General features: G+C 60.3%; 62 protein-coding genes (2 of these 62 cut by a window edge). 39 read left to right on the top strand and 23 right to left on the bottom strand.

Features of this window, described 5'->3' with window-relative positions:
- The 9 genes from ACR0C5_RS08780 to ACR0C5_RS08740 all read left to right on the top strand — a co-directional run.
- Positions 1 to 109, top strand: partial view of a GNAT family N-acetyltransferase gene (locus ACR0C5_RS08780; protein WP_170772707.1) — the end only. Its footprint begins 740 nt before the window's first position; 109 of the gene's 849 nt are visible here — the last part of the coding sequence; the start codon falls outside the window, past its left edge; it ends in the stop codon at positions 107 to 109.
- Positions 106 to 633, top strand: a complete 528-nt coding sequence (locus tag ACR0C5_RS08775; RefSeq protein WP_170772706.1) for a hypothetical protein — start codon at positions 106 to 108, stop codon at positions 631 to 633. The genes ACR0C5_RS08780 and ACR0C5_RS08775 overlap by 4 nt, the downstream gene beginning before the upstream one ends.
- A 64-nt stretch (positions 634 to 697) precedes the next feature.
- A complete protein-coding gene (locus ACR0C5_RS08770; protein ID WP_170772705.1) occupies positions 698 to 2,068 on the top strand; it encodes a glutamate--cysteine ligase in 1,371 nt (456 codons plus the stop codon).
- Between the two features lie 70 nt (positions 2,069 to 2,138).
- On the top strand, positions 2,139 to 3,212 hold the full coding sequence (pheS, locus tag ACR0C5_RS08765) for a phenylalanine--tRNA ligase subunit alpha (RefSeq protein ID WP_170789645.1): 1,074 nt from the start codon (positions 2,139 to 2,141) through the stop codon (positions 3,210 to 3,212).
- Positions 3,209 to 3,682, top strand: coding sequence for a hypothetical protein (locus ACR0C5_RS08760; protein ID WP_480876009.1), 474 nt, complete (start codon positions 3,209 to 3,211; stop codon positions 3,680 to 3,682). The genes pheS and ACR0C5_RS08760 overlap by 4 nt, the downstream gene beginning before the upstream one ends.
- A 351-nt stretch (positions 3,683 to 4,033) precedes the next feature.
- Positions 4,034 to 4,828 (top strand): CE1 family esterase, encoded by a 795-nt coding sequence (locus tag ACR0C5_RS08755; RefSeq protein ID WP_480876008.1) that lies wholly within the window; start codon positions 4,034 to 4,036, stop codon positions 4,826 to 4,828.
- A gap of 78 nt (positions 4,829 to 4,906) precedes the next feature.
- On the top strand, positions 4,907 to 7,303 hold the full coding sequence (gene pheT / locus ACR0C5_RS08750) for a phenylalanine--tRNA ligase subunit beta (protein ID WP_480876006.1): 2,397 nt from the start codon (positions 4,907 to 4,909) through the stop codon (positions 7,301 to 7,303).
- 262 nt (positions 7,304 to 7,565) lie between these two features.
- Positions 7,566 to 8,525 carry a hypothetical protein gene (locus tag ACR0C5_RS08745; RefSeq protein WP_480876004.1) on the top strand — a complete coding sequence of 320 codons (960 nt, stop codon included), beginning with the start codon at positions 7,566 to 7,568 and terminating at the stop codon, positions 8,523 to 8,525.
- A gap of 62 nt (positions 8,526 to 8,587) precedes the next feature.
- Positions 8,588 to 9,037 (top strand): YtoQ family protein, encoded by a 450-nt coding sequence (locus ACR0C5_RS08740; protein WP_480876002.1) that lies wholly within the window; start codon positions 8,588 to 8,590, stop codon positions 9,035 to 9,037.
- Positions 9,038 to 9,077: 40 nt separating this feature from the next.
- Here the strand turns inward: ACR0C5_RS08740 and ACR0C5_RS08735 are convergent, their stop codons facing one another.
- The gene (locus ACR0C5_RS08735) at positions 9,078 to 9,776 is read right to left on the bottom strand and encodes a glutathione S-transferase family protein (protein WP_170785022.1); all 699 of its coding nucleotides are present in this window, start codon (positions 9,774 to 9,776) and stop codon (positions 9,078 to 9,080) included.
- 263 nt (positions 9,777 to 10,039) lie between these two features.
- Between ACR0C5_RS08735 and ACR0C5_RS08730 the strand changes: the two genes are divergently transcribed.
- On the top strand, positions 10,040 to 10,801 hold the full coding sequence (locus ACR0C5_RS08730; RefSeq protein ID WP_480504545.1) for a mechanosensitive ion channel family protein: 762 nt from the start codon (positions 10,040 to 10,042) through the stop codon (positions 10,799 to 10,801).
- Positions 10,802 to 10,991: 190 nt separating this feature from the next.
- Here the strand turns inward: ACR0C5_RS08730 and ald are convergent, their stop codons facing one another.
- Positions 10,992 to 12,110, bottom strand: coding sequence for an alanine dehydrogenase (ald, locus tag ACR0C5_RS08725; RefSeq protein ID WP_170789654.1), 1,119 nt, complete (start codon positions 12,108 to 12,110; stop codon positions 10,992 to 10,994).
- A gap of 136 nt (positions 12,111 to 12,246) precedes the next feature.
- Here ald and ACR0C5_RS08720 point away from each other — a divergent pair, with 136 nt between their 5' ends.
- Positions 12,247 to 12,705, top strand: a complete 459-nt coding sequence (locus tag ACR0C5_RS08720) for an Lrp/AsnC family transcriptional regulator (RefSeq protein WP_170772689.1) — start codon at positions 12,247 to 12,249, stop codon at positions 12,703 to 12,705.
- 2 nt (positions 12,706 to 12,707) lie between these two features.
- On the opposite strand, the gene ACR0C5_RS08715 is transcribed toward ACR0C5_RS08720, so the two are convergent.
- Positions 12,708 to 13,547 (bottom strand): CPBP family intramembrane glutamic endopeptidase, encoded by an 840-nt coding sequence (locus ACR0C5_RS08715; protein WP_480875999.1) that lies wholly within the window; start codon positions 13,545 to 13,547, stop codon positions 12,708 to 12,710.
- A gap of 281 nt (positions 13,548 to 13,828) precedes the next feature.
- Between ACR0C5_RS08715 and ppk2 the strand changes: the two genes are divergently transcribed.
- Positions 13,829 to 14,746 carry a polyphosphate kinase 2 gene (gene ppk2 / locus ACR0C5_RS08710; protein ID WP_170785014.1) on the top strand — a complete coding sequence of 306 codons (918 nt, stop codon included), beginning with the start codon at positions 13,829 to 13,831 and terminating at the stop codon, positions 14,744 to 14,746.
- 114 nt (positions 14,747 to 14,860) lie between these two features.
- Here ppk2 and rpsU read toward each other — a convergent pair whose 3' ends face one another.
- Positions 14,861 to 15,067, bottom strand: coding sequence for a 30S ribosomal protein S21 (gene rpsU, locus ACR0C5_RS08705; RefSeq protein ID WP_005614280.1), 207 nt, complete (start codon positions 15,065 to 15,067; stop codon positions 14,861 to 14,863).
- Between the two features lie 111 nt (positions 15,068 to 15,178).
- On the opposite strand from rpsU, the gene ACR0C5_RS08700 reads away from it, so the two are divergent.
- A complete protein-coding gene (locus ACR0C5_RS08700) occupies positions 15,179 to 15,871 on the top strand; it encodes a COQ9 family protein (protein WP_480875997.1) in 693 nt (230 codons plus the stop codon).
- Positions 15,872 to 15,934: 63 nt separating this feature from the next.
- Positions 15,935 to 16,921 (top strand): NAD(P)H-quinone oxidoreductase, encoded by a 987-nt coding sequence (locus tag ACR0C5_RS08695; protein WP_480875995.1) that lies wholly within the window; start codon positions 15,935 to 15,937, stop codon positions 16,919 to 16,921.
- A gap of 15 nt (positions 16,922 to 16,936) precedes the next feature.
- On the opposite strand, the gene ACR0C5_RS08690 is transcribed toward ACR0C5_RS08695, so the two are convergent.
- Entirely contained in the window at positions 16,937 to 17,794 is an 858-nt protein-coding gene (locus ACR0C5_RS08690) for a DUF2189 domain-containing protein (protein WP_480875993.1), read from the bottom strand.
- Between the two features lie 193 nt (positions 17,795 to 17,987).
- Here ACR0C5_RS08690 and ACR0C5_RS08685 point away from each other — a divergent pair, with 193 nt between their 5' ends.
- Entirely contained in the window at positions 17,988 to 18,971 is a 984-nt protein-coding gene (locus ACR0C5_RS08685) for a quinone oxidoreductase family protein (protein ID WP_480875991.1), read from the top strand.
- A 53-nt stretch (positions 18,972 to 19,024) separates the two neighbouring features.
- Here the strand turns inward: ACR0C5_RS08685 and ACR0C5_RS08680 are convergent, their stop codons facing one another.
- The 10 genes from ACR0C5_RS08680 to ACR0C5_RS08635 all read right to left on the bottom strand — a co-directional run bounded on the left by ACR0C5_RS08680 (position 19,025) and on the right by ACR0C5_RS08635 (position 24,907).
- Positions 19,025 to 19,285 carry an outer membrane protein gene (locus ACR0C5_RS08680; protein ID WP_480875988.1) on the bottom strand — a complete coding sequence of 87 codons (261 nt, stop codon included), beginning with the start codon at positions 19,283 to 19,285 and terminating at the stop codon, positions 19,025 to 19,027.
- Entirely contained in the window at positions 19,257 to 19,556 is a 300-nt protein-coding gene (locus tag ACR0C5_RS08675; protein ID WP_480875986.1) for an outer membrane beta-barrel protein, read from the bottom strand. The genes ACR0C5_RS08680 and ACR0C5_RS08675 overlap by 29 nt, the downstream gene beginning before the upstream one ends.
- 261 nt (positions 19,557 to 19,817) lie before the next feature.
- A complete protein-coding gene (locus ACR0C5_RS08670; protein ID WP_170772674.1) occupies positions 19,818 to 20,294 on the bottom strand; it encodes a YHS domain-containing (seleno)protein in 477 nt (158 codons plus the stop codon).
- 194 nt (positions 20,295 to 20,488) lie between these two features.
- On the bottom strand, positions 20,489 to 20,758 hold the full coding sequence (locus ACR0C5_RS08665) for a hypothetical protein (RefSeq protein WP_480875985.1): 270 nt from the start codon (positions 20,756 to 20,758) through the stop codon (positions 20,489 to 20,491).
- Positions 20,755 to 21,360, bottom strand: coding sequence for a glycerol-3-phosphate 1-O-acyltransferase PlsY (plsY, locus tag ACR0C5_RS08660; RefSeq protein WP_480875983.1), 606 nt, complete (start codon positions 21,358 to 21,360; stop codon positions 20,755 to 20,757). Before plsY ends, ACR0C5_RS08665 begins: the two co-directional genes overlap by 4 nt.
- Positions 21,360 to 22,640, bottom strand: a complete 1,281-nt coding sequence (gene pyrC / locus ACR0C5_RS08655) for a dihydroorotase (protein ID WP_480875981.1) — start codon at positions 22,638 to 22,640, stop codon at positions 21,360 to 21,362. Before pyrC ends, plsY begins: the two co-directional genes overlap by 1 nt.
- The gene (locus ACR0C5_RS08650; protein WP_480504451.1) at positions 22,637 to 23,089 is read right to left on the bottom strand and encodes a hypothetical protein; all 453 of its coding nucleotides are present in this window, start codon (positions 23,087 to 23,089) and stop codon (positions 22,637 to 22,639) included. The genes pyrC and ACR0C5_RS08650 overlap by 4 nt, the downstream gene beginning before the upstream one ends.
- Entirely contained in the window at positions 23,086 to 23,472 is a 387-nt protein-coding gene (locus ACR0C5_RS08645; protein ID WP_170772665.1) for a hypothetical protein, read from the bottom strand. Before ACR0C5_RS08645 ends, ACR0C5_RS08650 begins: the two co-directional genes overlap by 4 nt.
- Complete coding sequence (locus tag ACR0C5_RS08640) at positions 23,457 to 23,975, bottom strand: hypothetical protein (protein ID WP_480875979.1); 519 nt, start codon at positions 23,973 to 23,975, stop codon at positions 23,457 to 23,459. The genes ACR0C5_RS08645 and ACR0C5_RS08640 overlap by 16 nt, the downstream gene beginning before the upstream one ends.
- Positions 23,972 to 24,907: an aspartate carbamoyltransferase catalytic subunit gene (locus ACR0C5_RS08635; RefSeq protein ID WP_170772661.1), complete on the bottom strand. Its 936-nt coding sequence runs from the start codon at positions 24,905 to 24,907 to the stop codon at positions 23,972 to 23,974. The genes ACR0C5_RS08640 and ACR0C5_RS08635 overlap by 4 nt, the downstream gene beginning before the upstream one ends.
- A 509-nt stretch (positions 24,908 to 25,416) precedes the next feature.
- On the opposite strand from ACR0C5_RS08635, the gene ACR0C5_RS08630 reads away from it, so the two are divergent.
- From ACR0C5_RS08630 to ACR0C5_RS08600, 7 genes are all read left to right on the top strand, one after another.
- Positions 25,417 to 25,725, top strand: a complete 309-nt coding sequence (locus ACR0C5_RS08630; RefSeq protein ID WP_170789666.1) for a hypothetical protein — start codon at positions 25,417 to 25,419, stop codon at positions 25,723 to 25,725.
- Positions 25,726 to 25,735: 10 nt separating this feature from the next.
- Positions 25,736 to 26,497: a uracil-DNA glycosylase gene (locus ACR0C5_RS08625; protein ID WP_480875977.1), complete on the top strand. Its 762-nt coding sequence runs from the start codon at positions 25,736 to 25,738 to the stop codon at positions 26,495 to 26,497.
- The gene (locus ACR0C5_RS08620; RefSeq protein WP_480875975.1) at positions 26,497 to 27,096 is read left to right on the top strand and encodes a metallophosphoesterase family protein; all 600 of its coding nucleotides are present in this window, start codon (positions 26,497 to 26,499) and stop codon (positions 27,094 to 27,096) included. The genes ACR0C5_RS08625 and ACR0C5_RS08620 overlap by 1 nt, the downstream gene beginning before the upstream one ends.
- The gene (locus ACR0C5_RS08615) at positions 27,093 to 27,713 is read left to right on the top strand and encodes a LysE family translocator (protein WP_170772656.1); all 621 of its coding nucleotides are present in this window, start codon (positions 27,093 to 27,095) and stop codon (positions 27,711 to 27,713) included. The genes ACR0C5_RS08620 and ACR0C5_RS08615 overlap by 4 nt, the downstream gene beginning before the upstream one ends.
- 6 nt (positions 27,714 to 27,719) lie before the next feature.
- Positions 27,720 to 28,262 carry a molybdenum cofactor biosynthesis protein B gene (gene moaB, locus ACR0C5_RS08610; RefSeq protein WP_170772654.1) on the top strand — a complete coding sequence of 181 codons (543 nt, stop codon included), beginning with the start codon at positions 27,720 to 27,722 and terminating at the stop codon, positions 28,260 to 28,262.
- Between the two features lie 106 nt (positions 28,263 to 28,368).
- Complete coding sequence (locus tag ACR0C5_RS08605; RefSeq protein ID WP_480875973.1) at positions 28,369 to 29,823, top strand: efflux RND transporter periplasmic adaptor subunit; 1,455 nt, start codon at positions 28,369 to 28,371, stop codon at positions 29,821 to 29,823.
- Positions 29,824 to 29,828: 5 nt separating this feature from the next.
- Positions 29,829 to 33,227: an efflux RND transporter permease subunit gene (locus ACR0C5_RS08600; protein WP_480875972.1), complete on the top strand. Its 3,399-nt coding sequence runs from the start codon at positions 29,829 to 29,831 to the stop codon at positions 33,225 to 33,227.
- Here ACR0C5_RS08600 and ACR0C5_RS08595 read toward each other — a convergent pair.
- Together ACR0C5_RS08595 and ACR0C5_RS08590 are read right to left on the bottom strand one after the other, a co-directional pair.
- On the bottom strand, positions 33,224 to 33,643 hold the full coding sequence (locus ACR0C5_RS08595) for an NUDIX hydrolase (RefSeq protein ID WP_170789671.1): 420 nt from the start codon (positions 33,641 to 33,643) through the stop codon (positions 33,224 to 33,226). The genes ACR0C5_RS08600 and ACR0C5_RS08595 overlap by 4 nt on opposite strands.
- 6 nt (positions 33,644 to 33,649) lie before the next feature.
- Positions 33,650 to 34,450, bottom strand: a complete 801-nt coding sequence (locus ACR0C5_RS08590; RefSeq protein ID WP_480875970.1) for a protein-disulfide reductase DsbD domain-containing protein — start codon at positions 34,448 to 34,450, stop codon at positions 33,650 to 33,652.
- 157 nt (positions 34,451 to 34,607) lie between these two features.
- On the opposite strand from ACR0C5_RS08590, the gene ACR0C5_RS08585 reads away from it, so the two are divergent.
- A complete protein-coding gene (locus ACR0C5_RS08585; RefSeq protein WP_480875969.1) occupies positions 34,608 to 35,162 on the top strand; it encodes a YqgE/AlgH family protein in 555 nt (184 codons plus the stop codon).
- On the opposite strand, the gene ACR0C5_RS08580 is transcribed toward ACR0C5_RS08585, so the two are convergent.
- On the bottom strand, positions 35,163 to 36,113 hold the full coding sequence (locus ACR0C5_RS08580; RefSeq protein WP_480875967.1) for an L-threonylcarbamoyladenylate synthase: 951 nt from the start codon (positions 36,111 to 36,113) through the stop codon (positions 35,163 to 35,165).
- Positions 36,114 to 36,249: 136 nt separating this feature from the next.
- Here ACR0C5_RS08580 and ACR0C5_RS08575 point away from each other — a divergent pair, with 136 nt between their 5' ends.
- The 7 genes from ACR0C5_RS08575 (at position 36,250) to ACR0C5_RS08545 (ending at position 42,759) form a co-directional block, all read left to right on the top strand.
- Positions 36,250 to 37,953 carry an acyl-CoA dehydrogenase family protein gene (locus ACR0C5_RS08575; RefSeq protein WP_170772640.1) on the top strand — a complete coding sequence of 568 codons (1,704 nt, stop codon included), beginning with the start codon at positions 36,250 to 36,252 and terminating at the stop codon, positions 37,951 to 37,953.
- On the top strand, positions 37,953 to 38,999 hold the full coding sequence (locus ACR0C5_RS08570; protein ID WP_480875965.1) for an MBL fold metallo-hydrolase: 1,047 nt from the start codon (positions 37,953 to 37,955) through the stop codon (positions 38,997 to 38,999). Before ACR0C5_RS08575 ends, ACR0C5_RS08570 begins: the two co-directional genes overlap by 1 nt.
- A 4-nt stretch (positions 39,000 to 39,003) precedes the next feature.
- Complete coding sequence (locus ACR0C5_RS08565; protein WP_480858283.1) at positions 39,004 to 39,453, top strand: DUF6173 family protein; 450 nt, start codon at positions 39,004 to 39,006, stop codon at positions 39,451 to 39,453.
- A gap of 65 nt (positions 39,454 to 39,518) precedes the next feature.
- Positions 39,519 to 41,357: a glycerophosphodiester phosphodiesterase family protein gene (locus tag ACR0C5_RS08560; protein WP_480875963.1), complete on the top strand. Its 1,839-nt coding sequence runs from the start codon at positions 39,519 to 39,521 to the stop codon at positions 41,355 to 41,357.
- Positions 41,344 to 41,904 carry a hypothetical protein gene (locus ACR0C5_RS08555; RefSeq protein ID WP_480875960.1) on the top strand — a complete coding sequence of 187 codons (561 nt, stop codon included), beginning with the start codon at positions 41,344 to 41,346 and terminating at the stop codon, positions 41,902 to 41,904. The genes ACR0C5_RS08560 and ACR0C5_RS08555 overlap by 14 nt, the downstream gene beginning before the upstream one ends.
- A 66-nt stretch (positions 41,905 to 41,970) precedes the next feature.
- The gene (locus tag ACR0C5_RS08550) at positions 41,971 to 42,105 is read left to right on the top strand and encodes an aa3-type cytochrome c oxidase subunit IV (protein ID WP_170772630.1); all 135 of its coding nucleotides are present in this window, start codon (positions 41,971 to 41,973) and stop codon (positions 42,103 to 42,105) included.
- Positions 42,106 to 42,126: 21 nt separating this feature from the next.
- Positions 42,127 to 42,759, top strand: coding sequence for a hypothetical protein (locus ACR0C5_RS08545; protein ID WP_170772628.1), 633 nt, complete (start codon positions 42,127 to 42,129; stop codon positions 42,757 to 42,759).
- On the opposite strand, the gene ACR0C5_RS08540 is transcribed toward ACR0C5_RS08545, so the two are convergent.
- Together ACR0C5_RS08540 and ACR0C5_RS08535 are read right to left on the bottom strand one after the other, a co-directional pair.
- Complete coding sequence (locus tag ACR0C5_RS08540) at positions 42,748 to 43,080, bottom strand: AzlD domain-containing protein (protein WP_480875955.1); 333 nt, start codon at positions 43,078 to 43,080, stop codon at positions 42,748 to 42,750. The genes ACR0C5_RS08545 and ACR0C5_RS08540 overlap by 12 nt on opposite strands.
- Positions 43,077 to 43,787, bottom strand: coding sequence for an AzlC family ABC transporter permease (locus tag ACR0C5_RS08535; protein WP_480858290.1), 711 nt, complete (start codon positions 43,785 to 43,787; stop codon positions 43,077 to 43,079). Before ACR0C5_RS08535 ends, ACR0C5_RS08540 begins: the two co-directional genes overlap by 4 nt.
- Before the next feature lie 49 nt (positions 43,788 to 43,836).
- On the opposite strand from ACR0C5_RS08535, the gene ACR0C5_RS08530 reads away from it, so the two are divergent.
- From ACR0C5_RS08530 to ACR0C5_RS08510, 5 genes are read left to right on the top strand one after another with little or no spacing between them, the layout of a single operon-like run.
- Positions 43,837 to 44,724 carry a formate dehydrogenase accessory sulfurtransferase FdhD gene (locus ACR0C5_RS08530; protein WP_480876222.1) on the top strand — a complete coding sequence of 296 codons (888 nt, stop codon included), beginning with the start codon at positions 43,837 to 43,839 and terminating at the stop codon, positions 44,722 to 44,724.
- Positions 44,721 to 45,257: a hypothetical protein gene (locus tag ACR0C5_RS08525; RefSeq protein WP_480875952.1), complete on the top strand. Its 537-nt coding sequence runs from the start codon at positions 44,721 to 44,723 to the stop codon at positions 45,255 to 45,257. Before ACR0C5_RS08530 ends, ACR0C5_RS08525 begins: the two co-directional genes overlap by 4 nt.
- A complete protein-coding gene (gene mobA, locus ACR0C5_RS08520; RefSeq protein ID WP_480875948.1) occupies positions 45,254 to 45,898 on the top strand; it encodes a molybdenum cofactor guanylyltransferase MobA in 645 nt (214 codons plus the stop codon). The genes ACR0C5_RS08525 and mobA overlap by 4 nt, the downstream gene beginning before the upstream one ends.
- Positions 45,895 to 46,386: a molybdopterin-guanine dinucleotide biosynthesis protein B gene (gene mobB, locus ACR0C5_RS08515; protein ID WP_170772617.1), complete on the top strand. Its 492-nt coding sequence runs from the start codon at positions 45,895 to 45,897 to the stop codon at positions 46,384 to 46,386. The genes mobA and mobB overlap by 4 nt, the downstream gene beginning before the upstream one ends.
- Positions 46,383 to 47,648 carry a molybdopterin-binding protein gene (locus ACR0C5_RS08510; protein ID WP_480875946.1) on the top strand — a complete coding sequence of 422 codons (1,266 nt, stop codon included), beginning with the start codon at positions 46,383 to 46,385 and terminating at the stop codon, positions 47,646 to 47,648. The genes mobB and ACR0C5_RS08510 overlap by 4 nt, the downstream gene beginning before the upstream one ends.
- Here ACR0C5_RS08510 and ACR0C5_RS08505 read toward each other — a convergent pair.
- From ACR0C5_RS08505 to ACR0C5_RS08495, 3 genes are all read right to left on the bottom strand, one after another.
- Positions 47,645 to 48,637 (bottom strand): hypothetical protein, encoded by a 993-nt coding sequence (locus ACR0C5_RS08505; protein ID WP_170772613.1) that lies wholly within the window; start codon positions 48,635 to 48,637, stop codon positions 47,645 to 47,647. The two genes, ACR0C5_RS08510 and ACR0C5_RS08505, sit on opposite strands and share 4 nt — an antisense overlap.
- A gap of 15 nt (positions 48,638 to 48,652) precedes the next feature.
- On the bottom strand, positions 48,653 to 49,123 hold the full coding sequence (gene greA / locus ACR0C5_RS08500; RefSeq protein WP_170772611.1) for a transcription elongation factor GreA: 471 nt from the start codon (positions 49,121 to 49,123) through the stop codon (positions 48,653 to 48,655).
- Between the two features lie 139 nt (positions 49,124 to 49,262).
- A complete protein-coding gene (locus tag ACR0C5_RS08495; protein WP_170772609.1) occupies positions 49,263 to 49,643 on the bottom strand; it encodes a VOC family protein in 381 nt (126 codons plus the stop codon).
- 86 nt (positions 49,644 to 49,729) lie between these two features.
- Here ACR0C5_RS08495 and soxR point away from each other — a divergent pair, with 86 nt between their 5' ends.
- From soxR to ACR0C5_RS08475, 4 genes are all read left to right on the top strand, one after another.
- Positions 49,730 to 50,185, top strand: a complete 456-nt coding sequence (soxR, locus tag ACR0C5_RS08490; RefSeq protein WP_480875943.1) for a redox-sensitive transcriptional activator SoxR — start codon at positions 49,730 to 49,732, stop codon at positions 50,183 to 50,185.
- A 136-nt stretch (positions 50,186 to 50,321) separates the two neighbouring features.
- Positions 50,322 to 51,968, top strand: coding sequence for an electron transfer flavoprotein-ubiquinone oxidoreductase (locus ACR0C5_RS08485; RefSeq protein ID WP_480504469.1), 1,647 nt, complete (start codon positions 50,322 to 50,324; stop codon positions 51,966 to 51,968).
- Positions 51,969 to 52,071: 103 nt separating this feature from the next.
- Complete coding sequence (locus ACR0C5_RS08480; protein WP_480875940.1) at positions 52,072 to 53,784, top strand: tetratricopeptide repeat protein; 1,713 nt, start codon at positions 52,072 to 52,074, stop codon at positions 53,782 to 53,784.
- Positions 53,774 to 53,915 carry the 5' end (the start) of a 4-(cytidine 5'-diphospho)-2-C-methyl-D-erythritol kinase gene (locus tag ACR0C5_RS08475; protein WP_480875938.1) on the top strand. Its footprint extends 680 nt past the window's final position, so the window shows 142 of its 822 coding nt (coding positions 1-142); the start codon lies at positions 53,774 to 53,776; the stop codon falls past the right edge of the window. The genes ACR0C5_RS08480 and ACR0C5_RS08475 overlap by 11 nt, the downstream gene beginning before the upstream one ends.

Raw genomic sequence — 53,915 nt, 5'->3', positions numbered from 1 at the left:
GCTGTTTGCGGCTTCCAATTCGGCGGCGCGTGCCTATATGGCAATCGGATTCAAACCAGCAGGACAGTTCTCGCTGATCCTGTTCAAGAACCCGAAGGACCCGGCATGAGTTTCATCCGACCCGAAGCCAAACTGACCCTGTGGCGCTGGCGCGAAGTGCTGGTTGCCGTGGCCGTCCTGCTGGTTGGCCTGAGCTGGATTGGCGGTCCCGGTGGCCTGCTGGGCTGGATGGGCTGGGTTCTGGTTGCCGTGGCCGTGGCGCTGGCCGTCATAGGTTTTCAGCGCGCGCGATTTCGCACTGGGGCAGGCGGCCCCGGCGTTGTCACCATCGACGAAGGTCAGATCACCTATCTGGGCCCGCTGGACGGCGGCATGGTCGCCACGCGCGAGATCGAACGGCTGGCACTGGACCCGACCTCGAACCCGGCGCATTGGGTACTGTCTCAGCCGGGCCAGCCAACGCTTCACATTCCCGTGAATGCCGAAGGGGCCGAGGCGCTTTTTGATGTGTTCTCGAACCTGCCGGGGCTGAAAACCGAACAGATGCTGGCCGAATTGAACGGCGGTGCGGTGCATCCCGTGGTGATCTGGGAAAAGCGCCCGATGCGACCGGCGCATCTGCGGCTGCATTGACACTGGCGGCATTTCACCCCACGACTCACCCAAAGACAGACACATCAGGATCGGAGAGCGGTTCATGTCCATCCCCCAGTCCGGCGGCGGGCCGATCGAACGCCACGAACAGCTAGCGGAATATCTAGAATCGGGCTGCAAGCCCAAAGCCGATTGGCGCATCGGGACCGAGCATGAAAAGTTCGGCTATTGCAAGGACACGCTGAAACCGCTGCCGTTCGAGGGTAAACGCTCGATCGTCGCCGTGCTGGAAGGTCTGCGCGACCGCCATGGCTGGGCTGAGGTGCGCGAGGGCGACAACCTGATCGGTCTGGAAAAGGACGGCGCGAATGTCAGCCTGGAACCCGGTGGCGCGCTGGAGCTTTCGGGTGCCCCGCTGGAGACGATCCACGAGACCTGCGATGAGGTGAACACCCACCTGCGCGAGGTGAAGGACATCGCAGATGAGATCGGCGTGGGCTTCATCGGGCTGGGCGCGGCTCCGATCTGGACCCATGACGAGATGCCGTTGATGCCCAAGGGCCGCTATCGGCTGATGAACGACTATATGGAAAAGGTCGGCACCATGGGCCGCGCCATGATGCGGCGCACCTGCACGGTTCAGGTCAATATCGACTTTGGGTCCGAGGCCGACATGGTCCAGAAGCTGCGCGTGGCGCTGGCGCTGCAGCCGGTCGCGACGGCGCTATTCGCCAATTCGCCTTTCTTTGAGGGCAAGCCCAACGGCCAGAAAAGCTGGCGCAGCCATATCTGGCGGCATCTGGATGATGCGCGGACGGGCATGCTGCCGTTTGTGTTCGAAGAGGGCTTTGGGTTCGAGCGTTATGTGCAGTACGCGCTCGATGTGCCGATGTATTTCGTCTACCGCGACGGTCAATATATTAACGCGCTGGGCATGTCTTTCCGCGATTTCCTGCAGGGCAAACTGCCTGCGCTGCCCGGTGAAACCCCGACGCTGTCTGATTGGGCCGACCACCTGACAACCGCCTTCCCCGAGGCTCGCATCAAGAAATACATGGAGATGCGCGGCGCGGATGGCGGCCCGTGGCGGCGTTTGTGCGCACTGCCTGCCTTCTGGGTTGGTCTGACATATGACCAAGGCGCGCTGGATGCGGCATGGGATCTGGTCAAAGGCTGGGATGCGGAAACCCGCGAAGAACTACGCGTTCAGGCTGCCGTTCAGGGTCTTCAGGCGCAGGTTGGCGTTATCAACATGCACGATCTGGCGCGCGAGGTCGTGGCGATTTCCGAGGCCGGTCTGAAATCCCGCGCCTTCCCCGGCGCAGGCGGGCTGGTGCCGGATGAGACGCATTTCCTGAACGCCCTGAAGGAAAGCATCGATACAGGGAAAGTCCCCGCCGATGAGTTGCTGGATCACTACAATGGCGACTGGAACGGCGATCTGACCCGGATTTATCCCGAATACAGCTATTGATCCGCACCGTCCCGCTTGCATTCGCAGGGCTGGCCCGATAGCAGGTTGGCGACCAAATTCAGAGGGCGTCATGGACGATCTTAAGGCAAAATATCTGGGCCAAATCGCCGAGGCCGGTGACGAGAACGCGCTTGAGGCGATCCGAGTCGCTGCCGTGGGCAAAAAAGGCGAGGTCGCGTTGAAGATGCGCGAGCTGGGCAAAATGACGCCCGAGGAACGCCAGGTTGCAGGCCCCGCGCTGAACGCCCTGAAGGATGAGATCAACTCGGCGCTGGCCGCTAAGAAGGCCGCGCTGGCCGATGCCGCGCTGGATGAGCGTCTGCGCACCGAATGGCTGGACGTTACCTTGCCGACCCGTTCGCGCCGTCAGGGCTCGATCCACCCGATCAGCCAGGCGACCGAGGAACTGACCGCGATCTTTGCCGAACTGGGTTTCTCGGTGGCCGAAGGGCCTCGGATCGAGGACGACTGGTATAATTTTGACGCCCTGAACATCCCCGGCCACCACCCTGCGCGGGCCGAGATGGACACGTTCTACATGCACCGCGCCGAAGGCGACGACCGCCCGCCGCATGTGCTGCGGACCCATACGTCTCCGGTGCAGATCCGCTCGATGGAGAAACAGGGCGCGCCGATCCGCGTCATCTGTCCGGGCGGCGTGTATCGCGCCGATTATGACCAGACCCACACGCCGATGTTCCATCAGGTCGAGGGGCTGGCTATCGACAAGGACATCTCGATGGCGAACCTGAAATGGGTTCTGGAAGAGTTCGTGAAGGCGTTCTTCGAGGTCGACGATGTCGAGCTGCGCTTCCGCGCCTCGCACTTCCCCTTCACCGAGCCGTCGGCCGAGGTCGACATCCGCTGTTCCTGGGACAACGGCCAGTTGAAGATCGGCGAGGGCGACGACTGGATGGAGATTCTGGGCTCGGGCATGGTCCACCCCAAGGTGATCGCCGCCGGTGGGATTGACCCCGAGGTCTATCAGGGCTTTGCCTTCGGAATCGGCATCGACCGCCTGGCGATGCTGAAATACGGCATTCCTGACTTGCGGGCGTTCTTTGACAGCGATCTGCGCTGGCTGCGGCACTATGGGTTCGCGGCGCTGGATATGCCGAACTTGCATGGTGGTTTGTCGCGGTGAACCAAAACTCGTTGAGTTATGCTGCTCAACTGATTTTTAGGCTTGCTCTTGGTACAATCCCAAGCCTGTCCACGGCTGAGCAAGTCAAAAAAGGCCACCTATGTTTCGAGCTGTGGCAGGACCAGGTTGCGGAGATTCGAAGTGCCTTCCCCGACGGTTTTCCATCAAACCAAGTTGTCTATTTTGCCGGGACCGATGGCAGAACTTTTGACTGCCTAAATGTCGGTGCTCCCTCTAGCGTTCGTGAAGAATCAGAGTTTTGGTCGCAGCAAATCGCGCCGCATGCTGATGAAATGGCGAGAGAGTCAGATGAGGTTTCTGTCAACTTCTGTAACTTAAGTCGCCAAAGAATAGGCGGGTTTCAAGTTGTTGCAGTACACTTGCCTTATGAAACAGAGGAGCTGACTTCTTCAACATGCCAGAAGAGGCTCCGCGACCTCCCGGACCGTATTAAGGTCATCTTCAATTAAGTGGCATGTGGTGCCTTTCGAAGCTTATCAATTCGTATTTTGAGGCGCGGAGCAAAGGCCGATAGGCCGCCGCGCTATCGCCAGACCGCCCGGACGGGCTGGCGATTTGTCTCCGTAAGCGCAACGCTCGTACAGTACGCGGATTTGGCAGGCATAAAGTGCGCAGCACAGCCGAAGATCGCCACCCCGCGGTCTGGCGACAGCGCGGCTCGGTTTTTGGAGCGTATGTAGGCCGGGCTTCAGCCCGCCATTCGCCGGGTGCCGGGCTGAAGCCCGGCCTACGGTGTTTTATTACAGTTTCCCACAGGGTTGTGACGTGACACAGGGCGTCAGGGGGCTAGGGTCGGGCGCATGATATATCGACTGATTGCTTTGCTGATGCTGATGGCCTCTCCGGCGCTGGCCGCGCGGGACTGTCATGGACAAACCGCTTGCCCTGTGGGTGACCGCTCGTACCACGTGCTCGAGCCCGAGGGGTGGGATGGCGAAACGCCTCTGCCGATGTTGCTGCATTTCCACGGCTGGGCACGGCAGGGCACGCTGGTGGTGAATCATGAGCGCATCGCAGGCGCGACCAAGCTGCGCGGCGTGCTGTTGGTGGCCCCAAACGGCGCGAACAAGACGTGGGATTTCTGGGCAGCGGACACGCCGGACGTGCCTTTTGCCGATGCGGTGCTTGAAGATGTGGCGAAACGCTATCCGGTAGACAAGGACCGCATCTATGTCTCGGGCTATTCCTTTGGCGGGGCGATGGCGTGGCGCTATGTCTGCCAGTCGGGCAATGATATCGCGGCGCTTCTGGGGGTTGCTGGTTCAATCTCGCAGACCGAAGATTGCCCCGAGGCCCCGCGCGAGGCGCGCCATGTGCATGGGCTGGACGATACGGTGATGGATTTCCCCTACGGTACGGGCGGGGACACGACCTATCCGGTGGCGCTGTGGCGCGCGGCGTATGACTGCCACGATGGCACCCCGCGCGGCGATTGGAGCGTTGAGCCGTTCCTGACCCTCAGCAGGGTGGAGTGGACTGATTGCGCGCACGGGCAGGTCACGCTGGACACCCATCCGGGCGGGCATTTCATCCCCCATGGCTGGATCGGGCGGCAATTGGACGAGCTTTTGGGCCGCACCCCCACCTATCCTTGACCCGCAGCGCTTGCACCTTGGCGCATTCTTTGTCATTGCCTGTGCCGACTGGATATCTGCCAAAAAAGGCCCCGAGCAATGAAATTCACTCTGTCCTGGCTGAAAGACCACCTCGACACCGATGCGTCGGTTGATGAGATCACTGAGGCGCTGACCGATCTTGGCCTTGAGGTCGAAGAGGTCGTGAACCCGGCGGACCGTCTGGCGGGCTTTACGCTGGGCCATGTGAAACAGGCCGAGAAACACCCCGACGCCGACAAGCTGCGCGTCTGCACGGTGGCGACGGATGAAGGCGATCTGCAGATCATCTGCGGTGCCCCCAACGCGCGCGAAGGCATCACCGTCGTGGTCTGCAAGCCGGGCATGTATATCCCCGGTCTGGATATCACCATCAGTGTCGGCAAGATCCGTGGCGTTGAGAGCTTTGGCATGATGGCCTCAGAGCGCGAGCTGGAGCTGTCGGATGAGCATGACGGCATCATCGAGCTGCCTTCGGGTGAGGTCGGCGACACTTTCGTCGACTGGCTGGCCGAGAATGACCCGTCCAAGATCGACCCGATGATCGAGATTGCGATCACGCCGAACCGCCCCGATGCGTTGGGTGTGGCTGGCATCGCTCGTGATCTGGCAGCGCGTGGGGTTGGCACGCTGAAAGAGCATATCCACGCGCCAGTGCCGGGGGATTTCGAATGCCCGATCAAGGTGACGATTGATGACGACACACTGGACGGCGCGCCGCATTTCACCGGTCGTGTAATCCGGGGCGTCAAGAACGGCCCCAGCCCGCAGTGGCTGCAGGATCAGTTGAAGGCGATTGGTCTGCGTCCGATTTCGGCGCTGGTGGATATCACCAACTATATGACCTTTGACCAGAACCGGCCGCTGCACGTGTTTGATGCGGACAAGGTGCAGGGCAACCTGCGGGTTCACCGCGCCAAGGGTGGTGAAACGCTTGTGGCGCTGGATGAGAAGGAATACACTCTGCAGCGCAGTATGATGGTGATCTCGGACGACAAGGGCGCGGAATCCATCGCGGGTATCATGGGCGGCGAGGAAACCGGCTGTACCGATGAGACGGTCAATGTCTTCCTCGAAAGCGCCTTCTGGGATCATGTGCAGATCGCCCTGACGGGCCGCGCGCTGAAGATTAACTCGGACGCGCGTTACCGCTTTGAACGCGGCGTTGACCCGCAATTCACCCGTGAAGGGCTGGAGCAGGCGACGCAGATGATTTTGGATATCTGCGGCGGTGAAGTGTCTTCGGTTGTTGAGGCCGGGAAGGCTCCGAACCACGCGCGTGCCTATAAGTTGGATGCGGCGCGGGTGCAGTCTCTGGTCGGGATGGAGATACCCGAAAGCGAACAGCGCCAGACCCTGACCCGTCTGGGCTTCCGTCTTGAGGGTGAGATGGCCCATGTGCCCAGTTGGCGTCCCGATATCATGGGTGAGGCCGATCTGGTGGAAGAGGTCGCGCGGATCGCCTCCCTGACCAAGCTGCAGGGCAAACCGCTGCCGCGTGTGACTGATGGCATCCCCAAGGCGGTGATGACACCGACGCAGCGCCGTCAGTCGATGGCGCGCCGGACCTGCGCGGCGCTGGGGTACAATGAATGTGTGTCTTATACGTTCATTGATCAGGCGTCCGCTGCCCTGTTCGGGGGCGGCGATGCCGCGACGCAGCTGGAAAACCCGATTTCCTCGGAGATGAGCCATATGCGCCCCGATCTGCTGCCTGGCCTGCTGCAGGCGGCCGCGCGTAATCAGGCGCGCGGCTTTGCGGATGTCGCTCTGTTCGAGGTTGGTCCGGTCTTCCATGATGGCGAGCCGGGCGATCAGAAAACCCAGATCGCCGGTCTCTTGGTGGGCCGCGATGGCCCAAAGGATGTGCATGGGGCCACGCGCGCAGTGGATGTGTTCGACGTCAAGGCGGATGTCGAGGCTGTGCTGGCGGCCATCGGAGCGCCCGCCAAGGTGCAGGTCCTGCGCGATGGTGATGTGTGGTGGCATCCTGGGCGGCACGGCAAGATCTGCCTGGGGCCGAAAAAGGTGCTGGGTGTGTTCGGTGAGCTGCACCCGCGTATTTTGCAGGCGATGGACATCAGGGGCCCGGCGATGGCGTTTACCATCTGGCCGGACGAGGTACCTCTGCCCCGCAAATCCGGGGCGACCCGTGCGGCATTGGAGCTGCGCGATTTGCAAGCGGTCGAGCGTGACTTTGCCTTTGTCGTCGATGCGGATGTCGAGGCTTTGACGCTGGTGAATGCAGCGGCGGGGGCGGATAAGGCCTTGATCGAGGATGTGCGTGTTTTCGATGAATTCATCGGCGGTAGTTTGGGTGAGGGCAAGAAATCTCTGGCCATTACCGTGCGTTTGCAACCGACGGACAAAACCTTGAAGGAAGAAGATATCGAGGCGGTTGGCCAGAAGATCATCGCCAAGGTCGGCAAGGCCACTGGCGGCGTGTTACGCGGTTAAACCGGCCTTGATCCAAATGCAAAGCGCGCCTGCGGGCGCGCTTTTCTCGTTTCTGGGGATGGTGTTGCCGTGTCGCAACAGAAAGCTGTGGGCCCTTTCAGGGGGTTGAGCAGAATCAGCAAGCCACCCTATTGACGACTTCCTAACGTAATCAAACCCCGGAGTCTGCCAGATGCCAGATCCCAAACGCGCCCAAGCGCCTTTCATTTTCTGATTGCCCGCCAGCATTCCGGCGGGCCTTGTTTCCCGTTGGAGAGCTGTCATGAAACTTCAAGACATCTCGATGATCCGGCAAATTTTGCCGCAAGAGATGCCCTTTCCCTATTATCCAGGCCGGCAAAGCCCGTGGTTGCTGTGCCAGTCGATACAGGCCGAGATGCCGATCTCGGACCTTAAACAGTCTGAACTGTCCCGCTTTCTGATGCGCCCTTTGGTGCAGCCGATCGTTGCGTCTTGTGGCGGGGTCTTGCGGCGGCACGATGTAATGGCCGTGGCCCATGCGGACCGCGCGATGCGGCTTGGGGCTTTGGGCCCGGCGGCGACAAGGGGGCTGGAGGTTGCGTATCAATCCGATTGGCTGGATTTCTGCCTGAGCTTCGACATCTGGTCCGGCGAGCAGACGACACGTAAAGCCCACAATCTGGTGGTTCAGCTTGGGTTCCCAAGCGAACACGCGGCGTTACTGTGGCAATTCGAACAGCGCGCTGAGGTTGGCGCCTATCAAAGCAGCCTGCACCCGGTTCGCAGACACGGGCGCCCGACACTGGCATGGTGTCGTCTGGATCTGGACCTGCAAAGCGGCCATTGCCTGATCGAAGAGATCCAGTCCGATTGGCTGCGTTTCGTAGGTCGCGCCCGGCGGCGGTTGCAACATCGTGCGCCCCGGTCGCGGGCATTGCGGCTGACCAGCGACTATGAGCAAAGCCTGCAGCAGAGATACGCCAAAATCTGGGCCGATGTGATGATGCTGTCGGTCCTGATGCTGCTGCGGGATGAGTTTGCCGTGCGTGATGTCTGGATGCACCAGCCAGAGTCCGGCGCTAAACTGAAAGGGATTACATGGGGTCGGCTGCCGCCGCGTTCGATCTATACCCGACTGCCGCGTGCATTCGGGTTCCAACAAACGCGCGAGATGCCCCCAATGCTGGGCAGCAAACATCGCAGTACAGCCCGGCGGGCGGTGAAAGAGGATCAGCCGATTTTCTGGCGGTTACGCTTCTGAACGCCCCTTGGGTTGCCACCGATTTCTGACTAGGGTCGCAGACAAATAACAAGGAGTTAACTATGGGCCTGAACGTATACCTCTCGGGTGAAATCCATACCGATTGGCGGGAACAGATCATCGATGGCGCCAAGGGGCTGGATGTCACTTTCAACAGCCCCGTCACCGATCACGCCGCCAGCGACGATTGCGGCGTGGCCATTCTGGGGGCAGAGTCGAACAAATACTGGCACGACCGCAAAGGTGCGATGGTCAACGCCATTCGCACCCGAAAGGGTATTGCGGATGCCGACGTGGTCGTTGTTCGGTTTGGCGACAAGTATAAACAGTGGAACGCCGCGTTTGATGCGGGTTACGCCGCCGCGTTGGGCAAATCGCTGATCGTGCTGCACGGCTCCGATCATCAGCACGCGTTGAAAGAGGTCGACGCCGCAGCGCTGGCCGTCGCCGAGCACCCCGCTCAGGTGGTCGAGGTGCTGCGCTATGTTCTGACCGGACAACTGCCCGGATAGCGGGCGTTGGGGCGGGGCAATGCCTCGCCCCCGATCTGCCTTAGCTTGTCGCAGGTATAGTTAATCCGCGCTGGACTGCTGGACGTTCCAGGAAACGGTCCACATAAGGCTGAAGATTGGCGAAATCCGACCATCCGAGCAGGTCTTTGACGCCGTAGTAGTCCAACCCGCGCAGCCATGGGACTATGGCGATATCAGCGATCGAGTAGTCCCCGGCGATCCAGTCCTGCCCGTCCAGCTGCGTGTTAACGACGTTCAACAGACGCTTGGCCTCGTTGATGTAGCGCTTGCGCGGGCGAGGGTCTTCGATCTCGCTGCCAGCGAATTTGTGGAAATAGCCAAGCTGCCCGAACATCGGACCCAGCCCGCCCATCTGGAACATCAACCATTGGGTCACACGTGCTTTGTCCGCCGCGGTTTTTCCGATCAGCTGACCGCTTTTCTCAGCCAGATACAGCAGGATCGCACCGCTTTCGAACAATGAGACCGGCTCGCCATCCGGTCCGTTCGGGTCGATGATGGCCGGGATCTTGTTGTTGGGGTTCAGCGAAAGGAATTCGAGGCTTTTTACGTCTGAGTCCGCCAGCGTGACCAGGTGCGCCTCATAGGGCAGGCCGATCTCTTCGAGCATGATCGAGACTTTGACGCCGTTGGGCGTGGGGTAGGAATAGAGTTGCAGTTTTTCCGGTGACTGTGCGGGCCAGCGGGCAGTGATCGGGTGGTTTGCGGCGTCCAGCATAGGGGCTCCTGTATGAAGGTTCCGAACACAGTTAGGTGTTGCGGTGCCGATCTACCAGTGGCGCGCGCTGTGCGTTACTGGTCAGATATTGTGCATTCGGGAACAGGCGGGGAAAAGCAGAGAAATCCGCACCTAGACTGACGCGCATTTATCGCTCACAGTTTGGTGATCTCCGCGCGCGTCGCGGGTTTTCTTATGGCTTGTAGAAGGAGAAACGCGTGGATGAAGTTGCTACACAGGTCGGTGCTTTTGCGCCGCTGGTGATGAATGCCGTGAAGGCACTGGTTGTTCTGGTATTGGGCTGGACCGTAGCTGGGATGATCGCGGGCGTGGTGCGGCGTCGCATCAACGCAACCCCACAAATCGATCCAACGCTAGGGAATTTTGTTGCCAGCCTGGTGAAGTGGGCGATCCTGGCGATGGTGCTGGTCGCTGTTCTGGGCATTTTCGGGATCGAGGCCACAAGTATCGTCGCTATTCTGGGTGCCGCCTCGCTGGCCATTGGTCTGGCCTTGCAGGGGACGCTCAGCGATTTGGCGGCCGGGGTGATGCTGGTCGTATTCCGGCCGTACAAGCTGGGTCAGTATGTCGATATTGGCGGTACTGCCGGGACGGTGAAGGATCTGAACCTGTTCACAACGGAACTGGTCACCCCTGACAACGTCCAGATCATCGTGCCCAATGGGCAGGCCTGGGGCAGCGTGATCACAAATTTCTCGGCCCATGACACGCGCCGCGTCGATCTGGTGTTCGGGATCGACTATGGCGACAGTGCGGATGCCGCGATGCAGATCATCCTGGACGTGGCCAAAGCCGACAAGCGTATTCACAGCGACCCGGAGCCCTGGGTACGTGTGACAAATCTGGGCGATAGCTCGGTCGACCTGACAGCGCGCCTATGGTGTGACGCGGGAGATTACTGGGACGTGAAATTCGAGCTGACCAAAGCTGTGAAAGAGGCATTCGACGCCAAGGGCGTTTCGATCCCTTACCCGCATTCGGTCGAGATTCACAAGCAGGCGTAAATCTCCCGCCCGTCATACGGGCATTGAAATGCCCTTTTCCGGTTGGGCCCAGCGCCGCGCTAATCGCGCGGCGCTGTTGCGTTTTGCGGGAGCGTTCGTCTTGTGCCCTCCGCGCCGCGTCGCAGACGCGGCGCTATGCCCAACGCTGTAGGCGCCCTCGGGAGAGGGCGCTCTCAGGGGCGGGAGCCGTTCAGGCTTTGATGACCACGTTGGGGGAAACGACGTCAATCCCCAGAGCCTTGCCAACCGCATAGTAGGTTAGCTGACCTGCATGGACGTTCAGACCGGCCATCAAGTGCGGATCGTCCTGGCAGGCCTGTTTCCAGCCCTTGTCAGCCAGAGCCAGCATGAATGGCATCGTCGCATTGCCGAGGGCGATGGTCGATGTGCGCGCCACGGCACCGGGCATGTTGGCAACGCAGTAATGCATGACGCCATCGACTTCGTAGATCGGATCGGCATGCGTGGTGGCCTTCGACGTCTCGAAACAGCCGCCCTGGTCGATGGCAACGTCGACCAGAACCGCACCGGGTTTCATGGTGGACAGTTGCGCGCGGGTGATCAGTTTGGGTGCTGCTGCGCCGGGGATCAGAACCGCGCCGATCACCATATCGGCCGTCTGGATCAGCTCGGCGGTGGCACCAGCGGTTGAATACTGGTTCTTGAACTGCCCGCCGAACACGTCATCCAGATAGCGCAGGCGGGGCAGCGAGCGGTCCAGAACCGTCACATCCGCGCCCATGCCCGCAGCGATCTTGGCCGCATGCGTGCCGACCACACCGCCGCCAATCACAACCACTTTTGCGGGCCCGACACCTGGCACGCCGCCCATCAGCACACCGCGTCCGCCATTGGCTTTTTGCAGCGTCCAAGACCCGACCTGCGGGGCCAGACGCCCGGCAACCTCGGACATAGGAGCCAGCAGCGGCAGGCCGCCGCTCGCGTCCGTCACTGTCTCATAGGCGATGGCAGTACAGCCCGAGGAAAGCAGGTCATGGGTCTGATCCGGGTCGGGGGCGAGGTGCAGATAGGTAAACAGCAACTGGCCTTCGCGCAGCATCTTGCGCTCACCTGCCTGAGGTTCCTTGACCTTGACGATCATGTCAGCGGTGGCGAATACCTCGGCGGCGGTGTCTACGATCTGTGCACCAGCAGCGACATAGTCGGCATTGTCAAAGCCCGAGCCCAGGCCCGCGCCGGTTTCGATGATCACCTCATGACCCCGCGCAACCGCTTCCTGCGCAGCATTCGGGGTCATGCCGACGCGGAACTCCTGCGGTTTGATCTCTTTTGGGCAACCGATTTTCATTTGGTCTCTCCGTTCATAAACTGCCTAAAGAATGGGCAAACTGTGCTGCAATTTCTGTGAAACTCTGCCTGTCCAGGCGGTTTTTTTCGGGAGAATTTCCTGTATGATGCTCCAATCACGCAAAGGAATTGCGCCCATGAGCCTAGATACGACGGATCGAAAGATTCTGGCCTCGTTACAGAAAAATGGCCGGATGTCTAATGCAGAGCTGTCCGAGCAGGTGAATCTATCGCCCTCGGCCTGCCATCGTCGGGTCCAACGGCTTGAGGCTGAGGGCTATATCCGCAACTATGTGGCCCTGCTGGACGCACGTAAGATGAACGTACCGACCACGGTGTTTGTCGAGATCACCTTGCAGGGGCAGGCCGAAGAAGTTCTGGACGCGTTCGAAAAAGCCGTTGCCCGTATCCCCGATGTGCTGGAATGCCATCTAATGGCCGGGACGGCGGATTACATTCTGAAAGTCGTGGCCGAAAATACCGAGGATTTTGCCCGCATTCATCGCCAATACCTTTCGCGCTTGCCGGGTGTGGCGCAGATGCAAAGCTCATTCGCGCTGAGAACTGTGTTCAAGACTACGGCGCTGCCGGTCTGACGTCAGGCGGGGCCGGGATAGGTGAACAGCGCCAGATGCGCGGCGTTGAAGGCGAAATGCATCAGAACCGGCACCCATAGCCTGTTGGTCGCGTAATATCCCAATCCGCATCCCGCGCCCAAAATAGCTGCGAACACGACAAGCGACGGGCCACCGGCAAAATGCACCAGCCCAAACAACAAGCTGGCCGCAGCGATACCAAAGGCCGCGCCGAGCTTTGAGGACAGGGCCGATTGCAGATAGCCGCGAAAAAAGGCCTCTTCCGCCAAACAGGTTAGGAACAGGTTGGACAGCGCAAAGATCAGCCACCAATGTGGCAGACCAACCTCGGGGCGCACCGCTTGCTGGGACAGGCCTAGCGCAAATAAAGCGGGCAAGGTCAAAATCCCCAGGATCAATGGCGTTTTGCGAATAGCGGGCAAGCCTGCATTCTGTCCGGGCCAGACCAGAAGTGCGGCGAACAGAACCAAAGGTTTGTCCAGATTCATATACATGGAGAAATCGGTACTTCCGGGTCCGGCCTGCACCTGATCAAGCACCAGAAGATTGTTGAACCCCGGAACGATATGCGCACCCAAGGCCACACACCATAAGATCAGCGCGAAATGGCCGGGCAAAGTCCAAAGCCCGGATGTGCGGCGCAGCGCTGCGGCCCCCGCAAGCCCGGCAATCGCGACCATTAAGGCGCTGGCTGAAACCAGCCCCTGCGCGAAGGCGACTGTTCCGAACAGGCTCAGCAACGATGCGCCAAGACGCCATCGACCGGATATCGCGCTGATCTGAGCGGCGATCAGGATGAACCAGGGCCAAATAAGGGGCAGAAGGGAAAGGAAATACGCCACAGGCCTCTCGCGGTTTTGACCCGGCCTTGATGCAGCAACAGGGTACGTTGATGCAAGCCGGCGGAGTGCAACCCATTGGCAATGCGGCAATTCCGTTGCTTGCATTTGGGCGTTTTCAGGTCCACATATTTGGAAAGGGTGCCGTTTCCGTGTCCGACCCGCGACCTTGCCGTAACGGTCCGATGAGCATAGGAAAGGGCTTTCATCAATTCATCTGATGACATCAGGCGGTTACATGCGCCCGATAGGGTCCGAACCCGGTTACTAGTAAGGAGCAGACCTTGGCTGACGAATACAACGACGCCCCCAAAGACTGGCTTGAGGCCGAGCTGGAAGACACGCTAGACGAAGATTTCGAGATCGAGTTTAGCGAGCCCATGCTCTCGATGGAGATCCGCAAGATCTATAAGGATCAGCACCCTGAGATGCTGGACCGCAAGGTCTATTTCCGTAACCTGCTGCGCCTTCAGGCTGAACTGATCAGGGTGCAGGATTGGGTACAGCATACCGGGGCCAAGGTTTGTATCCTGTTCGAAGGGCGTGACAGCGCGGGCAAGGGGGGCGTGATCAAGCGGATCACCCAGCGTCTGAACCCTCGGGTCGCGCGGGTTGTGGCTTTGCCCGCGCCCAGTCGCCGGGAACAAAGCCAGTGGTATTTCCAGCGCTACGTTCCGCACCTGCCGGCGGCGGGCGAGATCGTGCTGTTTGACCGGTCATGGTACAACCGCGCGGGCGTCGAGCGGGTCATGGGTTTTGCCACCGAAGATCAGGTTGAACAGTTCTTTCAGGATGTTCCCGAATTTGAACGGATGCTGGTGCGCTCGGGCATCATTTTGCTGAAATACTGGTTCTCGATCACCGATGAAGAACAGCAGTTGCGATTCTTGATGCGTATTCACGATCCGATGAAACAGTGGAAGCTGTCGCCGATGGATCTGGAATCCCGCATCCGGTGGGAGGCTTACACCAAGGCCAAAGAGGATATGCTGTTCCGCACCAATATCTCGGAAGCGCCGTGGTACATCGTCGAAGGCAATGACAAAAAGCGCGAACGTCTGAACTGTATCGAACACTTGTTGACCAAGATCCCCTACACCGATGTACCGCAAGAAAAGGTCAATCTGCCGGATCGCAAGTACAACCCCGAATATGAACGTCGTGTTCTGCCGGATGAGCTGCACGTGCCCAAAATCTACTGATCCTGACGCCCCTGATGTTCCGGGGCGTTTTTCTTTGGGCCAGAAACGACAAACCCCCGAGCGATGCGTCGGGGGTCGTCAAATAGTGTCATCCAAAGCTGGACGAGCGGGGTTTTAGAGCAAACCTTCGCGCTGTGCTTTCTTACGTGCCAGTTTACGGGCACGGCGGATCGCTTCAGCTTTCTCGCGCGCTTTTTTCTCGGACGGTTTCTCGAAATGTTGCTTCAGCTTCATTTCACGGAACACGCCTTCGCGCTGCAGCTTTTTCTTCAGGGCACGAAGCGCCTGATCGACGTTATTGTCGCGAACACTAACCTGCATGTGGTTGTCACCACCTTTCTAGATAGAGTTGCAAGGAAATTGCAGGAAGTGGCCGTATAGCAAAGCCGTTCTAACTTGTCTAGTACTGGTGCCAGAACCCGGAGAACCGCCATGACCACCACTTATGTAGACGCAAAAGAGCAGCTATTGAATGCGATGCTGGACCATGTCCCGTTTGACGGATGGTCGGAAACCAGCTTTCGCATGGCCATCAGTGATTGCGATATTGATGAGGCGCTGGCCCGCTCAATCTGCCCCCGTGGCGCGGTCGATATGGCGCTGGCTTTTCATGCCCAGGGGGATGCGGCCATGGTGGAACGCTTGAAAGCCGAGGATTTGAGCGATCTGAAGTTCCGCGACCGTATCGCCGCTGCGGTCCGGTTTCGCCTACAGGCCGTCGATGATAAGGAATTGGTGCGCCGCGGCATGACGCTGTTTTCGCTGCCGATGCATGCGGCGGATGGGGCGAAGGCGATGTGGCAGACCTGCGACCTGATCTGGGACACGCTGGGGGATACCTCGGATGATGTGAACTGGTACACCAAGCGAGCGACGCTGTCGGGGGTCTATTCCTCGACCGTGCTGTTTTGGCTGGGGGATGATTCGCCGGATCATCAGAAGACGTGGGAGTTTCTGGATCGTCGCATCGATAACGTCATGCAGTTTGAAAAGCTCAAGGCGCAGGTGAACGGCAACCCTCTGTTCAAACCTTTCCTTGCGGTTCCGAATTGGTTGGCCGGTCAGGTGAGGGCTCCGATGAAGATGCGGGCTGATCTGCCGGGAATGTTGAACCCACGCAAGTAGCACGTAAGTGTCTGGGCCTTTCCGATTTCGCCTGCTAGGCAATGCGCCAAGGAGGACTTGCCTATGACCCAAATGATGCGCGCCGTTGAAATCACCAAGCCCGGCGGCCCGGATGTGTTGCAACTGACCGAACGCCCAGTGCCCGAGCCCGCCGCTGGTCAGGTGGTGTTGAAAGTGGCCTATGCGGGTGTTAACCGCCCGGATGCTTTGCAGCGTGCGGGCGCGTATGATCCGCCTCCGGGCGCGAGTGATCTGCCGGGGCTTGAGGCGTCGGGCGAAGTCGTTGCCCTCGGCGCAGGGGTCGAAGGTGTCGCCATCGGCGATCAGGTTTGCGCCTTGTTGCCCGGCGGTGGCTATGCCGAATACGTTGCCACGCCCGCTGCCCATTGCCTGCCGGTGCCAGAGGGGATGGGCCTTAAGGAGGCTGCGTGTCTGCCCGAGACCTTCTTTACCGTCTGGTCCAATGTGTTTACACGCGGCGGTCTGAAAGCGGGCGAGCGGTTTTTGGTTCACGGCGGGTCCAGCGGGATCGGAACAACGGCGATCCAGCTTGCAAATGCGTTCGGCGCACGGGTCTTTGCCACCGCCGGATCGGCCGAGAAATGTGCCGCCTGCGAGATACTGGGGGCCGAAAAGGCGATTAATTACCGGGATGAGGATTTCGTATCCACCGTGCGCGCCGAAGGCGGGGCGAACCTAATCCTTGATATGGTGGGCGGGGACTATATCCCGCGCAACGTTAAGGCTCTGACCGAGGATGGGCGGCTGGTTCAAATCGCCTTCCTGCAAGGCCCCAAGGTCGAGCTGAACTTTGCCATGATGATGGTGAAACGCCTGACCTTGACCGGCAGCACCCTGCGCCCGCAATCCGATCTGGCTAAGGCCAAAATCGCCCAGGACCTGCGCGAGGCAGTCTGGCCGCTGTTGGATGCAGGCAAGGTTGCACCGGTTATGGACAGCGAATTTGATATGGCCGAGGCCGCAGCGGCCCATACGCGGATGGAAAGCTCGGGCCATATCGGCAAGATCGTTCTGAAAGTGGGCGGCTAAACACCGCCAGCCTGTTCAGGCCACGGCGCGGCGGTAGAGATGCCACGTGGCGTGGCCCAGAACCGGGATCACCACGATCAGCCCCAGCAGCAGCGGGATCGCGCCCAGGATAAGCATTCCGACGACGATGAATCCCCAACCCAGGATGACGGCGGGGTTCTGTCTCAGCACCCGGACCGACGTCACCACAGCAACCGGCAGCCCGACCTGGCGGTCCAGCAACAGCGGAAAGCTGACAACGCTGACCGCAAGCGCGATCAGGGCGAACAAAAAGCCGACCGCGTTACCGAACAGGATCATGGTCCAACCCGCGCCGGTCGAGAAGGTCTGAGTCAGAAATGCGCCCAACGACTCTGGCAGATCAGGACCAAGGGTTCGCACATAGATGCTCTGTGCGACCATCAGCCAGATCAGAAACAACATAACCAGATAGAACCCCAGCGCGAGAATGGCGCCGAAGGAAGGTGAGCGGAATACAGACAGCGCGTCCAGCCAATGCGCCTCGCCGCCCTTTTCACGGGTGCGGCTGATCTCATAGAGGCCAACGGCGGCCACAGGGCCGATCAGCGCGAACCCTGCGACCAGAGGGGCCAGCAGAGGGATCATGTTGCGGTCCAGCCCCAACCCAAACATCAGCAAGCCCGCAATCGGATAGATCAGCACGACAAACACCGCATCCGCGCGGGTTTCCAGAAAGTCGCGACCCCCGGCCTTCAAACATTCCCGCAGGTCCTGCATGGTCAGATCTCGAACAACTGGCAGTTTTCGTGTGTCGGCACTGCCAAGGCTGTTGACGCTTTCCGCGATGTGATCGCTGGTAGCGCCAAGATTTCGCGCAGCCCAGCTTACCGGGTTTCCAATCGTTTTCGCCATCGTCATCCCCTCCTCTTTTGCGGCTTGGCGCAGCAGAGAGAATCCGGCATCGGTTGCCCTGGGCCGGACCCGCCGGCAACGCTTACCCCCGAGTATAGCACAGTTTTTCCCGATTTGCGCCGGGTTGCGCTTTTGTGCCGATTGCGCTGCGTCACAAGCGTGTTAGCTTGTCGTCAGGGTACAGGAGGTGAGTATGCAGCAAACGGCACGTACAGTCGTCATTCACAAACATGGTGGCCCCGAGGTTCTGACCCTCGAAGATCGCCCGATGGGCGAGCCGGGACCGGGCGAGGTGCGCATTCGTCACCGTGCCTGCGGACTGAATTTTATCGACGTGTACCAGCGCGCGGGTCTTTACCCGCTTGAGCTGCCACACGCGCTGGGAATGGAAGCCTCGGGCGTGATCGAGGCAGTGGGCGAAGGCGTGACCCATCTGGAACCCGGTCAGCGCGCGGCCTATGCCGCAATGCCAGCCGGGGCCTATTGCGAGGCGCGGGTGATGCCTGCGGCGCAAGTGTGCCCGCTGCCTGAAAGCATCTCATTCGACACGGCTGCGGCAATGATGCTCAAGGGGATGACGGTCGAATATCTATTTCATCGCACGACGCCGTTGAAACGCGGGGATACGGTTCTGTTCCACGCCGCTGCCGGAGGTGTAGGCTTGATCGCCTGCCAATGGGCCAAATCCGAGGGGATTAAACTTATCGGGACCGCAGGAACGGACGAAAAATGTAGCCTCGCCAAGTTCAACGGGGCGGCGCATTGCATCAACTATCGCACCGAAGACTTCGCCGAGCGCGTGGCCGAGATCACGGGTGGTAAAGGCGTGGACGTGGTAATGGACTCGATCGGAGCGGATACGTTCAACGGCTCGCTCGACAGTCTCAAGCCACTGGGGATGATGATCTCGTTTGGCAATGCATCGGGCTCGGTACCGCTTATCGACATCGGCATTCTGGCCAAGAAAGGCTCGATCAAGATCACACGGCCCACCTTGTTCACGCATATTGCCGATCACAGCGTTTGTCAGGCGATGGCGCGCCGTCTGTTCAACAAAGTTGATGGGGGCGAGGTCAAAATCCACATCGACCAGCGTTTCCCGCTGGATCAGGTGGCCGAGGCGCATCGCACGCTTGAGGCACGCAAGACAACGGGCAGCACCATCCTGGAACTATGATCTGACATGGCCCCGACTTCTGGTCGGGACCAAGCTTGTGCGCAAGGAATGGGTCAGAACCGGTATGCGGCGCGGGCCTGAAAGGTGGTCGCATCGACGTCGACGCCGGATGAATTGAAGTCGTTGAACTCGTGATACAGGATTTCGCCACCGATGCTTACATTCGGGGCAACGATCTGTTCGTACCCGGCACCGATGAACCAACCATCGTCACTGCCCAGATTATCGGTTCCGGCTTCGGCAAAGCCGCCGATGCCATAAAGCAGCCCTTGCGATGTGACTTTGTTACCCGCGCGCTTTGATGCGCCAAACATCCTCGACCGTGGCTGCGCCACTCAGATCAACGTCTGTCCAATCGTAGTCGAAGCCGCCGCCAACAACCCAATCGCCAAGATCGTAGTCATAGCCCAGAATGATGCCGCCAATCGCACCGTCGCCGTCGATGCCCGAGATGTTTGTGTCGATATCGGCATATCCGACTTGCAGACCGCCATAGAAGCCCGTCCAGTCGCCTGAAGATTGCGCAGCGGCTGATCCCGCCGCCAGAAACGCAAGGCCAGTGGCCGCCAAAATCTTTTTTCTCATGTCGTGCTTCTTTCCCTCAGCTCAGTTTATTGCGCCTTTCCCGGTTTGGATCGCGCACTTGTATATTTGAATACGTTTGAGCGAAGGGTTGGATCACTCGGTGATTTAGCGAAGGAGGGGGTTTTCACCGAACCGACGTGGCAGAGGGGCGGCGTGCGGTTGAAAGTTTGCTTGCGGAAGGGAAACTATCTACAGATAGCTGTTCAACGAAAAACGGCGGCAGATTTCTCTGCCGCCGCCCCGAGGTAATCCGTGAGTGGATTATTGAGCTTGCAGCTCTGCCGGAGTTTTGCCGGCAATGTCTTTCCAGTTGGCGTCTGCGCGCTCGTTAAAGCCCGGGATGTCGCCTTCCCAGCGTTCCTGAATGTCGGCCGACAGGTTCAGGTACAGCTTGTTGTCAACGATTTTCCAGTAGTTCGGGTCGCCGTCAAACTTGAAGCCCATCGCGGTGCCGAATGCGCAGTAGCCGCCATATGCGGGCAGGTACGCTTCGGGGTTTTCTTCAAATGCAACTTTGTTTTCTTCCGAAGCAAAGCGGTACAGCGCATCGTTGTGCAGTGTGGTGATGCGGTAGTCGCCCTTGGTGGCTTCGCCAACGGTGAAGTAGGCAACCGGGTCATAACCCTGCAGCGCCAGGCCGGTCGAGCTTGCGTTCAGTTCAACGCCAGCGGCCAGAGCCGTGCTTGCAACTGCGACGGACAGCGCAACGCCGCCGATGAGGGATTTGATCTTGTTCATGGTGTTCACCTTTCGTGAATTGAGCCACCGGACGACACAGTAATTGTATCTGGGCAACCCTGTCGATTTTGTTCTGTGCGGTCGGTAATTGGCCGTCACGACCCCGAAGTGGGGGCCGGTCTGATCACGTTCAAAACAATCAAATGTGATCATGAGGTAACAAACGCGTTTCGCCCATGAATAAAGGGCGATGCTTACTTTTCGGGCTGAAAAGAAATCACGAATTCAGTGACTTTTTGTGCCGACATCTCACAGGGGCGCAGCAGGGCGCCGCTGTTTTTGGTCAGATAAAGGTTCAGGCTGATATAGTCCGGCCCACCGCGTTCACGGGCCACCAGCTTGTGGGATTTCCCACCTGCCAACTCGATGCGGCTGACGACATAGGATCTGCCGCCGCTCTGCCCGTAGGACGTGCCAAGAGGGATTGCGAAGAATGCGGTAAGAAACGGGTCCGAGGCGGTCAAGACTGACCGATTTTTGGCTCGGTCCCAGCTTTGATGCGCGCGATATTGGCGCTGTGGCGCCAGTAGACCAGCAAGGTCAGGACAACACCCAGCCCAAATGTCGGGGACTCAGTCAGCACCATGATCCAGATTGTCGACATCGCCGCAGCCATCAGAGCCGCGAGAGACGAGATGCGCCAGATCAGCGCCGTCACCAGCCATGTCAGGCAACAGGCTACGCCGACGCGCCAATCCAATGCCAGCCACAGGCCGAGGAAGGTCGCGACACCCTTGCCGCCCTTGAACCCCAGCCAGACCGGAAAGCAATGGCCCAAAAACGCGGCCAGGGCGGCGATTTGAGCGGCGTCTTCTCCGGCCAGTGCGCGCGCCAGCAGGACAGCGACCCCGCCTTTGGCGGCGTCAAAGATCAGGGTCAGCGCAGCAGCGCGTTTGTTCCCGGTACGCAGGACATTGGTCGCGCCGATATTGCCCGAGCCGATATTGCGCAGATTTCCCAGCCCCATCACCTTGGCAAGGATCAGACCAAAAGGGATCGACCCTATCAGATAGCCAAATGCGGCCCAAAGGATCAGTTGGGCCGTGGAACTGTCAATTGGGGGCATCAGGGTCTCCGGTATACTTCTTGGCCTGCGACATAGGTTGCCGTGACCTTACCCTGCATCCGCTGGCCGTCAAACGGAGTGTTCTGCGATTTCGATTTCAGGCTGAAGCGATCCAGCACAAAGGGCACGTCCGGGTCAAACAGCACCAGATCAGCTGGTGCGCATTCGGCCAGTCGTCCGCTCTCCAGCCCCAGCCGTTTGGCCGGGTTCAAGGCCATGGCGCGGAACAGGGTCGGCAGGTCCAGTTGCTCGGCGTGATAGAGGCGCAGTGCGGCAGGCAATAACGTCTCAAGCGCCACTGCGCCCGATGCTGCCTCTTCAAACGGCAGGCGTTTGCTTTCCTCGTCCTGTGGCGTGTGCATCGAACTGATGATGTCGATCAGCCCAGTGCGCACCGCCTCAATTGCGGCTTGCCGGTCATCCTCGGACCGCAGCGGCGGCTTGACCTTGAAGAAGGTGCGATAGTCGGCCACGTCCAATTCGTTCAGCGTCAGGTGGTGGATCGAGGTGCCTGCGGTGATATTCAGCCCGTTCCGCTTGGCGCGCTCCAGCGCGGGCAGGGCGCGGGCGGTGGTGATCTGATCGGCGTGGTAGGCGGCTCCGGTCATCTCAAGCAGAGCAATATCGCGGTCCAGCCCCATGCGTTCCGCCATGGGCGAAACGGCAGGCAACCCATAAAGCGCGGCGAACTTGCCGCTGGTAGCGGCGGCCCCGGTGCTGAGTCCCGGTTCCTGCGGATGCGCTATCACCAGCACGCCGCAGGATTTGGCATAGGTCAGCGCGCGGGAAAAAACCTTGGTATTGGCGACTACGTGGTCGCAATCGGTAAAGGCCACAGCGCCTGCATCTTGCAGAAAGCCGATCTCGGTCATCTCGCGCCCTTCGCGGCCCTTGGTCAGCGCGGCCATGGGCAGCACATTGACCGGCGCATCCGCCTGCGCGCGGCGCGTGGCGAATTCCAGCGTTTCGGGTGTGTCGATGGCGGGCAGCGTATCGGGACGGGTAACGATGGTGGTTACGCCGCCCGCTGCGGCAGCCAAGCCGGCGGATTTATAGCTTTCCTTGTGCCGTTCGCCCGGCTCGCAAACCTTGACTCCGATATCGACGATGCCGGGGGCCAGACATTGCCCGCCGCAGTCGATCACCTGTGCGTCTGTGGCCGGAGCGGCACCTTCGCCGAGGCCAGCAATGCGGCCTTCCGAGACGTGCAGCCAACCAACTGTGTCCGTTCCGGCCTCGGGGTCGATCAGGCGGGCATTGGTGAAAATCTGGTCGGTCATGTCTGGGCCTCTCGGGCTTTGATCAGGGCTGCCATGGCGGCGTCCGGGTCGGGCAGGTATTCGAATACCAGAAACCGCAGCTGCGAAAAAACGATGTTGTGTCCGTTGCGATAGAATTTCAGGTCGGGATGAACGGATAAGGATTTTGCTTTGAATATCTCGCTGATCCACCAGACGTTGCGGTTGGTCACGACGTAGACGCGCCGCGTGCGGATCAACCGTTCCCACCACATGAAAAACGCCAACAACAACGTGCAACCGATAAGCTTCCAATAATCGCGCACAGTCTCCGCAAACCATGGGCTGGCAATCCAACTGAGCGCAAGGCAGGCAATTAGAATGCCATATGCCCATCTCAGGCGTGGAGGAAAATATCCCTGGTCAGGCCGCCCATGCCACAGCACCTGTTCAGTGTCGGGTATTTTCTTGCGCCACCGGTCGTCGCTCATCCCATGGCCCTTTCTATGGCGGCTTTGGTGGCGGCGGGGTCGGCTTGGTACTTGATCAGGTGCTTGTCGCCGCTTTTGGTGACGACCTGCACGAAACTGCCCATCGTGTTGACGGCTTCGATCTGGTTCAGCGCAACCTTGCGCGGGCCGGGACCGGTGAGGGTGCTGTCAGACATTTCCCACGCATTGCTCAGTTCCTCGGACGCCAGATACCACGCGCGGATGCCGATGGCTGCAAGCCCGGCGGGCGCTCCGGTCCAGACATAGGGGTTTCCGATCAGCCAAAGCACGATCATCGCGCCCGCCATGGCGATGGCGGCCAGGGTCAGGTTGGTTTGGATATAGGCGCGCTTGTTCGGGGTGAAGACTACAGGATCAGCCACAGGGCACCTCCGACAACAAACAAGATGATCACCGCCAACAGGGCCGAGCCGATGCGGTTGGGTGCGCCGGTCTCGATCGGGGATTGCGGGGCCGAGAAGGGCCGCGCGCTTTCAGTGTCGATCGCGCCGCCGGTCCAGTTGGTGGCCTCTTCGGTATAAAGTCCTTGCAGGTGAAGGCGGGCGTCAGGCGTCAAGTTGGCCGCGCGATCGTGAAACGCGGCACTGCGCACCACCATCACCCAGCCTTCGATGGCGTCCAGCGTGGCGCGGTTCAGCTGATCCTCGGACACACCGCAACCTTCGTGCAGGTATCCATAAAGCCCGAGGTCTTCGAGGTCTGAAACGGGAAAGATATCGATCTGCCCTGTATCCAGACCATCGACCCCAAGAACTTGATCGGCGGCACCGGGTTCGCGCAGGAACTTGGCCTCCTCAGCGCGCATATCCAGCTTGAATAGGCGGATCACGCCGCGTTCATGGGGGGCGACGGTCAGGTTGTTCATGCCGCCTCGCGCAGGTTGCGGGCCAGCAACTCCATCGCGGCCATGCGGACGGCGACGCCCATTTCGACCTGTTCCTGAATGACCGAGCGGTTGATATCATCGGCCAGCGTGCCGTCGATTTCCACGCCGCGGTTCATCGGGCCGGGATGCATGACGATGGCGTCGGGTTTGGCCAGCGCCAGTTTTGCCGAATCCAGCCCGTAGCGGTGGTAATATTCGCGCTCCGAGGGGATAAAGCCGCCATCCATCCGCTCTTTCTGAAGGCGCAGCATCATCACGACGTCGACGTCCCTCAGACCTTCGTTCATGTCGTCGTAAATCTCGGCCCCGAACTCGGCAAAGGTCGAAGGCACCAACGTCGGCGGGCCGATCAGGCGGATACGGTTTTCCATCTTGCCCAGCAGGATCAGGTTCGACCGTGCCACACGCGAATGCGCGACGTCCCCGCAAATCGCGATGTTCAGACGGTGCAAACGACCCTTGGCGCGGCGGATGGTCAATGCGTCCAGCAGCGCCTGCGTCGGGTGTTCGTGCTTGCCGTCACCTGCATTCAGCACAGCGCAGTTCACCTTTTGCGCCAGCAGGTCCACAGCACCGGAATGCGGATGCCGCACCACCAGCAGATCGGGGTGCATCGCGTTCAGGGTCATAGCCGTGTCGATCAGAGTCTCGCCCTTTTTGATTGAGCTGGCCTGCATCGCCATGTTCATCACATCCGCGCCCAGCCGCTTGCCCGCCAGTTCGAAACTGGCCTGCGTTCGGGTCGAGTTTTCAAAGAACATGTTGATCTGCGTCAGCCCTGACAGCACGTCGGAATGCTTGGTCGACTGTCGGTTCATGTCGACATAGGTCTCGGCCAGATCAAGGATGGCGGTGATATCGGATTGTGACAGATGCTCGATGCCAAGAAGGTGACGATGGGCGAAACGCATGGGCGGGCTCCTGTCTGACAATCGAGCCGCTTATAGAAACCTGCGGGGGCTAAGGCAACCTATGGTTCCGACCCCTCGGGCAGTTTCTCGCACCCGCCTTCGGGCAGGCAACGCTCGCCGGGTCTGCACCATTTGGCATTGCCGCAATCAACGGCCTTGACCGGGACGCAGCCTTGATTGGCTGAGCATTTGAATCCTTGCCGACATTGCGAGCCGGTTTCTTCGCATAGGAACCAGCCCGGACGGGTGCAGCCGCCGCCCGGCAAGCAACTTGTACCGCTGGCGCAGGTGCTGCCGTCGTCACATCTGGCTTGTGGGCGGGGCAGGTTAAACTCCAGCTGGATCGCTTCGCATTCACCGCGCCCGTTGCACGAGGTGCCACTGGGACAATCCAGGCTTGTTCGGCACTTGTTCTCGCCTTTTGGGGCGCAGCGGCGACTGCCGATGCAACGCTCGAACGGACCGCAGGAAAACCCGCCGCCGCAATAGGTGCCGCCGGGTGGGATGCAATGTCCGTCAAAACCGCAGCGTTGCCCGACCGGACAGCAGTTGCGCCCGCACCGCAATTGCCCCGCGCGGCATTGGTTGACGCGGTCCTGAACCCGGTTGCGTTGCGACAGGCCGTTGCGGTTATGGATGCCTGGGGTTTGAATGCCGAGGCGGTCATTTATCTGCGCAAAGCTTGGGCTGCTGAAGGGGATCAGCAACACGGCAACCAGAAAGAATCGCAAAAGGGTCAACATGAATGCGACAATGGTCGGCGCGGCAGGGCGGGCGATCAAGTGCTATTCGCTTTCCCTCGGTCAAAAGCTGGTTAGATTGAGGGGCATGGAATCGGCTTTGGACTATTACACCGCGCGGGCGCTGCTGGATTGGCAGATCGAACTGGGCGCAACGGATGCAATTGGCGACGCGCCGGTTGACCGATATGCGCTGCCCGATACCGCACCCAAAGCCAAAAAGCCGGAGGTGCAGGCCGCGCCTGCAAAGCCCAAACAGGTCGATCCTGTGGCGGTTGCCAAGGCCGCGGCCACAGCGGCGGGGTCGCTGGATCAGTTGCGCGCGGCGATGGACGGGTTTGATCATTGCGAGTTGAAGCGCGGCGCGCGACAGTTGGTTTTTTCCGATGGCACGCCGGGTGCGCGGGTGATGATCATCGGTGAGGCTCCGGGCCGGGACGAGGATCGTGAGGGCAAACCTTTCGTAGGCCGCGCGGGTCAGTTGTTGGACCGTATGCTGGCGGCGATTGATCTGGATCGGCGGGAAAACGTCTACATCACCAACGTGCTGCCATGGCGGCCGCCGCAGAACCGCGACCCCAAGCCCGAAGAGATCGGGATGATGAAGCCGTTTCTGGAACGTCACGTGGCACTGGCCAAGCCCGACGTGCTGGTGGTCATGGGCAATATAAGTTGTCAGGCAGTGCTGGGCAAACGAGGTATCACCCGGCTGCGCGGGCAATGGGCTCAGGCGCTGGATCTGCCGGTGATCCCCATGTTCCACCCTGCCTATCTGCTGCGCCAGCCGCAGGCCAAACGACAGGCCTGGGCCGATCTGCTGGAACTGAAAGCTCGGCTGGAGGGTAAGTGATGCGCATTCTGGCCTTTTCTGACTTGCATATGGCACGTCACCGCGCCTCCGAACTGGTTGCTGCGAGTACCGAGGCCGATCTGGTGATCGGCGCCGGGGACTATTGCAACATGCGGCAGGGTCTGGGTGAGGCGATGGACATGTTGTCCGGCATCACCGCTCCGCTGGTTCTTGTGCCCGGCAACGCCGAAAGCGCCGAGGAACTGACCGCTGCCGCGTCGCATGGCGTTCATGTCCTGCACGGGACAAGTATGACTGTGGACGGGTTGCGCCTGTTCGGTCTGGGCTATGGCGTGCCGCCGACGCCGTTCGGAGACTGGTCCTGTGACCTGTCCGAGGGCGAGGCCGCTGAGTTGCTGGACCGGTGCGAAGGGGCGGAAGTTCTGATCACGCATTCGCCTCCCAAAGGCTATGGCGATGTGACCTCGACCGGTGATGCGGTTGGGTCGACCGCGGTGCGAGATGCGATCGAACGGTTGCAACCGCAGATGTCGCTACATGGGCACATCCACGACAGCTGGGGCTATCGCGGCACGCTAGGGCAGACACAGATCGCCAATCTTGGGCCGCGCGTGAATTGGTTCGAGGTTGAGATATGATCGAAACAGTCACTCTATTGGCTTTCATCCCGGCGGCAATGGCGCTGAACTTTACGCCCGGCGCGGACATGATGTTCTGTTTCGGGCAGGGTTTGAAATCCGGAGCAAAACCCGCGCTGGTCGCTAGTGCCGGAGTTTCGACGGGGCTGATGGTGCATGTGTTGTTGGCCGGGCTTGGGCTTGGGGCTGCGGTTTCTGCTCTGCCATGGTTGTTCGACGTGATCCGCTGGATGGGTGTGGCCTATCTGCTGTATCTGGCCTGGGGTGCGATCCGACATGGGGCTGTGTCTGCGGATGCGCCTGCTAAACCGGCGCGCTATGCGTTTCGGGACGGGATGGTGGTGAACCTGACCAATCCCAAAGTGATCCTGTTCGTGCTGGCCTTTATCCCGCAATTTGTGAACCCGGCCATCGGACCGATCCTGCCGCAATTCCTCATCCTGGGCGTGATCATCGCGCTGGGTGGGTTCGTGGTGAACGGACTGGTGGGGATTTTTGCTGGAGGCGCTGGGCGAGTGCTGATTTCGAACCCGCGCGCCTCACGTATCATTGGTTGGGTGACGGGCGGGATTTTCACTGCTCTGGCGATCCGCCTTGCTATTCTGGAAAGGGCCTGACGCAAGATGTCACGCATTGATGAAACCATGGATTTCATTCCCGTTCGGATTGCGGTCCTGACCGTCTCGGACACCCGTTCACTGGATGAGGACCGTTCGGGCCAAACCTTGGTGGACCGGATCGAAAAGGCGGGCCATTCGGTGGCGGATCGCAAAATCATCCGCGATGAGCGCGCCCAGATCGCAGATCAGCTGCGCACTTGGATTGCCGACCCCGAGATCGACGTTGTGATCTCGACCGGCGGCACCGGGCTGACGGGGCGTGATGTGACGGTCGAGGCGCATCGGGACGTCTACGAAAAAGAGATTGAGGCCTTTGGCACCGTCTTCACGATTGTCTCGATGGAGAAGATCGGTACCTCGGCCGTTCAGTCCCGCGCAACGGGCGGCGTGGCAGGTGGCACCTATCTGTTTGCGCTGCCCGGCAGCCCCGGTGCTTGCAAGGACGCCTGGGATGCGATTCTGGAAAAGCAGTTCGATTATCGCCACCGTCCCTGCAATTTTGTAGAAATAATGCCCAGATTGGACGAACATCTGCGACGGAAGTAGACTGCTCGCACGTTCAACATTTTATAACCGCTTTGTGGCTTGGCATTTTTGACCGCCCGGCTACCTTTTGTAGGTGGCGGCTTGATGTAACCGGGGTAAGTGCAACATGCGATTTCTGAGGCAGAGCCTTGTCGGTGTGTTTCTGGCGTCCGTGACGCTGGCGCTGCTGTTTGTTGCGGCCCAGATGATCGCGGGGGCCGTGCAAGAAGTGCTGACCCGCGAAGATCGCCCGCCGAAGGCTCGTGAACGCATCTTTGCCGTATCCGTACGCCCGGCCGAGTTTGTAACCGTCACCCCTAATCTGGAAGCGTTCGGTGAGGTTCAAAGCCGTCGCCGGTTGGAACTGCGCGCGGCGCTGGGTGGGCGGGTCGTTGCCCTGTCTGAGGATTTCGAGGATGGCGGTGCGGTAACCGCAGGCGAAGTGCTGGTCGAGTTGGACCCGGCAAATGCGCAATCGGCCCTTGATCGCGCCAAATCGGATTTGCTGGATGCCCAGTTCGAAGAACGTGACGCCGAGCGTTCGCTTCTGTTGGCGCAGGATGAGTTGAAATCGTCAGAAACGCAGGTTGAATTGCGAAACCGCGCGATGAAACGGCAGCAGGACCTTCTGGCTCGGGGTGTTGGTTCTGTCGCGGCGGCGGATGATGCGGAACTTGCAGCAGCCGCGGCCGAGCAAGCAGTTCTGGCCAGACGTATCGCATTGGCGCAGGCGGAATCGCGGGTGGATCAGGCGACGACACTGCTGTCTCGCGCCCGTATCGCGCTTGAAGCCGCCGAACGTGATCTGGGCGATATGACCATCCACGCCCGATTTGGTGGAACGCTGACGGATGTCACGCTGGTCGAAGGGCGTTTGGTTGCGGCCAACGAAAAGCTGGCCGAACTTGTGGACCCCAACGCGCTGGAGGTCGCTTTTCGCATCTCGACTGCGCAGTTCGTGCGTCTTTTGGATGCAAATGGCGATCTGATCTCGGCCCCGGTCACGGTCTCGCTTGAGGTCACGGGCGCGGATCTGACTGCACAGGGACAGATCAGCCGTGACAGTGGGTCTGCCGGGGAAGGGCAGACCGGGCGTCTGATCTATGCGCGGCTTGATGGGGCCTCGGGCTTCAAGCCGGGGGATTTCGTGACCGTCACTGTGCAGGAACAGCCGCTGGACAATGTGGTGCGCCTGCCTTCGTCTGCTTTGGATGCGGTGGGGACGGTTCTGGTACTGGGCCCCGATGACCGGCTTGAGGCGCTGCCTGTGCAACTGGTCCGCCGTCAGGGGGATGAGGTTCTGCTGCGTGGCGAAGGCTTGGAAGGGCGAGAGGTCGTAATTGGCCGCACGCCGCTGCTGGGCGCGGGGGTACGTGTGCGCCCGTTGCGGGTTGAGGCGAGCGCCGGAGCGGATGCGGGCTTGGTCGAACTGTCAGACGAACAGCGAGCGCAGCTTGTGGCGCAGGTCGAAGCCAGCGACCGGATGCCCAAGGACATGAAAGAGCGCGTGCTGACTCAATTGAGCGAGCCTAAAGTCCCCGCCTCGCTGGTGCAGCGAATTGAAAACCGGGCCGGAGGATAGGCGCGATGATGCGCGAAATCCCCGGTGCGGCCAGCGGCATTCTCAGCTATTTCACCCGCCATAGGACCGTCGCCAACCTGTTGTTGCTGGTCATGGTGGTTCTGGGCGTCGCGGCTGCCCCAAACATGCGGGCGCAGTTCTTTCCCGATGTGATCCTGGAACGGGTCGACGTGAATGTCGCGTGGGAAGGCGCGGGCCCCGAAGACGTGGATAACGGGATTGTTCAGGTGCTGGAGCCGGCACTGTTGGCGGTTGAGGGCGTGGCCAGCACAGATGCGACGTCGCGCGAGGGCAATGCCCGCATTCGGCTGGAGTTCGAGCCTAACTGGGATATGTCGCGCGCGGTCGAAGAAGTCAGAACTGCCGTTGATGGCGTGACCAACCTGCCCGAAGATGCGGACGAGCCGACTATTCGGCGCGGGGCTTGGCGCGATCGGGTGACCGATCTGGTTGTGACAGGGCCGGTCGCGCCGGATCAGTTGGCAAAGTTCACCGATGAATTGATCAACCGCCTGTTTGCCGTGGGCGTCACGCGGACCACGATCCGGGGCCTTGCTGCGCCGCGCATCGTGGTCGAGGTGCCCACCGCGCAACTGATCGCCAATGACATCACCCTGTCCGAGATTGCACAAGCTGTCGCTGCCGAGGTCACAGCAAACCCCGCAGGCGATGTGACCGGGGCCAATGCGCGCATCCGCACAGGTACCGAAAAACGGAGCCCCGAGCAGATTGAGGGCATCCCTTTGCGTAATTTCGACGATGGCTCGAAGCTGTTGATCGGCGATGTGGCGCAGATCCGGGTCGAGGGCGTGAACCGCGATCGCAGCTATTTCGTCGGCGAAAACCCGGCCATGTCGGTGCGGGTTGACCGCTCGAACCTGGGGGATGCGATTGAAATTCAGCACACGGTCGAAGACGTGGTCGCCGAAATGCAGGCCAGTCTGCCCGAAGGTGTCACGGTCGAGCTGATCCGAACCCGTGCGCAGGCCATCACCGACCGTCTTGATATTTTGATCGACAACGGGCTGGTCGGGTTGGGACTGGTCGTGTGCCTGCTGTTTCTATTCCTCAACGCGCGGATCGCCTTTTGGGTGGCGGCGGGGATTCCGGTGGCGATGTCTGCGGCGATTGCCTTCATGTATATCGGCGGGTTGTCGATCAACATGGTCTCGCTGTTTGGTCTGATCATCACGCTCGGTATTGTCGTGGATGACGCCATCGTGGTGGGCGAACACGCCGATTTCCGTGCCCGACGACTAGGCGAGCCGCCCATGGTCGCCGCCGAACGCGCCGCACGCCGGATGGCCATGCCGGTCTTTGCCGCGACGTTGACGACGGTGATTGCCTTTTTCGGCCTGACCGCGATTGGAGGTCGGTTTGGCGAGTTGATCCGCGATATCCCCTTCACGGTGATTGCGGTGCTGATCGCCTCGTTGATCGAATGCTTCTTAATCCTGCCGAACCACATGGCCCATGCTATCGCGCATTCGGCCAAGGAGCATTGGTACGATCTGCCCAACCGCGTGGTCAATCGCGGGTTCCGCTGGGTGCGGGATCATGTCTTCCGCAAGGTGATCGCCTGGGCCGTCGCCGGACGGTATGTGGTGGTGGCTGCCATGGTGATGGTGTTGGCCAGCCAGGTGGCTCTGTTCATCAAGGGCGACGTGAACTGGCGGTTCTTTAACGCGCCCGAACGTGGCTCGGTCACCGGTAATTTCATCATGGTCGAGGGTGCGACCCGCACGGACACGCTGGCGATGATGCGGCAGTTGCAGATCGCGGTCGAAGAGATGGGGCAGATCTACGAAGAGCGCCACGGCCGCAACCCCATCGAATACGTTTTGGCCGAGGTCGGCGGCACCGCCGGGTTCGGACTGGCTGCGGCGGACGGCAAGGATTCAGATCTGTTGGGCGGGATTTCGATCGAACTGATCGATGCCGACCTGCGCCCATATTCCGGCTTTGAGTTCATCGGAGAACTTCAGGACTACGTCCCGCGCCATCCGAAGGTCGAATTGCTCAGCTTTAGGGGATGGCGGTCAGGACCGGGCGGCGATGCAATCGACGTGCAGTTTTCCGGAGCGGATGTGAACACGCTCAAGGCGGCGTCCGAGGACCTGCAACTTGAACTGTCGAAATACCCCGAAGTGTCCGCGCTGGAAGACAATCTGGCCTATGACAAGGAAGAATACATCCTCGATCTGACGGCACAGGGGCAGGCGTTGGGTTTCCGCATCGAAACACTGGGCCGTGTTCTGCGTGACCGGCTAAACGGGATCGAGGCCGCGACCTTCCCCGATGGCCCTCGCAGCGCTGAGATCAGGGTTGAACTGCCAGAGGGCGAGTTGACCGCAGATTTTCTTGAACGCACGCTGATGCGTACGCCGGATGGGGTTTACGTGCCGCTGGCCGATATCGTCTCGGTCCAGCGCAAGTCTGGCTTTTCCACCGTGCGGCGTGAGAATGGATTGCGGGTGATCTCGGTCAACGGAGATATATCGGAAGACGATCCGGCCCAAGCAGCCGAGATTGCGCGCGCCATGCAAGAAGAGATCCTGCCCAATATCGCCGCTGAACGGCAGGTGGAATGGACCATGGCTGGCCTCAGCGAACAAGAAGATGAATTCCTGACCGAGGCGCGCACCGGTCTGATCCTGTGCCTGACCGGTATCTATCTGGTTCTGGCCTGGGTCTTTGCCAGTTGGACGCGCCCACTGGTGGTCATGGCGATCATTCCGTTCGGTCTGGTTGGCACCATTTGGGGGCATTACATCTGGGATGTCCCGCTGAGCATGTTCACGGTTGTCGGTCTGTTGGGAATGACCGGGATCATCATCAACGACTCGATTGTTCTGGTTACGACCATTGATGCCTATCAGCAGGACAGGGGGCTTGTGCCCTCGATCATCGAAGGCACCGCCGACCGGTTGCGACCGGTAATGCTGACGACGCTGACCACGGTTCTGGGTTTGACACCCTTGCTGTATGAGGGCTCGCAACAGGCGCAGTTCCTGAAGCCGACTGTCATCACACTGGTCTATGGGCTGGCCTTCGGGATGCTGTTGGTGCTGCTGTTGGTTCCGGCGCTGCTGGCGATTCTGAACGACCTGTCGCGCCCGATGACCGCCATGCGCCGCGCCCTGCGTGCCCCGGATCGGGTCGTACAGGCGATGCTGACGGCAACGGGCTTTGTGTTGCTGGTCTGGTTCGGGCTGACCATGGTCTGGCCCGTGGCCACTGGGGCACCGATATCGATGTTGACTGGTCTTTACGGGGCCGAAGATGGAATCGTGGCGTTGAATATGGGGCTTGGGGCCTTTGTCGCAGGGGCTGCTATGATTTTAGTGATAAGTATTTCGCTGTCCGGCCTGCTCTATGCGCGGCTCAAGGGGCGCATGGCCTAGCCTCGGCGCAGGGCGGTTGCCAGAAGGTCGGGGACGCGGTCGCTCATCGGCAGGTCGCCGCGTTGGATCTGATCCAGCGGAAACCACCGCGCATCCCGCGCATCATCACCTGCGGCAGGCTGACCCGAGATATATTCACAGGCCACACCGACCAGCAGATAATGGTTTAGAACCGCACCTTGGGCATCCCGGCGCAGCAGGTCCAGATTGTCCAGATAGTGCAACGGGCGCGCGTTGACCGAGGTTTCCTCCAGCAATTCCCGCCGGGCGGCCTCCAGAACGGTTTCGCCCCATTCGACATGACCCCCGGGAAACCCCCACAGCCCGGCATCAGGCTGTTTGCCACGCTGGACCAGCAGAACCTGCCCGGCATGCACGACAACGGCCAGCGCACCGATTTTGGGGGTTTGGGTCATGCGGGGTCAGCCTGCGCTGCACCCCTGAATGTCGACGGCATGGTTTTCGCCCAGAACGGTGATCCGAATTGCAGACCGGTTCAGAGCAAAAGCGGCCCCATAGGCGCTGACGACTTCAGAGGTCGCAACCAGCGTATCGCCCTGACGCGAAGTGTCGGGCTGCGAAGCCCAGAGCGTTGGGTCGCCGGGCTCGATCACGGCGATCTCCTGCCCTCCGGCCGAGGGCATGGTCACGCGTGCTTCGATCTTGACGCCGTCCGAAGTGGGCGTCAGGCTGCAATGCGCACCGGACACCCGTGCCTCTTTCGCCGAATAAGGGCGCTGAGCCAGCGCTGCGGCGATAGTGGGGTTGCGCCCGGCATCAGCGTTCAGCGTATGGTCAAAGCCCAGCCGTTCGGGAATGCAGACATCCTTGCATATGCCCAAGTCCATTGTGCCTTTCAGATGCACGGGCTTTGCCGGGTTGGTAGGCGTGATCTCGACCGGCAGGACAAGTTGGTCTTCGTAGCCGATAGATTGAAGGCCGTTCTGGTCAAAGATATCCGGTGCGGGCCACGTGATCGACACATCCCCGACATTGTCCGAACTGGTCCAGTCGAACTGAGGCGGGATACCCGCATCACCTGGCGCGCGCCAATAGGTTTTCCATCCGTCCTGCAACGTCACTCGCACGGCGCCCAGATAGGTGCCCTTGGCGGTGCGTCCACCATCCAGAATGTCCAGTTCAGCCACAGGGCCATTGACCTCGGCCGTGGCCGCACCGGCCGCACCGAGGATGAGGGTCAAAGCGACCGCTGAAAATGTCATATGCGCGTTCATAATATATAAATGCGCGGTTGCAGCGCAGATTCCAAGTCACGTTCCGGTCACCTGAATGAAATCTGCGGAAAACTGCTGTGATCCCTTGCCAATGCCCGTCCGCAGGGGCCATTGTTGAAGGTGACGCAGCAAGAGATGTCGTTTTATGGACCTAACCGGAAAACTGTTGATTGCGATGCCTGGCATGGGCGATCCGCGTTTCGATCATTCGGTGGTGTTTATCTGCAGCCATGGCGATGACGGGGCGATGGGCCTGATTATCAACAAACCGGCAGACCTGCGGATCAAGACCCTGCTGAGCCAGCTAAATATCCCCTGCCGTATTCCGATTGTCGGCGAACGTCTGGTGCATTTCGGGGGTCCGGTTGAGATGTCGCGTGGCTTTGTCCTGCACAGCGCGGATTATGACGCCAATCTGCATTCGATGAAGATCTCGGATGATTTCAGTATGACGGCGACGCTGGATGTGCTCGAAGATCTGGCCTCGGGGCGTGGGCCGCTGAATTCGACCCTGGCGTTGGGTTATTCCGGCTGGGGTCCGGGTCAGCTTGAGGATGAGATCGCTATGAATGGCTGGCTGACCACGGATGCGACCTCGAAACTGGTGTTCGACGTGCCCGATGATGACAAATGGGAGGCCGCGCTGGCGACCCTTGGTGTTGATCCGCTGACGCTGTCGGCCAGCGCCGGGCGCGCCTGATCAGCTATCTCGCGGCGCGGCGGCGCGGCGCAGGCGGTCATTGATGGCTACACCCAGCCCGACAGAGGGGATCGGCGACACCGCAATCGGGCGTCCGGTATCGTTCAGCTTGTGCAGGGCGGCAAACAGGTTGGCGGCGGCCTCGGTCAGATTGCCAGTGGGCGACAGATTCAGATCGCAATCCACCGCGCCGAAACCCAGCAAAACCTCATCCCCCTGCGCCTGATCAGCCTCAAGGCGAACCGGGGAATCCGGCGCGTAATGCGATTGCAGCTGACCCGGCGCCGTCAAGATGCCACCGGGTTGATGGTGGTGAAGCTCAGTGCCCAAGACATGTTCTATCTGGTCCAGGGCCACGCCGCCAGGGCGCAGCAGGGTTGGCTCACCTGCAAGCCCGACAATTGTGGACTCCAGGCCTACGCCACAGGGACCATCTTTCAAAATGGCCGCGATGCGCCCGTCGAGACCGGCGCGTACGTGGTCGGCGGTGGTTGGGCTGATCTGGCCCGAAGGGTTGGCAGATGGGGCGGCCACGGGGCCGTCAAACGCCGTCAAAATGGCGCGCGCTGTAGGATGGGCCGGAACCCGCACCGCCAACGTATCCAACCCGGCCGTGACCAGCGACGACACGCCATGATCTGCGCGCAGGGGCAGCACCAGCGTAAGCGGGCCGGGCCAGAAGGCATGCGCAAGTGCTTCGCCCTGATCCGACCACTGCACGAAGCGCTGTGCCGCCTCAACCGAGGCGACATGCGCGATCAGAGGATTGAAACTGGGCCGTCCCTTGGCCGCGTAGATGTTTGCGACCGCCTCACCGTTGCAAGCATCGCCACCCAACCCATAGACAGTCTCGGTCGGGAAGGCGACCAGCAGACCCTGCCGCAGCAGGTCCGCCGCCTGCGCAATTCCGGTCGGGTCGGCGGACAGTTCGAGGGTTCCGTTGGGGATCATGAGGGGTGACGCCGCGTTTCGATTGCTTGTATCATGGGGACAGGTACCTAATCGTCTAAATCCAGATGAATAACGGCGGGTGCCGGGTTTTCCAACCCTGCCGTTTGAGACCCATTGAAAGCCCCGAGGTGAAGCCATGCCCTATCGCGCTCCCGTTTCCGACTATGAGTTCCTGTTCCGCCACGGCGTCGCGTTCGATCAGATCGCGGCGACGGACCGGTTTTCGGAAGCCAGCGAAGATGTGGTGAGCGCAATTCTGACCGAAGCGGGCAAGATGTGCGAAGAGGTTATGGCCCCGCTACAACGCCCCGGCGATCTGGAGCCCGCGCGCCTGGAAAACGGCGTTCTGCGCACCTCGCCGGGCTATGGCGACGGTTGGAAAGCAATTGCCGAAGGCGGCTGGATCGGGATGAGCGCTGACCCGGAATATGGTGGTATGGGCCTGCCGATGACCCTGACCACGGCTGTTAACGAGATGATGTCGGCCGCCTGTCTGTCGCTGCAACTTGCCCCTTTGATGACCCAGGGCCAAATCGAGGCGTTGGAACATCACGCCAGCGACAGCTTGAAAGAACTGTATCTGCCCAAGATGATCGCAGGTGAATGGTCGGGCACAATGAACCTGACCGAACCGCAGGCCGGTTCAGATGTGGGTGCTCTGACCTCCAAAGCCGAGCCCAACGGTGATGGCACCTATGCGGTTTCGGGCCAAAAGATTTATATCTCGTGGGGCGATAACGATTTTGCCGAAAACATTTGCCATCTGGTGCTGGCGCGTCTGCCCGACGGTGTGCCCGGAACCAAAGGGATTTCGCTGTTCCTGGTGCCCAAGTACCTGCCGGATGAGAATGGGAACCCCGGCGTGGCTAATGACCTGAAAGTGGTTTCTTTGGAGCATAAAATGGGTCTGCACGGCTCGCCGACCTGTGTAATGCAGTATGACGGGGCCACCGGTTGGCTGGTGGGCAAGGAACATGGCGGTATGGCCGCGATGTTCACCATGATGAACAACGCTCGTCTGGGCGTCGGCGGGCAGGGCGTGGGTGCGGCCGAAGGGGCCTATCAGCACGCACTGGCCTATGCGCAGGAACGTAAGCAGGGCAAGACCCCCTCGGGCACCATCATCGACCATGCGGATGTGCGCCGGATGCTGATGGGTATGCGTGCCGATGTTTTTGCGGCGCGTGCAATCATGCTGGCCAACGCTGCGGCCATCGACATGGCCACAGCCACCGGGGATGCTGATTGGGTGGCGCGCGCAGCGCTGCTGACGCCAATCAGCAAGGTCTTTGGCACTGAAACCGGAATGCGGGTTTCGGAAACAGGGGTTCAGGTGCATGGCGGCATGGGCTTTATCGAGGAAACCGGCGCGGCGCAGTTCTATCGCGATGTGCGCGTGACCGCGATTTACGAAGGCACGAACGGCATTCAAGCGATGGACCTTGTCGCGCGCAAGATGATGGATGGCGGCGAGGCGGCGGGTCGCCTGCTGGACGAGATCGAAGATCACGCCGAAAAGGCCCGCGCAACCATGCCCGAACTTGCGGGCCCGGTTTGGGAAGCGACCGAAAGCTTGCGTGAAACCACCGAATGGCTGGTTTCGCAGAGCGATATGAACACCCGTTTTGCCGGTGCGGTACCCTATCTTCATGCGTTTGCGCGCGTGTTGGGCGGACATTTTCACCTCAAGGCGGCGCTGGCTGCGGCCGATGGACCTCGGTTCAAGCTGGCGCGTTATTATATCAACGCGCTGCTGCCTGAATGTGCCGGTTTGTTGGCGCAGGCGCAGAATGGCGCTGACGACATCTACGCAATGGACGTAGATGAAATGGTGGCCTGATGGACGGAGATACCGCGCTGACGATCCGCTATCCTTGGCCCGAGCCCCCGGCACCGGGTGAAGCGATCGAGATTGCCGAGGGCGTGTTGTGGATGCGCCTGCCGCTCCCTATGGCGCTGGATCACGTCAATGTCTATGCGCTGGATGACGGTGACGGCTGGACGGTGATTGACGCGGGGCTGTCCTCGAACAAGACCCGGCGCATCTGGACCGACCTGATGGCGGGTCCGCTGGCTGGCAAGCCCGTCAAACGGGTGGTCGTCACACATCACCATCCTGATCACGTGGGCAACGCCGGGTGGTTTCAGTCCGAACACAGGGCCGAACTGGTCACGACCCGCACTGCCTGGCTGTTTTCCCGAATGCTGCAACTGGACGTCCAGGAAACCTGGCCGACCGAGACGCTGGATTATTACCGCAGCGCCGGTATGGATGCGGATTTCCTGGCCAAACGGATGACCGAACGGCCCTTTAACTTCTGCGACACGGTCTATCCGATGCCACTGGGCTTTACCCGGATCAAGCAGGGCAGCGTGATCCGCATGGGTGGGCGCGACTGGGACGTGCATATCGGCAATGGCCACGCGCCCGAACATGCCACCTTCTGGAGCCGCGACGACAATCTGGTGATCACCGGCGATCAGATCCTCAGCTCGATCAGCCCCAATCTGGGGGTCTACGTCACCGAGCCGCTGGCCGACCCGGTAGCCGAATGGCTGGACGCGTGCGAGCGTTTGCAGGGCCTTGCGCAACCCGATCATCTGGCGTTGGGCGGGCACAAACTGCCCTTTACCGGGCTGCCGCTGCGGATGAAGCAACTGATCAACAACCATCACAGCGCGCTGGAACGTCTGACCGATTTTCTGAACACGCCTAGAACCGCTGCCGAGTGTTTTCCGCCCCTGTTCAAACGAGAGATCGGCAACGGCGAATATGGGCTGGCGCTGGTCGAGTCAGTTGCACATCTGAACCATCTCTATCACATTGGAGCGGTGACCCGGACGCGGCGCGCAGACGGGGCGTGGGAGTTTCAGCGCAAAGGGTAAAACCATGGACAAGATCGATACCTCGGCCGAGGCGGCAGAATCCGCAGCCCTTCCCCGATGCTACGAGGTCCATGCCAATCCTGACGCCCAATCCGGGGCACAAGAGTTGCCCAACACGCTGCAAAAACCGGTCGAGACCAAAAGCCCCGCGCAATGGGCTTACGAGCGGTTGATCCTCTATATCCAGAATTTCGAAAAGACGCTGGATGCCGACCACGAAGTTGCCATGGGCTTTACGGGTGGCGACGCTGGCGTGATGCGGATCGAAGGGATGGGCTATTTCGATCCGGACATGATCACGTTCTATGGATCGGATGCGACGGGCGCGAGGACGCAACTGGTGCAACACGTCAGTCAGTTGAACGTGATGCTGCGCGCCCTACCCAAATCGGTCGAAGATAAACCGGCCAATCGGATCGGGTTCAGGCTGGCGGCTGATCTGGAAGATAGCTGATTACCTGACTTGCAATTCACGTTTGCGCAGCCTTGAATGAGTGCACCATTCAGGAGGGGCGCGGCATGACGACTTTCGTTGACGTTACAAATGCCTACAGGGGGGCATGGGCGCGATGGCACGTTTTTGTGCCGGTATACATCGCCGTACGGCTGCTGCTGGTGGCCCTGATTGCGCCCGGCGTGGCGATTGCGGTGAACTTGGCGGTCTCGCTGTCCGATCAGACCGCCCTGACCGATCAGGATATCGCGGCTTTCATCCTGTCTCCGGTCGGCTTCGTGGTCGCGATCGCAGTTCTCAGCATCTTTCTGCTGGCTGAAGTGTTGGTGTTTTCCGTCATGGCCGGATCACTGCGGATGGGGGAAAGCGACGCGTGGCGAGCGGGCAGTTCCGCGATCCGTTTGATCCTGTCGCGCTTGCCTGCGCTCTTTAGTTTTGCCGCGCGGTTTATTTTGCGGGTTTTGCTGTTGATTCTGCCTTTCGCGGCCGTCTCGGCCCTGATCGCGTGGTGGACGCTGACGGAATATGACATCAACTACTACCTGACCTTTCATCCTCCGTCCTTCTGGATTGCGGTAGGGCTGATCGGGGCGGTTATGTTGGCGATGGCATGGGTGTTGATCCGCCGGCTGTCGGCCTGGGCGCTGGGTCTGCATCTGGTCCTGTTCGAAGGGGTTGTTCCGGCTAGCGCCTTTAACATCAGCGCCAACCGGATGGAGGGTAAACGCGGGCGGTTGAAAATTGAGCTGGCGATTTGGCTTGTCCTGCGCCTTGTCATTGCCGGTTTGATCGCAACCGTTGCAGGGCTTCTGTTCGATCTGGTTCCGTTGCAAGGAGCGGCGCATCTGCGGCTGGCACTGATCTATAGCCTGATCGTTGCGGGTCTGTGGTCGCTGGCCGGGCTGATCCTGGCGGCAACTGCACTGGGCGCTCTGGCCGTGTTGCTGGATGGGTTTTTCGAGATCAAGACCTCGGAACCGCCGCACCCAGAGCCGGGCAACCTGCGTGTGCCGCTTTTGGGCGCCGTCGGTGCGGCCGCTGTAGCGGTGCTGATCGGGCTATGGCTGGGGCAAGGCCTGCTTGAGAACATTCAGGCCCCAGACCGGGCCGAGGTTATTGGACACCGGGGCGCGGCGGCGTTGCGGCCCGAAAACACCATGGCTGCTGTTGAAAAAGCGATCAAAGATGGCGCGGATTGGGTCGAGATCGACGTGCAAGAATCGGCGGATGGTGTTGTAATCGTGGCCCATGACAGTGATTTCATGAAACTGGCCGGTGTGCCCACCAAGGTTTGGGATGCCACGATGGAAGACGTGGCCGAGATCGACATCGGCAGTTGGTTCGATCCTGAATACGCCGATGAACGCACCCCGACCCTGCGACAGGTTCTGGAGGCAGCCAAAGGCAGATCCAAGGTTATTATTGAGTTGAAATATTACGGCCACGACGTCGATCTGGAAAACCGCGTCGCCGCGCTGGTGGAAGAGTTCGACATGCAGGACGACATCGCCACCATGTCGCTGAAATACCCCGCCGTGCAAAAGATGAAAAAGCTGCGCCCAGATTGGCGCGCTGGTGTTCTGGCGGCGACTGCCGTCGGCGATCTGTCCGGGTTGGAGGGTGAATTTGTCGCCGTTAACGCAGCGATGGCAACGCCGGGATTGGTTCGTAGCGTTCAGGCGGCAGGCAAGGATATCTATGTCTGGACTGTAAACGATCCACTGCAAATGTCTGCCATGGCCTCAATGGGTGTGGACGGGTTAATCACCGACCGCCCCGCCATGGCAAATGAGGTCCTGCGCGTTCGTGCCGAGATGGGTCCGGCTGAGCGCCTTTTGCTGTGGTTCGCCACCACCTTCGGAATGTCTGTTGATACTGAGACGATGCGCGATGAAAGCCCTTAAGTCAGCCATCCTTGTGATATTGATGGCGGGACCTGCGGCAGCACAGGACATCCTGCGCAATCTTGAAATGCCCGCCCACCGCGCGTTGATTGCAGCTGCGGCCGGTTCCCCTCTGACGCCATTTGAAACCGACGGCTGTTCTGGCGGTTTGTCATCAAGCTGGCGCTTCGTGGCCGAAACCTTTCCCAAGTTCCGCGCGCTTTATCAGACGCATCCGCCGTGGGAATATTGCTGCGTGGCCCATGACCGCGCATATCACAATGCAGGGGCCGGGCTTTTTGCTGAGGACAGCTATACCGCGCGCCTGTCTGCCGATGACACGCTGCGCGCCTGCGTCAAGCAGCACGGCGCCGATTACGCCCAAGAATATGCTGTTCTCTACGATATGACTCCCGACCAGATTCGCACCGCCCATTCGGTCACGGCCGAGGCGATGTATGCAGCGGTCCGGTTTGGGGGTGCGCCATGCTCGGGGCTGCCCTGGCGTTGGGGGTTTGGGTATCCGGGATGTTCGGTGTTTCCGTCTCTTGCACCTGCGCGCGAATGACGTGGTGACAGCCCTTGGATTTTCGATTATCCAACATTTCAAATACGCGAATTGGGAATCTTTCAGATGGCTGAACACAAGCACGGCGAAATGGACATCAAAGTTCAGGAAAAAACCTTTGACGGCTTTATCAAGGCCACCACCTGGTGCGTGGTTGCGATTGCCTTCCTGTGCCTCTTCTTGGCGGTTTTCGCCTCTTAAATTCAAGAATCGGGGTCGGTTGTGATCAGGATTTTAATGGCCTGCCTGCTGGCAGTGACAGTGGCCGGCTGCACCGGATCGCAACGCCCGCAAGCCGAGCAGGCCGAGATCGTGTCGCGATCTTATCGTGATCCCGGACCGTCGACCCTGACCCTTTATACGATGATCAGCACCCGGACGGGTTCGGGTGCCCACACGTCGCTGATGATCAGTGGCAGTGAAAGGGTGATCTTTGACCCTGCGGGATCATTCCGGGCGGATGTGGTGCCGATCAAGGACGACGTCCTGTACGGCATCACCCCCAACGTGGAACGCGCTTATCGCAGCAGCCATGCGCGCGAAACGCATTATGCGCGCATCCAAACCGTCGAAGTGACCCCTCAGCAGGCCGAGATTGCCCTGCAGCTTGCCAAGCAGTCAGGGCCGGTTGCAGGTGCGTTTTGCGCCAATTCGACGGCTCAGTTGCTGCAGCAGGTGCCGGGGTTCGAGCAGATCGAAACCACCTTTTATCCCGTCAAGCTGTCGGACCAATTTGCCCAGCTACCGGGTGTTCAAACCGCCGAGTACCGGGAAAACGACGACGCCGATCTGCAAACCGGTCTCGCCTTCAACAATGCGCGTTTGAACCAGTTGGAGGCTAGCTCAGCCCAATAGGTAGAGCAGTCCGTAAAGCGTTGCGGCCCCGCTGAAGATGGCTGCGACCACGTTCTTAGTGACAATCCCGACGGCCAGCGTGACCGCAGCGGCGGTCATTCTTGGGACATCTGGCTGCCCTTCGGTCGCGGTGGGCCAGACTACCAAGGGCGCGATCAGGGCCGGTACTATAGCCACCGCCGTGTAACGCAGGTGCCGCAGCAGCCATGCGGGCATTGGGCGGTCGCCAACGATGCCGATAAAAGTAAAGCGCAGGGCAAAGCTGCCCACGGCCAACCCGAGGATGATGATCCAGATGGTGGTCGTGTCGATGTGGGTCATGATTTCCTACGCTCCAGAAACAGCTCGGCCTGCGCACCTGCGATCATGCCCGCCGTGCCAGCAATCAACAGACCCAGATTAAAGGGCACAGCCACGGTCAACAGCGCGACCACGATGGCAACCAGAGCGGCGATTACATGCGCTAGCGTGCGCATCATCGGGCCGATCATGGCCAGAAAGGTGATCGGTAGCGCAAAGTCCAGCGCCCAGCTTTCGGGAATTTGCGTGCCCAGAACCGCCCCCAGATAGGTCGCCAACAACCACAACGGGGTCAGCGGCGTTGCGGTGCCAAAGAAATAGACCATGCGTTGCGGGATGGTCATGTTCGGCTCTTTTTCGAACCGCATGATCGAGCAGGCATAGGTCTGGTCCACCGTCAGATAAGCCGCACAGGCCCGCTGCCACAGCGGTGCCGCCCCCAGATACGGCGTCAGCGAGGCGGAATACATCGCAACCCGCAAGTTCACCGCCAAAGCCGAGGCCAGCACGATCGCAGTGGGTGTATTGTCCTGCAAAAGCTGCAAGGCGGTGAACTGGGCGGCCCCGGCAAAGACGGTGGCGGAAAAAGCCAGCGTTTGTACGACGTTCAGCCCGGCTTCGGTCGAAAAGACGCCGAACAGGGTACCAAAGGGGATCGCAACAAAGATGAACGGCGTCCCGTCGCGAAAACCCTTCCAGAAGTATGACTTGGATGTGGTGTCTGCCATGGCTAAATCCTATGGTGTTATCCGCAGCAGTAGCGGTCTTGGGAAAGGGTTGCAATTGGCCACCGAACAGAACCTGTCAGACTATCTCATTGCCCCTGATCCGGGCGCTGCCCGCCTGACCCGCGCGGTCGAGGGCGTGGACCAGAATGGTGAGGTCAGCCACATCTCGGTGGTCGAGGAACGCCCGCTGACCATTTTCCTCAACTCGCAGGAAATCGTGACGGCGATGACAATTGGTGATTATCCCGAATATCTGGCACTGGGCTTCCTGCGCAATCAGGGGATGCTGCTGGCCGATGATGACATCACCCGCGTTGACTATGACGACGATCTGGAAACCGTGGTCGTGCGGACCGCGCGTGAGACATCCTATGAGGACAAGCTCAAGAAAAAGACCCGCACCAGTGGCTGCGCAGTGGGCACGGTCTTTGGCGATATGATGGAGGGGCTCGAGGGTGTGCGCCTGCCACAGGTTCAGGTTCGGACCTCGTGGCTGTATGATTTGGCCGCCAAGATCAACCGCACGCCGTCATTGTACCTTGAAGCCGGGGCGATTCACGGCACGGTGCTGTGCCACGAAAGTCGCCCTCTGGTCTATATGGAAGACGTGGGTCGTCACAACGCGGTCGACAAAATCGCGGGCTGGATGCTGTCCGAGGGCGCGGTGGCCGAGGACAAGATCCTTTATACGACGGGCCGTCTGACCTCCGAGATGGTGATCAAAACGGCGATGATGGGCATCCCGGTGCTGGCGTCTCGATCCGGCTTTACGGCGTGGGGCGTCGAGATCGCACGCGAGGTCGGCCTGACCCTGATCGGTCGAATGCGCGGCCAGCGGTTCGTGTGCCTTTCCGGCGAGGACCGCCTGCTGCGCGACATCGACCCGGCCAGCGTGGCGGTTGAGGATAAGAAACATCGCAGGAAGAGTGCGGGATGATCTTTGATGTTCTTTACATTATTTTCTTATTTGTTCTTTTGATCAGCATCTTACCGCTGGGCGTTCTTGCCGCGTGGAACTACTCACGCAGCAAAAGAACCGTTGTAGAGGGAATGGCTCGATTGGACGAAAACACTCTGGATCGATTGGGTTGGGAGGCAAGAGAATACATCGGGGCTTTTGATCTGCGGGCTCCATTTCGATTGGGCTGGAACACGTGGGGGCTGGCTGTCAAGAAGCAGAACGTCGCCCTGCAGCGCACTCTATTGCGCGGTTTGCCAACTGGAGTTGACGTCTCAGATGAAACCAGAAAATCGGTTCACCGGTTCCGTCGCTATTTCAGTTTTTTTGTCGTGCCGGTAGCGGTCGTTATCCTGTTTCCAGCTTACATTCGTCTGAGCCATGATATGGCTAGCTTTTCCGGCCTGCCATTGTACGCGTGTTTCATTTTGCTGGGTTTGGGTGTCGGGCTTTCTATATTCATTCCCCCGGAAAAATTCCAAAGATGGCCAGAGATCGAGAACCAAACATGACCAAACCCCTCGGAGTTATCCTCGCCGGAGGACTGGCGACCCGGATGGGAGGTGGCGACAAAGGGCTGCTGCGCATCGGCGGGCAGAGCCTGATGGCGCATGTGATCGACCGGCTTGCGCCTCAGGCGGACGGGCTAGCGCTGAACGCAAATGGTGATCCTGACCGGTTTGCCGATCTGAACCTGCCGATCCTGCCGGATACGATTGACGGCTTCGCTGGCCCTTTGGCCGGGGTGCTGGCTGGTCTGGACTGGGCGGCGGAGCAGGGCGCGGACGCGATCGTCACCGCCGCCGCCGACACGCCGTTTTTCCCCCGTGATCTGGTGGCGCGATTGACCGATGCGGCACAGGGGCAAACTCATCCGCTGGTGCTGGCGACCACGCCGCGAACCGGGGAGGAGGTGCTGAAATCCGGCGGTGGCAAACGTGTCAACCGGCACCCGACCTTTGGCCTCTGGCCCGTTGCGCTGCGCGAAGATCTGCGGGCGGCGTTGCAGGACGGTTTGCGCAAAGTGGTGATCTGGACCGACCAGCATGACGGGCGCGAGGCGCTGTTCCCCGCCGACCCGTTCGATCCGTTCTTCAACGTCAACACGCCCGACGATCTGGCGCGGGCCGAACAACTGTTGGAGCAGGCATGAGGGTTTACGGCGTCACCGGCTGGAAAAACGCTGGCAAAACCGGGTTGATGGAGCGTTTGGTTGCCGAGATCACCGGGCGGGGGTTTTCTGTCTCGACCCTTAAGCATGCGCACCACAGCGTCGATGTGGATCAGCCCGGCACCGACAGCTATCGCCACCGAACGGCGGGCGCGTCCGAGGTGCTGCTGGCCTCGGGTCAGCGTCTCGCGATCATGCAAGAACTGCGCGGTGCGCCCGAGCCTTCGATGGCGGATCTGCTGGCCCGGCTGTCTCCGATCGATCTGGTGCTGATCGAAGGGTTCAAACGCGAGGATCACCCCAAGATTGAGGCCTTCCGGGCCGAGGCCGGGAACGCTCTGATGGCCCCTGGAAACCCGACGATCCGCGCCGTGGCCAGCGACACGCCGCTAAAGGTCGACCAACCGGTTTTTGACCTGAACGACACGGCGGCGATTGCCGATTTCATCCTGCAAGAGGTGGGGCTATGACCAAACCCGACATCACACCTCCGCCCTTGCGCAACGATTGTTTTGCCTTGCCTGCCGGGGTGAACTGGACCCCGGTCGAGGACGCGCTGTCCTTGCTGCGCGACCGGCTGACCGTGGTTGCGGGCGTGGAAACCGTGCCCTTGGCGCAGGCCACAGGGCGTATTCTGGCGCAGGAGGTTATCGCCCAACGTTCGAATCCGCCGCAGCCCAATACGGCGGTGGATGGCTATGGCTTTGCCGGGGCCGCGCCTGACGGGCCGCAAGTGATGCCGCTGCATCCGGGGCGCGCGGCGGCTGGGATACCGTTTGACGGCTTGGTGCCTGCAGGCCATGCGCTGCGTGTGCTGACCGGGGCAGCGCTGCCTGCGGGCGTTGATACCGTCATTTTGGAAGAGGACGTGACCGTTCAGGACGGGCACATTGCATTTCACGGACCCCTGAAACGCGGCGCAAATACCCGCAAGGCAGGCGAGGATGTGGCTGAGGGCGACGCGGTTCTGCCCGCCGGACGTCGCCTGACCCCGGCCGATCTGGCGCTGTTGTCGGCCACCGGTCTGGCCGAGGTTCCGGTGCGCAAAGTGCTGCGCGTGGCGGTTCTGTCCACGGGGGATGAACTGGTCGAACCCGGTGAATCCGCCGGTCCGGGCCAGATTTACGATGCCAACCGTCCGATGCTGTTGTCCTTGTTGGAACGCATGGGGTTTGAGGCGGTCGATATGGGCCGGGTGCCCGACGACCGCGAGGCGTTGCGGACTTGTCTGAACCAAGCCGCTGAACGAGCGGATGTGATCCTGACCAGTGGCGGCGCGTCTGCCGGGGATGAGGACCATGTCTCGGCCCTGTTGCGGCAGGCAGGGGCGATACAGGAATGGCGGATTGCACTGAAACCGGGTCGGCCTCTGGCGCTTGGGATGTGGGACGGAACGCCTGTGTTCGGCCTGCCGGGAAACCCGGTGGCCGCGTTGGTTTGCACGTTGATCTTTGCACGTCCTGCCTTGGGTCTGTTGGCAGGCGAGGGTTGGCTGGAGCCGCAAGGATTCGACGTGCCCGCCGCTTTCGAGAAACGCAAGAAACCGGGCCGCCGCGAATACCTGCGCGCCCGTGTGCGCGATGGACGGGCCGAGGTCTTTGCATCCGAAGGATCAGGCCGGATAAGCGGGCTGAGTTGGGCAGAGGGTCTGGTCGAGATTGAGGATGGCGCGCGCCATATCCAACCGGGCGACCTCGTCCGGTTCATCCCCTATGGTAGTTTCGGTCTTTAATCGAAGGTCCCGGCAACCCGTCCCAACAGCATGAACGCCCGCGCGGTGCGCGTATCGCCCAAGGCGGTCAGATCAGCATCGCTGGCTTCGGGTTCAAACTCGATAATCATATGGTCGAACCGGCGCAGAAAGTGATGTGCAGCGTCCCGGAAAATCGGGTCTTGCTTCATCCGGGCCGAAGTCAGCGCCAGAGAGGAGCGGTCCCGGATGCCGCCCAAGGCCGCCACGGATCGGCCCCGCGCGCCTTGCGCAAATTGCCGCCAAATCTCGGGGCGCGCCATGTCGGGGCGCAGGTCATCCATGTAGATGCCTTCCTGGCTAAGCAAGGTCAGAACATCCTGAGACGCCTGTACCAGTTGCGCCGCCTTGCGATCCTTCAGCGCCAGCCGCAGGGCGTTGAACCCTTCGGTATCTTCCTGGGTTTCCGGGAAATTTAGTGCGCGAATAAACACATCATTGCTGAGCGGGGGCGCGATATCTTCGGCCTGCGTACCCAGTTCCAGCGTGGTCTGATCCCCGTTTGCGTTGGGCGATTTCCCTCGCACCGGCTCAGTACGTTGGGTCGAGAATGTGGCCAGCGCGGTTTCGGTCTTCTTCGCGGTCTCAGCGATCTGGTCCAGCTTTTGCGTGACCGCAGGCTCATACCCGCTGGAGCTGCGCTGTTGCTGGGCGATGAACGTATTGCGCAACGCATCGATCGAGGTTTGCAGCCGCGTGCTTTCCTCGCGCATGATACGGCTGGCCCGCATCGCAGTCGCTGCAACCCAGATCATCGCAACGGGCATGAACACCGCCAGCAATGTCACCACAAAGCCGCCACCTTCGACCTTGTCGGGCAGCACCAGAAACACGACCGAAACGATCAGCCAGATCACGCTGAGCGCGATGGCCGCGATCTCGATCTCGGTCAGGGCAGGCAAGGCGGGCTTGTCATAGATACCCAGCGAAGTTGGCTGCTCGGCTTCCTGCTCTGTCGTGGGGTCGGACATGCGTGCGCTCCGGGGTCAGGCGTATTCGATAGTCAAGATCTCATACGAGCGCACGCCGCCGGGGGTACGCACTTCGACGCTGTCGCCTTCATCCTTGCCGATCAGCGCGCGGGCGATAGGGGATTTGATGTTCAGCAGACCCGCTTCGATATTGGCCTCATACTCGCCCACGATCTGCCAGGTCTTTTCTTCGTCGGTATCTTCATCAACCAACGTGACCTTGGCGCCGAATTTCACAGCACCGGACAGCTTTGCCGGGTCGATCACGTCGGCCAGCGACAGGATGCCTTCAAGCTCTTTGATCCGGCCTTCGATAAAGCCCTGTTTTTCGCGGGCCGAGTGGTATTCGGCGTTTTCTTTCAGATCGCCCAACTCTCGGGCCGAGGCGATGGCCTCGATGATCGCAGGGCGCTCGACGGATTTGAGGTTTTTGAGCTCGGCTGCGAGCGCGGCATTGCCCGCAGGCGTCATTGGAATTTTTTCCATATTCTTGTCGTCCACGCGTAAAGTGATTAGCCCCGCCGCACGAAATAGGCGCCGGGGCGAATGAATGGGTCGTCAATTACCTGACCCAAATGGCGTGGAAAATGCAAGGGGGCTAAATCGCCCCGATGCGGATTACAGCCTAGGCGTAGCTGATCACCTCGAATTCGATGCCATTGTCATCGTCGAAATAGAATCGTTTGCCCGGTTCGTAATCCGCGTGGGATTTTGGCGTGAATCCGGCCTTGACGACTTTGGCCTCGGTTTCGTCGATATCTTCGACCAGAACACCCACATGGTTCAGCCCGCCCACGATGTCATAGCTGCTTTCGGACGACGGTTTCGGATCGCTGGGCGCATAAAGCGCCAGATAGGTGTGCGCGCTGCCAACATGGACGGTGTATCCTCCGGCAATAGCCGGACCCTCCCACCGGGTTTTCCAGCCAAAGACGTCGTGCATCCACTTGGCCGAAGCCTGCGGGTCGCGGACGGTAAAGTTGGTGTGTTCAAGCGTCGCCATCATGGGATCTCCTTTGCGAATTGAGGCTTGTCCCGACTCACCGTAATTTCTAAACCTAACTTTAGGTCAAGAGATTTATAGAGGTTGAAATGGCGGTATCCGAAGGACTGGCAATTGGAGCTTTGGCCCGGCGCACAGGATTGGCGGTGTCGGCCATTCGCTACTATGAGGCGCAGGGGCTGATCACACCGTGGCGCAATGCGGGCGGGCAAAGGCGCTATCAGCGTGCCGATATCCGGCGGTTAAGTTTTGTTATGATCGCCCAGCAATTCGGGCTGTCCCTGCCGGAAATTCGTCAGGTGCTGTCGGGCCTGCCTGGAAACCGCACTCCCACGCCGCAGGATTGGAAAGAGATCAGCGTCGGGCTGCGCGCGCACCTGGATCAGCGAATCGACACGTTGACCCGGCTGCGGGACAATCTGGATGGCTGCATCGGCTGTGGCTGTCTGAGCTTGCCCAAATGCGCGCTCTACAATCCCGATGACCGGGCAAAATCCAATGGAAGCGGCCCCAGATACCTCATGGGGGACACTCCTGAGGGCTGAAGTGTCGAATAGCGGCCTTGTTACGCCGTGTTTCGATTGACCTATGTCTTTCTCAGCATGTAATCAGCCGTGAAACAAAATTGCGCCAGCCAAGCTGAAACAGCGCCAATTCGGAAAGTTAGCTAAGGAGCCCACGATGGCCGATATTGAACGCGAAGCGATGGAATATGATGTGGTGATCGTGGGCGCAGGTCCTGCGGGCCTGTCGGCGGCCATCCGTCTGAAACAACTGGATGCCGATCTGAACGTCGTGGTGCTTGAGAAAGGCTCGGAAGTGGGCGCGCACATCCTGTCGGGCGCGGTGCTGGACCCGTGCGGCCTGGATGCCTTGATCCCGGACTGGAAAGAAAAGGGCGCCCCGCTGAACGTGCCGGTGCATGAAGACAATTTCTATATGCTGGGTGAAGCCGGTCAGATACGTATCCCAAACTTCCCCATGCCGCCGCTGATGAACAACCACGGTAACTACATCGTCTCGATGGGCAATGTCTGTCGCTGGATGGCCGAACAGGCCGAAGAGCTAGGCGTGGAAATCTTCCCTGGCATGGCCTGCTCGGAGCTGGTCTATGGTGAGAATGGCGAAGTCAAAGGCGTGGTCGCCGGTGTCTTCGGTCTGGAAGCGGATGGTTCCTATGGCCCCAACACCGAACCGGGGATGGAACTGCACGGCAAATACGTCTTCCTGTCGGAAGGCGTCCGTGGCTCGCTGTCCAAGGAAGTGATCGCCAAATACGACCTGCAAGCTGGGAAAGAGCCGCAGAAATACGGCGTCGGCATGAAAGAGATCTGGGAGATCGACCCGGCCAAGCACAAGGAAGGCACCGTGACCCACACCATGGGCTGGCCCTTGGGCAGCAATGCGGGTGGCGGATCGTTCATTTATCACCTGGAAAACAATCAGGTCTATGTCGGTTTCGTGGTGCACTTGAACTACAAAAACCCGCACCTGTATCCCTACATGGAGTTCCAGCGCTTCAAGCATCACCCGATGGTGGCCGAACTGCTGAAAGGCGGCAAGCGCGTGGCCTACGGTGCCCGTGCGATCACCGAGGGCGGCTATCAGTCGATGCCTAAGCTGGTGGCACCGGGCGTGGCGCTGCTGGGCTGTTCGGCGGGCATGGTCAACGTGCCGCGCATCAAGGGCAACCACAACGCGATGCTGTCGGGCAAGGCCGCAGCCGAGGCCGCCTTTGACGCCATCAAAGCCGACCGCTCGGGTGACGAACTGACCGCTTATGAGACCGACGTACGCGACGGCGCTATCGGTGCAGACCTGAAGAAGGTGCGCAACGTCAAACCGATCTGGTCGAAATGGGGCCTGACCGCATCGCTGATGCTGGGTGGTCTGGACATGTGGACCAATACGCTGGGCTTTTCGCTGTTCGGTACCGTGGGCCATGGCAAGAACGACGCCGAGGCGACTGAGGACGCCAGCAAACACAATCCCATCGACTATCCCAAACCCGATGGTGTGCTGTCTTTCGACCGTCTGACTAACGTCTCCTTCGCGGCCACCAACCACGAAGAAAGCCAACCCTGCCACCTGAAGCTGGCAGACCCGGCGATCCCAGTCAGCGTCAACCTGCCCAAGTTCGATGAACCGGCACAGCGCTACTGCCCGGCGGGTGTCTACGAAATGGTCGAAGATGAGAACGGCCCGCGATTCGTCATCAACTTCCAGAACTGTGTTCACTGCAAGACCTGCGATATCAAGGATCCCAGCCAGAACATCACCTGGACCACGCCGCAGGGCGGTGACGGGCCGAATTATCCCAACATGTAAGCAAAAAACAGGCAATGGCGGCGTCGTGAAGGCGTGGCCATTGCCTCTTTCCGGCCGAAGCCCTAGCTTGTGTGGCAGTCAACAATAGCAAGGCAGGATTTCGGTGGCATCCCGTTTACGTCGCGCAGCACTGGCTGTGCTGTTTACTTCTACCTTTGCCATTCCGTCACTCGCAGACACGGGGTCCGGGGCGTATCTTGCCGGGCGTCAGGCAATATTCCAAAGCGATTACGCGGCGGCCGAGCAGTATTATTCCGAAGCGCTGCAGGCTGATCCCGAAAATAACCAACTTCTTGAAAGCGTGGTCGTGGCCCGCTTGTCGCTGGGCGAGATCAAGCGTGCCCTGCCTGTCGCTGAAGCGATAGAGGAGCGTGGCATGCCAAGCCAGGCGGCGCGCATGGTGATCGCTGCCAATATGGTCGCAGATGGCGCGTTGGACGAATTCCTGGAACGCGACCCGGAGACGCAGGGTGTTGGGCCGCTGGTCGATGGTCTGATGATGGGTTGGGCCCATATGGGTCAGGGCGCGATGACCAACGCGATGGAACAGTTCGACCGGGTCTCGACCCAGGAAGGCCTGCGCGAATTCGCGATGTACCACAAGGCACTGGCGCTGGCTTCAGTCGGGGACTTCGAAGGGGCCGAGGCGATCTTTTCGGCGGATAACGATGCGGTCGCGCGGTTCACCCGCCGTGCCGCGTTGGCCCGAACCGAAATATTGTCGCAATTGGACCGCAACGAAGATGCGTTGCTTTTCCTCAGCACAGTGTTTGCCGCCGGAAGCGATCCGTCCATCGAAGGGTATGAGGCGCGATTGGCCGCGGGCGAGACCTTGCCATTTACCCATGTCCGTACCCCACAGGATGGCATGGCCGAGGTGTTCTTTTCCGTCGGTGCCGCGCTTAGCAGCGAAGCCGCCCAAACCTATGTACTGCTATATGCGCAGGTCGCCGCGTTCCTGCGCACAGACCATGTCGACGCGATCTTGCTGACGGCTGAACTGTTGGATGCGTTGGAGCAATATGATCTGGCGGTTCAAGCTTATCGCCGGGTTCCCGCTGACAGCAGCGACTACCATGCCGCCGAACTGGGTCGGGCCGAGGTTCTAAGCCGGGCAGGCAAAACCGATGCCGCGGCCGAAGTATTGCAATCCCTCGCCGCGCAAAGCCCGGATTTGCCCAGCGTGCATGTGGCATTGGCTGATTTGCAGCGGCGGCAAGAGGATTACGCTGAGGCCGTTCAGACATATGACAAGGCCATCGAACTGATCGAGGAAGGTGCGGGCAGCAATTGGTTCCTGCACTACGCCCGAGGCATCTCGCATGAGCGTCTCAAGCAATGGGATCAGGCCGAGGCCGACTTCCGCCGCGCGTTGGAACTGAACCCGGACCAGCCGCAGGTGCTGAACTATCTGGGCTATTCGCTGGTCGAGCGGCAGGAAAAGCTGGATGAGGCGCTGGACATGATCGAACGCGCCGTGGCAGCCCGCCCGGACAGTGGCTATATCGTTGACAGCCTGGGCTGGGTTCTGTTCCGTCTAGGCCGCTATGACGAAGCCGTGGGCCATATGGAACGCGCGGTCGAGCTGATGCCGGTTGATCCGGTGGTCAACGACCATTTGGGCGATGTTTACTGGGCTGTTGGCCGCGCGCGCGAAGCTGAGTTCCAGTGGAAACGCGCCCTGTCCTTCATCGACCCCGAAGACACCGATGGTGAGGCTGACCCGGATCGCATACGCCGCAAGCTGGAAATCGGGCTGGACGCGGTTCTTGTCGAAGAAGGGGCCGAGCCGCTGAAGGTCGCCAATGAAGGCTGAGGCATTTGCCCCTGCCAAGATCAACCTGACCCTGCATGTGACTGGCCGCCGAGCGGATGGTTATCACCTGCTGGATTCGCTGGTGGTCTTTGCGGATGTGGGTGACACGCTGCAGTTCACCCCCGGCAACG

The organism is Ruegeria sp. N8 (assembly GCF_056531325.1).
This window is presented reverse-complemented; position numbering and strand designations above follow the sequence as displayed.

What these genes read in the sequence shown, in the direction of transcription:
- ACR0C5_RS08485 (WP_480504469.1), top strand. Translation starts at nt 50,322, where the DNA reads ATGGCCGATATTGAACGCGAAGCGATGGAATATGATGTGGTGATCGTG.
- ACR0C5_RS08580 (WP_480875967.1), bottom strand. Translation starts at nt 36,113, where the DNA reads ATGATCCCCAACGGAACCCTCGAACTGTCCGCCGACCCGACCGGAATT.
- pheT (WP_480876006.1), top strand. Translation starts at nt 4,907, where the DNA reads ATGAAATTCACTCTGTCCTGGCTGAAAGACCACCTCGACACCGATGCG.
- ACR0C5_RS08630 (WP_170789666.1), top strand. Translation starts at nt 25,417, where the DNA reads ATGTCCGTCAAAACCGCAGCGTTGCCCGACCGGACAGCAGTTGCGCCC.
- ACR0C5_RS08510 (WP_480875946.1), top strand. Translation starts at nt 46,383, where the DNA reads ATGACCAAACCCGACATCACACCTCCGCCCTTGCGCAACGATTGTTTT.
- ACR0C5_RS08570 (WP_480875965.1), top strand. Translation starts at nt 37,953, where the DNA reads ATGGACGGAGATACCGCGCTGACGATCCGCTATCCTTGGCCCGAGCCC.
- ACR0C5_RS08695 (WP_480875995.1), top strand. Translation starts at nt 15,935, where the DNA reads ATGACCCAAATGATGCGCGCCGTTGAAATCACCAAGCCCGGCGGCCCG.
- ACR0C5_RS08565 (WP_480858283.1), top strand. Translation starts at nt 39,004, where the DNA reads ATGGACAAGATCGATACCTCGGCCGAGGCGGCAGAATCCGCAGCCCTT.
- ACR0C5_RS08555 (WP_480875960.1), top strand. Translation starts at nt 41,344, where the DNA reads ATGAAAGCCCTTAAGTCAGCCATCCTTGTGATATTGATGGCGGGACCT.
- ACR0C5_RS08740 (WP_480876002.1), top strand. Translation starts at nt 8,588, where the DNA reads ATGGGCCTGAACGTATACCTCTCGGGTGAAATCCATACCGATTGGCGG.
- ACR0C5_RS08550 (WP_170772630.1), top strand. Translation starts at nt 41,971, where the DNA reads ATGGCTGAACACAAGCACGGCGAAATGGACATCAAAGTTCAGGAAAAA.
- ACR0C5_RS08635 (WP_170772661.1), bottom strand. Translation starts at nt 24,907, where the DNA reads ATGCGTTTCGCCCATCGTCACCTTCTTGGCATCGAGCATCTGTCACAA.
- mobA (WP_480875948.1), top strand. Translation starts at nt 45,254, where the DNA reads ATGACCAAACCCCTCGGAGTTATCCTCGCCGGAGGACTGGCGACCCGG.
- ACR0C5_RS08540 (WP_480875955.1), bottom strand. Translation starts at nt 43,080, where the DNA reads ATGACCCACATCGACACGACCACCATCTGGATCATCATCCTCGGGTTG.
- greA (WP_170772611.1), bottom strand. Translation starts at nt 49,123, where the DNA reads ATGGAAAAAATTCCAATGACGCCTGCGGGCAATGCCGCGCTCGCAGCC.
- ACR0C5_RS08505 (WP_170772613.1), bottom strand. Translation starts at nt 48,637, where the DNA reads ATGTCCGACCCCACGACAGAGCAGGAAGCCGAGCAGCCAACTTCGCTG.
- ald (WP_170789654.1), bottom strand. Translation starts at nt 12,110, where the DNA reads ATGAAAATCGGTTGCCCAAAAGAGATCAAACCGCAGGAGTTCCGCGTC.
- ACR0C5_RS08495 (WP_170772609.1), bottom strand. Translation starts at nt 49,643, where the DNA reads ATGATGGCGACGCTTGAACACACCAACTTTACCGTCCGCGACCCGCAG.
- ACR0C5_RS08690 (WP_480875993.1), bottom strand. Translation starts at nt 17,794, where the DNA reads ATGGCGAAAACGATTGGAAACCCGGTAAGCTGGGCTGCGCGAAATCTT.
- ACR0C5_RS08650 (WP_480504451.1), bottom strand. Translation starts at nt 23,089, where the DNA reads ATGAGCGACGACCGGTGGCGCAAGAAAATACCCGACACTGAACAGGTG.
- ACR0C5_RS08535 (WP_480858290.1), bottom strand. Translation starts at nt 43,787, where the DNA reads ATGGCAGACACCACATCCAAGTCATACTTCTGGAAGGGTTTTCGCGAC.
- ACR0C5_RS08755 (WP_480876008.1), top strand. Translation starts at nt 4,034, where the DNA reads ATGATATATCGACTGATTGCTTTGCTGATGCTGATGGCCTCTCCGGCG.
- moaB (WP_170772654.1), top strand. Translation starts at nt 27,720, where the DNA reads ATGTCACGCATTGATGAAACCATGGATTTCATTCCCGTTCGGATTGCG.
- pyrC (WP_480875981.1), bottom strand. Translation starts at nt 22,640, where the DNA reads ATGACCGACCAGATTTTCACCAATGCCCGCCTGATCGACCCCGAGGCC.
- ACR0C5_RS08675 (WP_480875986.1), bottom strand. Translation starts at nt 19,556, where the DNA reads ATGAGAAAAAAGATTTTGGCGGCCACTGGCCTTGCGTTTCTGGCGGCG.
- ACR0C5_RS08720 (WP_170772689.1), top strand. Translation starts at nt 12,247, where the DNA reads ATGAGCCTAGATACGACGGATCGAAAGATTCTGGCCTCGTTACAGAAA.
- rpsU (WP_005614280.1), bottom strand. Translation starts at nt 15,067, where the DNA reads ATGCAGGTTAGTGTTCGCGACAATAACGTCGATCAGGCGCTTCGTGCC.
- ACR0C5_RS08590 (WP_480875970.1), bottom strand. Translation starts at nt 34,450, where the DNA reads ATGACATTTTCAGCGGTCGCTTTGACCCTCATCCTCGGTGCGGCCGGT.
- plsY (WP_480875983.1), bottom strand. Translation starts at nt 21,360, where the DNA reads ATGCCCCCAATTGACAGTTCCACGGCCCAACTGATCCTTTGGGCCGCA.
- ACR0C5_RS08730 (WP_480504545.1), top strand. Translation starts at nt 10,040, where the DNA reads ATGAATGCCGTGAAGGCACTGGTTGTTCTGGTATTGGGCTGGACCGTA.
- ACR0C5_RS08735 (WP_170785022.1), bottom strand. Translation starts at nt 9,776, where the DNA reads ATGCTGGACGCCGCAAACCACCCGATCACTGCCCGCTGGCCCGCACAG.
- pheS (WP_170789645.1), top strand. Translation starts at nt 2,139, where the DNA reads ATGGACGATCTTAAGGCAAAATATCTGGGCCAAATCGCCGAGGCCGGT.
- ACR0C5_RS08595 (WP_170789671.1), bottom strand. Translation starts at nt 33,643, where the DNA reads ATGACCCAAACCCCCAAAATCGGTGCGCTGGCCGTTGTCGTGCATGCC.
- ACR0C5_RS08525 (WP_480875952.1), top strand. Translation starts at nt 44,721, where the DNA reads ATGATCTTTGATGTTCTTTACATTATTTTCTTATTTGTTCTTTTGATC.
- ACR0C5_RS08640 (WP_480875979.1), bottom strand. Translation starts at nt 23,975, where the DNA reads ATGAACAACCTGACCGTCGCCCCCCATGAACGCGGCGTGATCCGCCTA.
- mobB (WP_170772617.1), top strand. Translation starts at nt 45,895, where the DNA reads ATGAGGGTTTACGGCGTCACCGGCTGGAAAAACGCTGGCAAAACCGGG.
- ACR0C5_RS08605 (WP_480875973.1), top strand. Translation starts at nt 28,369, where the DNA reads ATGCGATTTCTGAGGCAGAGCCTTGTCGGTGTGTTTCTGGCGTCCGTG.
- ACR0C5_RS08670 (WP_170772674.1), bottom strand. Translation starts at nt 20,294, where the DNA reads ATGAACAAGATCAAATCCCTCATCGGCGGCGTTGCGCTGTCCGTCGCA.
- ACR0C5_RS08770 (WP_170772705.1), top strand. Translation starts at nt 698, where the DNA reads ATGTCCATCCCCCAGTCCGGCGGCGGGCCGATCGAACGCCACGAACAG.
- ACR0C5_RS08560 (WP_480875963.1), top strand. Translation starts at nt 39,519, where the DNA reads ATGACGACTTTCGTTGACGTTACAAATGCCTACAGGGGGGCATGGGCG.
- ACR0C5_RS08745 (WP_480876004.1), top strand. Translation starts at nt 7,566, where the DNA reads ATGAAACTTCAAGACATCTCGATGATCCGGCAAATTTTGCCGCAAGAG.
- ACR0C5_RS08625 (WP_480875977.1), top strand. Translation starts at nt 25,736, where the DNA reads ATGGAATCGGCTTTGGACTATTACACCGCGCGGGCGCTGCTGGATTGG.
- ACR0C5_RS08585 (WP_480875969.1), top strand. Translation starts at nt 34,608, where the DNA reads ATGGACCTAACCGGAAAACTGTTGATTGCGATGCCTGGCATGGGCGAT.
- soxR (WP_480875943.1), top strand. Translation starts at nt 49,730, where the DNA reads ATGGCGGTATCCGAAGGACTGGCAATTGGAGCTTTGGCCCGGCGCACA.
- ACR0C5_RS08600 (WP_480875972.1), top strand. Translation starts at nt 29,829, where the DNA reads ATGATGCGCGAAATCCCCGGTGCGGCCAGCGGCATTCTCAGCTATTTC.
- ACR0C5_RS08700 (WP_480875997.1), top strand. Translation starts at nt 15,179, where the DNA reads ATGACCACCACTTATGTAGACGCAAAAGAGCAGCTATTGAATGCGATG.
- ACR0C5_RS08615 (WP_170772656.1), top strand. Translation starts at nt 27,093, where the DNA reads ATGATCGAAACAGTCACTCTATTGGCTTTCATCCCGGCGGCAATGGCG.
- ACR0C5_RS08575 (WP_170772640.1), top strand. Translation starts at nt 36,250, where the DNA reads ATGCCCTATCGCGCTCCCGTTTCCGACTATGAGTTCCTGTTCCGCCAC.
- ACR0C5_RS08680 (WP_480875988.1), bottom strand. Translation starts at nt 19,285, where the DNA reads ATGTTTGGCGCATCAAAGCGCGCGGGTAACAAAGTCACATCGCAAGGG.
- ACR0C5_RS08620 (WP_480875975.1), top strand. Translation starts at nt 26,497, where the DNA reads ATGCGCATTCTGGCCTTTTCTGACTTGCATATGGCACGTCACCGCGCC.
- ACR0C5_RS08685 (WP_480875991.1), top strand. Translation starts at nt 17,988, where the DNA reads ATGCAGCAAACGGCACGTACAGTCGTCATTCACAAACATGGTGGCCCC.
- ACR0C5_RS08775 (WP_170772706.1), top strand. Translation starts at nt 106, where the DNA reads ATGAGTTTCATCCGACCCGAAGCCAAACTGACCCTGTGGCGCTGGCGC.